Below are 54959 nucleotides of genomic sequence, written 5' to 3'. Positions count from 1 at the left end.
CGGGCGAGCCTGCTCACGTAGTTGCGCTCGCCCGACAGCGCCGCCAGGACACGCAGGCGGTGCGGGTTGGCCAGCGTGGCCAGCACCTTCAGCAACTCGTCCCCACTCGTCATGACACATCCCGGCACATGCAAAGAAAAGTTAGCACATGCCTATTCAAGTTGACCATCACGGTGAGGAGTTATAGTCAATCTGACGAAAACGCCTCCGAGGAGGGTCCATGATCCCCCGACGCCTCACCGCCCCCGATCCGGGCTGGACGATCGACACCGACATCATCGTGATCGGCTCCGGCGTCGCCGGGCTCGTGGCGGCCCTGCGCGCACGTACGGCTGGACGGGTGCTGCTGGTCACCAAGGCGCTGCTCGACGACGGGTCCACGCGATGGGCCCAGGGCGGCGTCGCGGCGGCCCTGCACCCGGATGACTCCCCGGAGGAGCACCTCCGCGACACCCTCACCGCCGGGGTCGGCGTCTGCGACGAGGAGGCCGTGCGCGTGCTCGTGACCGAGGGGCCCGACGCCGTGCGCGAGCTGATGGAACTCGGCGCCGAGTTCGACCGCGGCGACGACGGGCGGGTCGCGCTGACCCGCGAGGGCGGGCACCTCAAGCGCCGCATCGTGCACGCGGGCGGCGACGCGACCGGCGCCGAGGTCAGCCGGGCGCTGCTCGCGAACCTCAAGGACTCCGGCGTCGAGGTCATCGAGCACGCCCTGGTGCTCGACCTGCTGATGGAGCGGGGCCGGGTCGCCGGAGTGACCCTGCACGTCATGGGGGAGGGGCGCCGGGACGGCGTTGGAGCGGTCCGCGCCCGCGCGGTGATCCTCGCGACCGGTGGCCTGGGCCAGGTCTTCCAGGCCACCACGAACCCGGAGGTGTCCACCGGTGACGGCGTCGCGCTCGCGCTGCGCGCCGGGGCGGCCGTGACGGACCTGGAGTTCGTGCAGTTCCACCCGACCGTGATGTGGCTCGGCCCGGACGCGAAAGGCCGGCAGCCGCTGATCTCCGAGGCCGTCCGCGGCGAGGGGGCGTACCTCGTCGACGAGCGGGGCGACCGGTTCATGGTCGGCCGGCACCCGCTGGCCGACCTCGCTCCACGGGACGTCGTCGCCAAGGCGATCATGGCGATGATGCGGGAGACCGGAGCCGCCTGCGCGTACCTCGACGGCCGGAACCTCGGGCCGCGGACCTGGGCGAACCGGTTCCCGACGATCCTCGCGACCTGTGAGGAGCACGGCATCGACCCGGTGCACGAGCCGATCCCGGTGATCCCGGCCGCGCACCACGCCAGCGGCGGCGTCCGTACGGACCTGTGGGGCCGCACGTCCGTCCCGGGTCTGTACGCCTGCGGCGAGGTGGCCTGCACCGGCGTGCACGGCGCGAACCGCCTCGCGTCCAACTCCCTCCTCGAGGGACTGGTCTTCGGCCGGCGGATCGCCGAGGTGCTCCCCGCCGACCTCGCCATGGACGCGCCCGGACGTACCGCCGAGGCCGCTCCGGAGCCGGCGCTGCTGGACCCGAGCGTGCACGCGGACGTCCAGCGGATCATGACCTCCTACGCCGGTGTCCTGCGGAACGGTCCAGGACTGGAGCGTGCCGCGCGGGAGCTCACCGCCCTCACGGACCGTACGACCGACGAGCCGTGCACGGAGGCGTGGGAGGCCACCAACCTGCACACCGTCGCGTCGCTGATCGTGGCGGCCGCCCGGCGCCGCGAGGAGACCCGGGGCAGCCACTGGCGGGAGGACTTCCCCGACGCCGGCGACGCCTGGCGCGGTCACCTGGTCTCCACCCTCGCCGACGACGGAACCGTCACCACGAACTACGAGGAGCTCTCGTGAACCCCGAACTCGAGACGAGACTGCGCGCGGCCGGACTCGATCCCCAGGCTGTGGACGGACTCGTCCGTACGGCGCTGGCCGAGGACGGCGCGACGGACGTCACCAGCGAGCCGATCTTCCCTCCGACCGCCACCGGCCGCGCCGACATGGTGGCCCGGCAGGCCGGCGTCGTCGCCGGCCTGCCCGTCGCCGAACTGGTCTTCGCGATCCTCTCCCCGGAGGCCGGGGACGGCCTGAAGGTCGTGACCCGCGTCGAGGACGGCTCCCGCGTCGCGCCCGGCGACGTCCTGCTCACCGTCGAGGGCCCGCTCGTGCCGCTGCTGCGCGCGGAGCGCACCGCGCTGAACCTCCTCACCCACCTGTCCGGCGTCGCGACCGGTACCCGCCGCTGGGCGGACGCCATCGCGCACACGAAGGCCCGGGTCCGGGACACCCGCAAGACGCTGCCGGGCCTGCGGGCGCTGCAGAAGTACGCCGTCCGCCTCGGCGGCGGCGTGAACCACCGCATGTCCCTCGCCGACGCCGCCCTGATCAAGGACAACCACGTGGCCGCCGCCGGGTCGGTGACCGCCGCGTTCACCGCCGTGACCAGGCCGGGCCTGCACGTCCAGGTCGAGTGCGACACCCTCGACCAGGTACGCGAGGCGCTCGCCGCCGGGGCGCGCTCGATCCTGCTGGACAACATGAGCATCGCCGAGCTGACCGAGGCCGTGCGCCTGACCGGCGGCCGGGCCGAGCTGGAGGCCAGCGGCGGGCTCACTTTGGACGGGGTCCGCGCCGTGGCCGAGACCGGAGTCGACTACCTTGCCGTGGGGGCGCTGACCCACTCGGCGAGCGCCTTGGACATCGGCCTTGACCTCACGGGAGCGGCGAGCTGACGAGTGAGCGGAGTGGACGGCGAGGAACGAGCCGTCCGCGAAGCGAGCGAGGAGGCGAGCGCGACCATCAACACAGCGGGGACCTGATGCTGCTCACGATCGACGTCGGCAACACCCACACGGTGCTGGGCCTCTTCCAGGGGGAGGAGGTCATCGAGCACTGGCGCATCAACACCGACTCCCGGCGTACCGCGGACGAGATCGCGGTCGTCCTGCAGGGCCTCGTGCAGCAGAGCCCGCTGCTGGCCGACACCGACATCAGCGGCATCGCGCTGTGCTCCACCGTTCCCTCGGTCCTGCACGAGATGCGGGAGATGTGCCGCCGCTACTACGGCGACGTCACCGCCGTCATCGTCGAGCCGGGCGTGAAGACCGGCGTGCCGATCCGGATGGACAACCCCAAGGAGGTGGGCACCGACCGGATCATCAACAGCCTGGCGGCGAGCCATCTCCACGGCGGCCCGGCGATCGTCGTCGACTTCGGCACCGCGACGACGTTCGACGCCGTCTCGGCCAAGGGCGAGTACGTCGGCGGCGCCATCGCCCCCGGCATCGAGATCTCCGTCGACGCGCTGTCCGCGCGCGGCGCCCAGCTGCACAAGGTCGAGCTCGTACGGCCCCGCAGCGTCATCGGCAAGAACACCGTCGAGGCGCTGCAGTCCGGCATCATCTACGGCTTCGCCGGCCAGGTGGACGGCGTCGTACGCCGTATGTCGGAGGAGCTGGCCGACGATCCGGAGGAGGTCACCGTCGTCGCGACCGGCGGCCTGGCCCCGCTCGTCCTGGAAGAGGCCCGCAGCATCGACGTGTACGAGCCGTGGCTGACGCTCATCGGCCTGCGTCTCGTCTACGAGCGCAACGTCGGCGTCTCCGGCTGAGCCGGCGGCGTCGCGACGCCCCCGGCTCGGCCGGCCGGTGGGTCAGCCGCCGTGCACCGTGACGACGTATCCGTCGAGGTCGCGGAAGGCGAACATCCGGCCGAACGGGCTGTCGGAGGGCGGCCGGACGATCACCACTCCGGCCGCGACGAGGTCGTCGTGCGTCTTGTCGGCGTCGTCGGCCTTCAGCCACAGCGCCACGCCGAGCCCGGCCGGCCCGGCGTCCAGGTCCACACCGGGCAGTGGCTCGCGCACCGCGAAGCTGATCGGCTCCGTGGCGAAGACCACCGCGCCGGGCGGTGCCGCCGGGGCCCGCCGCAGACCGAGGCGCTCCTCGTAGAAGGCGGCCGCCGCCGCGACGTCGCGCACCTGAAGGGCGACGAAAGAAGGTCCGCTCACTGTCATTCTCGGCTCCCGTTCGATGTCAGGACTTTGACATGGGCCACGGTATGTCAGGATGTTGACATGACGCAAGACGAACTCGACACGAGCGTGGGCTACGTGCTCAAACGAGTGCAGTCCGCGCTCCGCGCCGCCATGGACGCCGCCCTGCGCGAGCACGGGCTGACCACCCCGCAGTACGCCTGCCTCGAACTGCTCGACCAGCGGCCGGGCCTGTCCAACGCCGACCTCGCCCGGGGCGCCTTCGTGAGCCGTCAGTCGATGAACGTCGTCCTGCGCGGCCTGGAGGAGAACGGGCTGGTCGAGCGTCCGGCGCAGGCGGCTCAGGGGCGGGCGCTGCCCGTCCGGCTGACCGCCGAGGGCAGGGAACGCCTTCGCCGCGCCCACGCCGACGTCTTCGCGATCGAGCGCCGCATGGTCGGCGTCCTCGACCCCGAACGCGTGGCGCTGCTGCGCGCGGACCTGACCCGCATCGCCGAAGGACTCGGCGGCTGAGGAGGCTCTCCGGGCCGGTAGCCTTTTTCCTCGTGAGCGAGTCGTACGACGATCTTCCGGAGCAGATGCGGATCCGCCGCGAGAAGGTGGACCGGTTGCGCGAGCAGGGCGTGGACCCCTATCCCCTCGGGTTCCCGCGCACCGCGACGATCGCGGAGGTCCGCGCGAAGTACCCCGACCTCGAGCCGGGCGCGTCGACCGGGGACAAGGTCGGCGTCACCGGGCGCGTCATCCTCGCCCGCAACACCGGCAAGCTCTGCTTCGCCACGATCCGGGACGGCAGCGGCGACATCCAGGTCATGCTCTCGCTCGCCAACGTGGGCCCGGAGGCCCTGGAGTCCTGGAAGCGCGACATCGACCTCGGCGACCACGTCGGCGTCGAGGGCGAGGTGATCACCTCCCGGCGCGGCGAGCTCTCGATCATGGCGGACCGGTTCGCGCTGACCTCCAAGTCGCTGCGCCCGCTCCCGGAGAAGCACGCCGGCCTGACCGACCCCGAGCAGCGGGTCCGCATGCGCTACGTCGACCTGATCGTCAACGACGAGGCGCGGCGCATGGCCCGCCTGCGCAGCGACACCGTCCGGGCGGTCCGCGAGTACCTCACCGGCCGCGAGTTCCTCGAGGTCGAGACGCCGATGCTGCAGCCGATCCACGGCGGCGCGGCCGCGCGCCCGTTCGCCACGCACATCAACGCGTACGACATGGACCTCTACCTGCGGATCGCGATCGAGCTGTACCTCAAGCGGCTCGTCGTCGGCGGCATCGAGAAGGTCTTCGAGATCAACCGCAACTTCCGCAACGAAGGCGCGGACTCCACGCACAACCCCGAGTTCACGATGCTCGAGGCCTACGAGGCGTACGGCGACTACGACACGATCGCCACCCTCACCCGCGAGCTGTACCAGGCCGCGGTGGTCGCCGCGCTCGGCACGACGGTGGTCGTCCACAAGGGACGGGAGATCGACCTCGCCGGTGACGAGTGGCCGCAGGTCACCCTGTACGGCGCGGTCTCCGACGCGGTGGGTGAGGAGATCACCACCGCGACGCCGATCGACGACGTCCGGAAGATCTTCGAGCGGCGCGAGCTGGAGTTCGACCCCACGTGGGGGCAGGGCAAGCTGGTCCAGGAGCTGTTCGAGGCGCTGGTCGAGCACACTCTCGTCCAGCCGACGTTCGTTCGCGACTACCCTCTCGAGACCTCCCCGCTCGCCCGCACGCACCGCGACGACCCGCTGCTCACCGAGAAGTGGGACCTCATCGGCTTCGGGACCGAGCTGGGCACCGGCTACTCCGAGCTCATCGACCCGATCGAGCAGCGGCGGCGGCTGACCGAGCAGTCGCTGCTGGCCGCCGGCGGTGACCCCGAGGCCATGCAGCTCGATGAGGACTTCCTCCGCGCTCTGGAGTACGCCATGCCTCCCACGGGCGGCGTCGGCATCGGCATCGACCGCATGATCATGGCTTTCACCGGCAAGAACATCCGCGAGACGATCCTGTTCCCGCTCGTCAAGCCCGAGTGACCCGGGGAGCCCCGGCGAGGCACGTCCCGCTCGGGGCTCGCTCGTGGGTTCGTGCTCCTTTCACCGCCGGTCCGTCACATCCACCGTGATGCCGCAGGTCAGCGACATTCGAGAGTTAACTGAAAAGTTGCCTCATTGACAGTGGAAGCTGTCAGAATCATCCTTAGCGCAGCCTGATCAGCTGCTGCTGTGCTCCCCGCCCCGCCCGGCGTCCGTTCGGGAGTGCAGCGACCCTCATCACCGCGCGGTCGATGGCCCCTGCTCTACCGGAGAGGCTCTGATGAACCTGAATCGACTCGACGGCCCGGTGCTGTCCCTCTTTCGCATCGTCGTCGGCCTGCTGTTCCTCTTTCACGGAATGGCATCGCTGTTCGGCGTCTTCGGCGGTAACCGCGGCACCGGCCATGCCATCGCCGCCGGCACCTGGCCCGGCTGGTACGCCGCACTGATCCAGCTGATCTGTGGCGCGCTCGTCCTGGTCGGACTGCTCTCCCGTCCCGCCGCGACCCTCGCCTCCGGCTCCATGGCGTACGCCTACTTCACCGTCCACCTGAAGGACGGGATCATCCCGCTGCAGAACGGCGGCGAGCCGGCCGCGATGTTCGCCTGGGCCTTCCTGCTGATCGCCATCCTGGGCCCCGGCACGTGGGCCCTGGACTCGGTGCTGTGGCGCCGCCCGCGCCGTACGGTGGCCGCCCGTTCCGCGGACGCCCGCCCCGACCCCGCCACGACGGCGTAAGAGGTCACTGCCCCGCCGAGGGGACATGAGGAGTCCCCGGGCCCGCGGTCGAGCCGGATCGCCCGATTGCGGGTCCGGGGACCACGTCCCCTGGGCGGGGCCATGAGACGGGCCTTACGGCTTGCGCCCGACGCCGGCGTAGAACCAGGTCTGGACGGCCTCCTCCATGGAGACGTGCCGCTCCGGGCGCCACAGCGGCGCCCACACCAGGCCGGGGTCGACCAGCGCGAACTCGCCGAACAGCGCCGTCACCTGCTCCCGGGTGCGGGGCGTGCCGGGGGCGGAGGTCTTCTTGTAGACCTCGACCACCTTGGCGACCACGTCGGGCACGCCGTCGGCCGACGCGTGGGTCAGGGCCAGGTGGCTGCCCGGTGCCAGCGCCGCGCGGAGTTCCGCCATGATCGCCTGCGGGTCGTCCTCGTCGGGGAGGAAGTGCAGGGTCGCGATGGTGAGCATCCCGACGGGCCTGCCGAGGTCGAGCAACTGCTTCCGCCGGACGCGGTCGAGGATCTCCGCGGGCCGGCGCAGGTCGGCGTGGATCATCTCGGTCTGCTCCGAGTCGGCGAGCAGGGCGCGCCCGTGCGCGACCACCTGCTCGTCGTAGTCGACGTAGACGACCCGGGCGTCGGGGTTCACCGCGTGGGCGATCTGGTGCACGTTCTGCTGCGTGGGCAGGCCGGTGCCGATGTCGAGGAACTGGTCGATGCCCTGTTCGGCCATGTACCGCACCGCGCGTCCGATGAAGGCGCGGTTCTCCTTGATCAGGTCGATTAGCGTGGGATCGGCGGCCACGGCCTCCTCCGCGCGTACGCGGTCGGCCTCGTAATGATCCTTCCCACCGAGGTAATAATCGTACATTCGGGCGATATTCGGGACTTTCGCGTCGAATATGCCTAGTCGAGATTCCTCGTCCGCCATCGCTTCTCCCCCTCTTGGCGCCCACACCCGAAAGCCGGCATCTCGGCCGTACGAAATGCCGGGGAAGACAGGGATTCTAGCGAGATCGAGGTAAACGCCGGGGCGGCATGGTGGGAATGCCGGCCCCGGCGTTCTCAGGGGACCCGGGGGGTCAGTGGGGGGTCTGACGTGGGGGTGGTGGCCGGTCCGGACCCGTCCAGGGTCCGTCGACGGCCCTCTTACCCTCTTCCTGTGATCCGCAGGTTGTGGTCTCAGGCGGCTCGTACGAGGAGCCCGCGGTGGTTCGGGACGCTGCGGCCGTCCGGCAGCAGCTCGCCCGTGTCCTCGAAGACGATGACGCCGTTGCAGAGGAGCCCCCAGCCCTGTTCGGGGTGGTAGGCGACGAGGCGTGCCGCGTCGTGGTCGGGGGCGTCCGCCCGTGGGCACGGCGGACGGTGCTGGCACATCGCGGAGTTCATCCCCTTTCACTGGTCCGGTGAGTTGTTCTCATCCGTCAGCATGCCGTGGTGCCGGCGCCACCGAAGTGGGGAAAATACCCGGTTGACTACCTGGACCGCATAGGTAGGTGTACGCAGGCCCAGAGTGGCGGGCGCGGTCAGGGATGGATCAGGTGGTACGCCGCGTACTCGATGCGCTCGCGGGCCTGGAGCAGGAGCGCCGAGATCTCGCGTTCGCGGACCTCGTTGAGGCGGATCGCGGGGATCGACACGCTGATCGCGTCGCGCGCGGGCCGCTGGAGGCGCAGGGCGACGCCGAAACAGCAGACGCCCGGGGTGTTCTCCTCGCGGTCGATGGCGTGGCCGCGTTCGCGGATCCGGCGCAGTTCGGCGCGGAGGCCGTCGTGATCGGTGATCGTGCGCTCGGTCTGGCGCTCGAGCTTCTTGGGAAGGGCGGGGTCGGGGTGGTCGGCGAGCAGCGCCTTGCCGAGTGACGTGCTGTGCGTCGGCACGCGCCGGCCGACCCGGATGACGGGCCGCAGATTGTGCCGGGACGGCCGGGAGGAGAGGTACACGACGTCGTGGTCGTCGAGGCGGCCGAAGTGCACGGTCTCGCCGGTGACCTCCGCCAGCCAGTCGAGCGTCTCGTGGGCCATGCCGACGACGGGGTCGCCGTCGATGTAGGACGCGCCGACGAGCAGGGCCCGCATGCCGATGCGGTAGAGGGTCCCCGTCGGGTCGGTCTCGACCCAGCCGAGCTGGACGAGGGTCCGCAGCAGGGCGTACAGGCTGCTCTTGGGGTAGCCGAGCTCCTGCTGGATCTCGGTCAGGCTGTACATCCCGCCCTGGCGGGCGAAGAAGTCGAGCAGCTCGACGGTCCGCGTTGCGGACTTAACGCCCGGCGCGGTCCTTTCAGATGCGTCCATGAAGCCTCCTGAGGCACCTGGCCTGCGCTTACGCGCGGCCCGGCGACCACGCCGGAGCCATGGAACAGCTTAGTCCCGTCCAGGTCTTGTTCATATATGCGAACACTGGCTATGGTTGTGGACACTCACTGATCGATTCATCCTCGGAGGATTCCCCTATGGCGAAGATCGTCCTTAGCCATGTGGTCAAGGCCTACTCGAATGAAGCTAAGGCGGTGGACGACCTCAACCTGGAGATCCAGGACGGGGAGTTCATGGTGCTCGTCGGCCCGTCCGGGTGCGGCAAGTCGACCGCGCTCCGGATGATCGCGGGCCTGGAGGACATCACCGGCGGAGAGATCGCGATCGGTGACCGGGTGGTCAACAACCTGGCCCCCAAGGACCGCGACATCGCGATGGTCTTCCAGAACTACGCGCTCTACCCGCACATGACGGTCGAGCAGAACCTCGCGTTCGGCCTCCAGCTGCGCGGCACCCCGAAGCCGGAGATCAAGAAGCGGGTCAACGAGGCCGCCAAGATGCTCGGCCTCGACCAGTTCCTCAAGCGCAAGCCGGCCGCCCTGTCCGGTGGTCAGCGGCAGCGTGTCGCGATGGGCCGCGCGATCGTCCGCGAGCCGCAGGCGTTCCTGATGGACGAGCCGCTGTCCAACCTCGACGCCAAGCTCCGCGTGTCCATGCGCGCCTCCCTCAACCAGCTGCACGACCGGCTCGGCGTCACCACGGTGTACGTCACGCACGACCAGATCGAGGCCATGACCCTCGGCGACCGCGTCTGCGTGCTCCGCGAGGGCAAGCTGCAGCAGGTCGACACCCCGCAGAACCTCTTCGACAACCCGGTCAACCTGTTCGTCGCCGGGTTCATCGGCTCGCCGGCGATGAACTTCGTCACCGCCGAGCTCGTCCGCGACGACGGCCCGGCCGTCGCCTTCGCCGGGTTCAAGCTGCCCGTTCCGGAGTCGGTCCTGGCGTCCCGCCCCGGCCTGGACGGCTACTTCGGCCGGGAGGTCATCCTGGGCGTCCGGCCGTCCGACTTCGAGGACGCCGGTCACAACCCCAACGAGTGGCCGACGATCCGCGTGCACGCGGACGTCACCGAGGAGCTCGGCAGCGAGATCAACGTGATCTTCACGATCGACGCGCCGCCGGTCGAGCACAAGGACACGGCCGACCTCGCGCACGACGCCGACGAGGACGACGCGGCGATCCCGCTCGCCGAGAACAAGGCGCTGTGGACCGCGCGCGTCAACGCCCGCTCGCACGTGCGGCCCGGCCAGGACATCGAGCTGTCGATCGACACGAGCCGCCTGCACTTCTTCGACGCCGGCACCGGCCTGGCCATCGGCCACTCGGAGGTCGCGAAGGCCGCCGCCACGGCCTGACGACCGCGTAGAGGAGTCACCGGGGATCTCCGCGCCGCGGGCGCGGGGATCCCCGCGTCTCTTCCGGGTCAGCCCGGCCGCTTCGGGTCAGCCCGGCCGCCGGTGCGGAGCCGGGCCGGCTCGCCGGAGCGTGCGGACGGCCACGACCGGAAGCGCGCCGGCGAGCAGCAGCAGGGCCGCGACCTGGCCGTAGACGACCGGGCCGGCGTACGGAAGGGGGCCGGCGGCCCCGGCCGAGTGGATCCGCACGGCGAGGATCAGCACCGCGTACAGCGCGACCGCCAGCGAACGGTGCCCGAGGGCGCGGTCGGCCGACGATCGAGAGCGGACGAGGCAGACGGCGCCGGCGCCGAGCGCGACCCAGCAGTACACGCCGTCCGGGTCCGGGACCAGGCTGGGGAACAGCCGGCCCGCGGCGAAGAGGGCCACCGCGCCGGCCGGAACCGCGGCGAGCCCGCCGACGGGACGCACGGGCGGCGCGTCCCGGTGAAACGCCACCGCGATCGCGAGTGCGGGCACCGACACGGGTACGAGGACGGCGGCCACGGTGCTCCACGACCACACGAACGGCACGGTCAACCGGATCAGCAGCGGAAGCGCGGCGGGGATCGCGAGCAGGCGTGCCGCGCGGCGTCGTCCGCGCACGACCGTGACGTACACGGGGATCCAGAGCAGGTCGAGCAGGTTCCAGGCGACGTGCCCGGCCACGTCGATCCGCGAGGATCCGGCGTTCGCCGTCCGCAGCACGTCACGCGCGTCGTCGGATCCGAAGAAGACGACGTCGAGCAGGCCGAGTGCTCCGGCGCCGGCCAGGATCGCCTGCGCGAGGGCGCCGACGAGGGCGAACAGCCGGACCGTCTGCCCGAAGGCGAACAGGCGCGGCGGTGCGCCGAGGCCGCCGAACCAGACCCGCGTCGCGAGTGCGACGACGCTGGCGGTCTCGGCCAGGTCCGGGCGGCCGAGTGCGTCGTCCTCGGTGTCACCGACGCTCTCGGCGAAGACCGCGATCATCTCCTCCTCCCGCGCCGCCCGGTAGGACGGCGGGAGGATCCGCAGCAGGGCGCGGTACCTCTGGACGATCAGGGGCTCGTCCGGGCCGGAGCGGCCCGTCATGCCCCGCCCTCCGAGAGACGGTCCCGGCGGGCGCGGAGCCGGGACGTCGCGGCCCGTACGTGCACCGACAGGCGGTCGGCCTCGGCGGCGAGGGCGGCCGCCCCGGGGTCCGTCAGCCGGTAGTACCGCCGCAGTCTGCCCTGGTGGACCTCTTCGTGGTCGAGCTCGACCAGCCCGTCGGCCGTCAGGCGGTCCAGCACGCCGTAGAGCGTGCCGATCCGCAGCCGCATGCGCCCGTCGGACAGCCGCTCCACCTCGCCGACGATGCCGTATCCGTGCCGCGGCTCATCGACCAGGGCCGTGAGCACCAGGAATGCCTGTTCGGTCAGCGCTCGGTTCGCCATGAGGCACATCATATATCGGGAGACAAGATATCGTGCGAGACCTGACTACGAGGTGTGACTTGTCGGTGACGTCGTGCTCGCCGCCCCCCGGCGGGTGGGTCCGCCCGGATCGTCAGGCGGACTCGCGGACGACGAGCTCGGGGGACAGGACGACCTGCCGGTGATCGTGGTGCTCCGGGTCGCCGGTCTCCGCGAGCGCGAGCTCGGTCGCCGTACGGCCGAGGTCCGCGCGCGGCCGGCGCACCGTCGTCAGCGGCACGACCGCGGCCGCGGCCAGGTCGATGTCGTCGTACCCCACCACGCTGATCTCCGCGGGCACCTTCACCCCGGCCCGTACGAGCTCGTTGACCAGGCCGATCGCGAGCAGATCGCTCGCGCAGAACACCCCGGTCGGCAAGGGATCGAGTGTGAGCAGCCGGGCCGCCGCCGCCCGCCCGGCCGCGGCGGTCGACTCCGCCTGCTCGAACGTCGTCAGCTCGCGTTCGGTCAGCCCGGCGTTCCGCGCCGCGCGCAGGGCGCCGTGGTGGCGCTCCCGGACCGGCCGGGCGGACAGCGGGCCGGTCACGAACACGAGCCGGCGATGCCGCCGGGGCAGCAGGTGACGGGCCGCCAGCGCCCCGCCCGCCCGGTGGTCGGCCGCCACGGAGCAGACGCGGACGCCGCCCCGGTCGAGCAGCACGACGGCGAGGCCGCGGCCGTGGAGTTCGGCGACGCGGTCCTCGCTGAGGTCGAGCGGGCTGATGAGCACGCCGGAGACGTTCTGTTCCTCGAGGAAGTCGAGGCAGCGCTGCTCCTTGGTGCGGGAGCCGTCGCTCGTGCACCACAGTGCGTCGAACCCGTCGGCGTTCATCGCCGCCTCGGCGGCCCGGCCGACCTCCGTGAGATTCGGGTCGGTCATGCTCGGCAGGACCACGCCGAGGACGTGCCCGCGTCCCTGCCGGAGCTGCCGCGCGGTCTCGTTGCGCACGAAACCGAGCTCGCCGATGGAGGCCTGTACGCGTTCGCGGGTGGCTTCGGCCACGAGATTCGGCCGATTAAGGACATTCGAAACCGTGCCCACCGAGACCCCCGCATGGATCGCCACATCCCGGATGCTGATGCGCGCCAACGCTTCCACCTTCCCGGTGAGACCGATTTCCGCAGGTCGACGAGGGTGAACAACTGTGGCCGATGTGTTATGTAGCGGAACGGATACGACGGTGTACGCGGCGTAACATGCCAACCCTTGACGCTGGGAAGACGGCCGCTTAGCGTTCCGGAGCGGAGCGTACCTTGAAACGATTCACGATCTTGCCGGATCGCTGCGCGAAAGGATGGGGGGCGAGGGCGCACACATGACCCCACCCGGACACGCCGAACTCGGTCCCGGCAACGCCGCCGGGACGTTTCCTCGTGCACCCGAGGCGACGTTCCCGCTCAACTCTCCAACGTATGAATCGTTACCCGGAGTTCCCGCGTCGCGCATCCTCATGCGGGCGGGCGGCCAACTCCGGTCAAGTGCGCCTTCGCCTACCCGTGCCCATGCGGCTGTCGCCGCACCCCCGCAGCCATCACCCGGGATGAGGGAGGACGGAGTGGAACAGGCCACACTCGCACGCCGTGGCACCGACGATCCGCGTCTGAGCGAGGACGAGCTTCGCCTGCTCGCGCAGATCGCCACGGGCGTCACCGCAGATGTGGCGGCGCGGAAACTCGAACTCAGCGCGCGCACCCTGCGGAGGAGGCTGCGATCGATCTGTGACCGGCTCGACGTGAACACCCCCATCGAGGCCGTCGTCTGGGCGGCGCGGCGGCAGCTGATCTGACCCAGTGGGTCCCAGCGGCTAGGGTCCCCTGATTGTGGATATAGCGACCCGTCGCGCCCGCGTCACCGACGTCCGGGCGATCCGGCGGCTCATCGACCTGTACTCCGGGCCGGGCCGCCTGCTGGAGAAGACGACCGTCACCCTCTTCGAGGACGTCCAGGAGTTCTGGGTGGCGGAGGACCGGGCGAGCGCTGAGATCGTCGGATGCGGCGCGCTGCACGTCATGTGGGAGGATCTGGCCGAGGTCCGTTCGGTGGCCGTCGATCCGTCCCGGCGTGGGCATGGCGTGGGGCACCGGATCGTCGCGCGGCTGCTCGACACCGCGCGCGAGCTCGGGGTGCACCGCGTGTTCTGCCTGACGTTCGAGGTGGAGTTCTTCGCCCGGCACGGGTTCGAGCCCCTCAAGGGCACGCCGGTCTCCCCTGTGGTGTACGAGGAGCTGCTGCGCAGTTACGACGACGGCGTGGCGGAGTTCCTCGACCTGGAGCGGGTCAAGCCGAACACCCTGGGCAACACGCGGATGCTGCTGCACCTGGAAGGTGATCGATGAGCGAGCCCTACCCCGTGTACGGCGACCAGGGCGCGTACGGCGGTCCGAGCGCCCACGGCGACCACGGCGGATACCGCGACGGCGGCGCGTACGGCGATCAAGGCGGGTACGGCGACGGCGGCGCGTACGGCGACGGCGGCGCGTACGGCGAGCAGGAGCCGCCCGCGGAATTGCTGCTCGCCCCGATCGCGCGGCGGGCCGCCGCGCGGCTGATCGACGCGGGGCTGCTCGGGGTCGCCGGGTTCGCGCTCATCCTCCCCTTCATGATCGCGGCGGTGGGGCTCAACGAGCCGGGCAGCCACTTCAAGAGCGGCGGCGGCATCTGGTCCGGCACGGCCATCGTCGGCTGGATCCTCGTCGTGGGGGTCCTGCCGTTCGGGTACGAGGCGGTGCAACTCGCGTTGTGGGGCCAGACGCTCGGCAAGCGCGTGCTGCGACTGCGCGTGCTCACCGAAACGGGCGAGCCCCTGACCCCCGCCCGCGCGTCGGCCCGCGCGGCCGTCAACAACATCGTCTATCTCTTCGGCTGCGGACTGGGCACCGTGATGGCGTACCTCTGGGCGATCTGGGACCGGCCCTTGCACCAGAGCCTGCACGACCGGCTGGCGGCCACCGTGGTGGTCGACGACCGAGAGTTCGCGGACGAGTGACCGAGGAGGGCGCCGGCGCCGTCGCGGAGCCGTCACAGCGACTGGTCGCCCGGATCATCGACACCCTCATCGTCGGCGTGCCCGTCGCCACGGGCGCGACCGAGCTGTTCCCCCGCCAGACGGCACAGCACGTCGCCGCGCCCATCGCCTTCGCGGTGGCGTTCTTCCTGTACGAGGCGGTGCAGGTCGCGATCTGGGGATGCACGGTCGGCAAGCGCCTCACCGGCCTGCGGGTGATCTCGGCGACGGGGGAGCGGCCGACCGTGGCGCAGGTGCTCGTCCGGGCGGCGATCTACGCGCTGCCGCCCGCCGCGCGCCCGGTGCCGGTCCTGAACATCCTCGCCGCGATCTTCTGGCTGGCCGAGAACGGCCTGATGTTCGAGGGCTCGTACCGCCAGGCCCTGCACGACCGCGCGGCCGGCACGCTCGTCATCGACGTCCGGCCGTCCGCGCCGGGCCCGGTGGAGGAGCCGCCCGCGCCGGGCTCCGCGCGAGAAGAGGAGCCCGGCGAGCCCGGCCGCGTGGCCGGCCCGGTGGTCGAGCCCGTGGTCGAGCCCGTGGACGAGCCGGGGTCACAGCAGCCGTAGCTGCCGATCCCGGGGCCGTCGGCGTGCCGCCTCCGGGCGGGTCACCAGTTCGGCCGGGAGCGCGCGCAGGAACGGCGAGGGCTCCCGGCGGCGCGTGGACGACAGGTACAGGTGTGTCTGCGCCCGCGTCATGCCGACGAAGAACAGCCGGCGCTCCTCCGCCTCGTCGCTGTCCGGCAGCCGCAGCGGCAGCAGCCCGTCCTCGCAGCCGATGACGAACACGACCGGGAACTCCAGCCCCTTCGCCGCGTGCAGCGTCAGCAGCGCGATCCGGTCCGCGCGCGGGTCGTACGCGTCGACCTCGGCCCCCAGGGCCAGCTCGCCCAGGAACCCTTCCAGGTCGTCGCCGTGGCGGCTGGCGAGCGGCGTCATCAGCTCGGCCGCCGACCGCAGCACCGACTCGTCGTGCACCTCGGCGAGCACGCCCGCCGCGGCGCGGAGCCGGTCGCGCAGGGGCCCGCCGTGGTGTCGCAGCTCGTGGGCGAGCTCCCGGACGCCGGGCCGCCCCAGCAGCCGGTCGTGCGAGCGTTTCTGGTACGGCATGCCGGCCCGCGTGAGGGCCTCCATGACGGGTTCGGACTGCGCGTCGGTCCGGTACAGCACGGCGATGTCGGAGAAGTCCAGGTGGTCGGCGTGGTGGCCGTCGGAGCGCCCGGAGTCCATCGAGTGGAACGACGCCCCGCCGAGCAGCCGGTCGATCGTGCCGACGACGTGATCGGCCTCCGCCTGCGCGTCGGCCGTCTCGTGCACCTGGATGAGCCGGTCGCCGGAGCGCTGCGGGACGAGCGTCCGGTCGGGCACGAGGCTGGTGGCGGCGATCGCGCGTACGGCTCCGTCGACGATCGCGGGCGCCGACCGGTAGTTGCGGGTCAGCTGGACCGTCGTCGCGTCCGCGAAGTCCTCCTGGAAGCGCAGGAAGAATCCGACGTCCGCGCCACGGAAGGAGTAGATGGCCTGGTCCGGGTCGCCGATCGCGGTCAGCCCGCCGTCCCCGAAGCCCGGCCCGGCCGGCCCGCCGTCCGCAGGGCCGCGCCCGGCCGGCCCGCCGTCCACGGGACCCGATCCGGTCAGCAGCCGCAGGAGGGCGTACTGCGTCTCGTCGACGTCCTGGTACTCGTCGACGCTGATCCACGGCCAGCGGTCGCGGTAGGCCCCGGCAAGCCCGGGGTCCTCGCCCAGGAGGCGTACGGGAAGGCGGAGCAGGTCGGTGAAGTCGGCCAGGCCGCGCTCGCGCAGGCGCTTCTCGAACGAGCTGCGGGCCTCGGACCCGTCCCGCCCGCCGTCGCCCTCCGGCCGGTCGAACTCGGCCAGCAGCCGCCGCGCCTCCTTGTCCGAGCCGGTCATCTCCCGGGCGACGTCGAGCCGGTCGGTCTCGTCCGCGATCCGGAAGCCGTCGGGCAGTCCGGCGCGGGCGTGCTGCTCGCGCAGGATCAGCGCGCCCAGGCCGTGGAAGGTCGTCACGGTGAGCCGGTGGGCGCGGCCGGGCAGGAGCGCGTCGAGGCGCTCGCGCATCTCCTCGGCCGCGCGGCGGGTGAACGTGATCGCCAGGCACCGCTCGGGCGGGACGCCGCGCTCGCCGACGAGGTGGGCGATGCGGTGCGTCAGCGTCCGGGTCTTGCCGGTGCCGGGGCCGGCGATGATCAGGAGCGGCCCGCCGGGATGAGCGGCCGCGGCCCGCTGGTCCGGGTCCAGCCCGTCCAGGATCGACGGGTCGCCCTCATCCGCGATGAAGGTGCCGCCCGCCTCCCGGATCGGCGTATCGCCCTCCTCTGGGAGGGATGCGCCGTCCTCCTCCGCCGGGATCGAGTTCTCGGCGGCCTCGACGGCTTCCAGGATGTCCTGCTGGCCCTCGATCGGTGTTTCATCGGGGACGGCCTCTTGGACGGGTTCGTGGGCCTCTGAGGCCGCGGCGGCGGCGCTCTCCAGGGGCGAGGGGCGGTCCTCGGCGCCCGGAACGTCGAACAGGCCGGGTTCGCGGACCGCGGGCGCCGTGTCCCGTACGACCGTGGCGGGCCCGGTCGACGTGGCGGAGGCGGCGGACGGCTCGGGCAGGTCGAACAGCCCCGCGTCGTCGGGCGCGCCCAGGAGGCCGACGGCGCGTTTGCCGTCCCGGCGGAGCTCGCCCTCGTGGAAGAGACGGATGACGCCGTACTCGCCGTCGAATCCGGCGTCGCGGATCACCTCGCCCCGCCGCAGCCGGGCGATCGCCTCGGCCAGGAGCTCGCCGCCCGCCCGGTGTACGTCGTCGAGCGGCACCTCGTCGAGGATCGCCAGCTCCGGCCCGAGGGCCGCCACGAGTTCGGCGATGTGGCCCAGGACGGACTTGGAGCGCGGCCCGACACCGCGGATCTCGCTGACGATCTCCGGGAGGGGGATGAGGTTGCGGAAGTCCGCCGCGCCGTCGGGGCGGCGTCCCTCGGGGTGGTCGGCGAGCTCGTCGACGCGGTACAGCACGCCGACGGTGAGCGGGCGGCCGCAGGACGGGCAGCGGCCGTCCTGCGCCTTGGTCTCCTCGGGTTCCAGGCGTACGCCGCACTTGCGGTGCCCGTCGAGGTGGTACTTGCCCTCTTCGGGGAAGAACTCGACGCTGCCGGCGTAGCCCTCGCCGGTCTCCAGCGCGGCGCGCAGCGCGTAGTAGTCCATCTCCGTCGTGAAGGCCGACGCCTCACGGGCGAGCGCGGGCGGGGAGTGCGCGTCGGAGTTGCTGACGAGGCGGTACCGGTCGAGCGAGCCGACCCGCCAGTTCATCAGGGGGTCGGAGGACAGGCCGGTCTCGACGGCGAAGATGTGGTCGGCGAGGTCGTCGTAGCAGTCCGCGACGGCGTCGAAGCCGGATTTCGATCCCAGGACGGAGAACCACGGGGTCCACACGTGCGCCGGGATGAGGTACGACCCGGGGTCGCTCTGCAGCGTGATCTCCAGGAGGTGCCGGGAGTCGAGGCCGAGGATGGGCCGCCCGTCCGAGGTCAGGTTCCCGATGCGGGACAGGGCGGCGGTGATGCGCTCGGCGGCCTCGAACGAGGGGGCATAAAGAAGGTGATGCACCTTCCGTGTGCGTTCACCCTTTTTGTAGATGGTTGAGATCTCCACCGAGAGCAGAAAGCGCACCGGCGCCCGGCACGCGGGCGGTAGTGTACGGGCCACCCTGCGCTCCAGGTCGGGCCGCAGCCGGAACAGGCCGGGTTCGGCGGGAACCAGGTTCTGCCGCAGCTCCTCCATCCACGCCGGATGCGTGAAATCCCCCGTCCCCACGACCGATACGCCTTTGCGCCCGGCCCACCAGGCCAAGTGTTCAAGGTCACAGTCCTTGCTGCAGGCGCGGGAGTACTTCGAATGGATATGAAGGTCCGCGTAGAACATCCGTCGTCGCCGCCGTCTCTCGATCGTCCGACCCACCCCAATGGATCCTGCCATGTCCCGGGACTTATGATCGCCCGATCGCCGGGGCGGCCGGATTCCCCGGAACCCCTTGCCCCACAGGGGATCCGGGACCCTAGGGCATGGTCGCCGGGCGCATTCCCAAGCGGGGCTGGGGTTAAGGGCGGCTTCGAGACTCTTATTCGCGATGCCGGAGGTGTCGCCAAATCGGAGAGACGCCCGTTTAGTGGGCATGGCCGCGACCGCCGTCACCGGCCCGCCTCCGACCCCGCTCGCTGCGGGAACGCCCATGGCGGCCTCGTACGTTGATCAGTGGGCCCGCGGCCGGCCTCGCCCAATCCCGGCCCTCCCGTGCGGCCCCGCATGGCCGTGGGCGCCGGACCCGAAAGGGGGCGGTGCGCCTCCCGCCTCGGCTCTGGGAGACAATTTCACGGTGAGGATGCAGGCCCAAGAGCACGGCGTTCGGGGCAGGCGTCCGTTAAACCCGACCGAACGGAAGGCGTGGGTTGGATGTGGAAGGACCTGGCTGCCCTCGCGCCGCCTCTCACGGTGGCCGCCGCGTTCTTGGCAGGCGTGTTCTGGGTGGTGCGGCGAGAGATGGGCGGTAAGCGACGGCGCGAACGCACCCCCGAGAAGCGCCGGAGCGGCGAGTAACCCGGGGGGATCCAGAGCGATTGCCGGGGATAACGCTGCGTAACGGGCGTGCTAAACTCTGATCTGTGGTTCGAATTGTCACCGGCCACCGTCGCGGTATATCTTTGGCAACCGAATGCAGTTTGCTCCGGTGAAAGGTCAGTCTCCATGGCAGAGCAGATCATTAAGCGCCTCATCGACGACCTCGATGGTGGCGAGGCGGAGGAGACGGTTCCGTTCTCTATCGACGGTGTCTCCTATGAGATCGATCTCAGCAGCGACAACGCGAAGAAGCTGCGGGATTCTCTGTCGCCGTTCGTGGAGCACGCGCGGAGGGCCGGCGTGGGACGCCGCCGCCGCAGTCGTGCCGCCTCGAGCCGCGAGCGTAGCGCGGACATCCGTGCGTGGGCGAAGGCGCGTGGGATCAAGGTCAACGAGCGCGGGCGCATCCCGGCGACCGTCGTCGAGGAGTACGAGCGCGCGCACTGACCCGCGGCAGAGAGAAGTCAGACCGGCCCGTTGCCCGAGTTTTGTCGGCGGCGGGCCGTTCGCTTGCGGCGTACGGGGAACATCCCGGGCCCGCGCGGTAGTTGGATGAGGATGAACAGCCCTAGCCCGGGGAATCTTCTCTGGTACGGCGCCGAGGTAGGGACCGCGGGGCGGGCTAGCATGCGGGAGGACAGGGTCGGACATCCCGGCTACTGCCCGACCGCTCTGTGAGGAGCGACGAGATGTTCGAGAGGTTTACGGACCGCGCGCGGCGGGTTGTCGTCCTGGCTCAGGAAGAGGCCAGGATGCTCAACCACAACTACATCGGCACCGAGCACATCCTCTTGGGCCTCATCCACGAGGGCGAGGGTGTTGCCGCCAAGGCTCTGGAGAGCCTGGGCATCAGCCTCGAGGCCGTCCGCCAGCAGGTCGAAGAGATAATCGGCCAGGGGCAGCAGGCACCTTCGGGACACATCCCGTTCACTCCGCGGGCGAAGAAGGTCCTTGAGCTGTCGCTGCGAGAGGCGCTGCAGCTCGGCCACAACTACATCGGGACCGAGCACATCCTGCTGGGCCTGATCCGCGAGGGTGAGGGTGTGGCGGCCCAGGTCCTGGTGAAGCTCGGGGCCGACCTGAACCGCGTCCGCCAGCAGGTGATCCAGCTGCTGCACGGCTACCAGGGCAAGGAGCCGGCGTCGTCCGGCGGCCCGTCGGAGGCTGCGCCTTCGACCTCGCTCGTGCTGGACCAGTTCGGCCGCAACCTGACCCAGGCCGCGCGCGAGGGCAAGCTCGACCCCGTCATCGGGCGAGAGAAAGAGATCGAGCGGGTCATGCAGGTGCTGTCCCGCCGTACCAAGAACAACCCGGTGCTGATCGGGGAGCCCGGCGTCGGCAAGACCGCCGTCGTGGAGGGCCTGTCCCAGAAGATCGTCAAGGGCGAGGTCCCCGAGACGCTCAAGGACAAGCAGCTCTACACGCTGGACCTCGGCGCGCTGGTCGCCGGTTCCCGCTACCGCGGTGACTTCGAAGAGCGCCTGAAGAAGGTCCTCAAGGAGATCCGCACGCGCGGCGACATCATCCTGTTCATCGACGAGCTGCACACGCTCGTCGGCGCGGGCGCCGCCGAGGGCGCGATCGACGCCGCCAGCATCCTCAAGCCGATGCTGGCCCGCGGCGAGCTGCAGACCATCGGCGCGACGACGCTGGACGAGTACCGCAAGTACCTCGAGAAGGACGCCGCGCTGGAGCGGCGCTTCCAGCCGATCCAGGTGGCCGAGCCGTCGCTCAGCCACACGATCGAGATCCTCAAGGGCCTGCGGGACCGCTACGAGGCACACCACCGCGTGTCGATCACCGACGCCGCACTGGTGGCCGCCGCCCAGCTCGCCGACCGCTACATCAGCGACCGGTTCCTGCCGGACAAGGCGATCGACCTCATCGACGAGGCCGGCTCGCGGATGCGCATCCGCCGCATGACCGCGCCGCCGGACCTGCGCGAGTACGACGAGAAGATCGCCGACGTGCGCCGGGACAAGGAGTCCGCGATCGACGCGCAGGACTTCGAGAAGGCCGCCGCGCTGCGCGACAAGGAGAAGCAGCTTCTCCAGGCCAAGGCGCAGCGGGAGAAGGAATGGAAGGCCGGCGACATGGACGTCGTCGCCGAGGTCACCGAGGAGCTCATCGCCGAGGTCCTCGCGACGGCCACCGGCATCCCGGTCTTCAAGCTCACCGAGGAGGAGTCCGCGCGGCTGCTCCGCATGGAGGACGAGCTCCACAAGCGGGTCATCGGCCAGAACGACGCCATCAAGGCGCTGTCCCAGTCGATCCGCCGCACCCGCGCGGGCCTGAAGGACCCGAAGCGTCCCGGTGGTTCGTTCATCTTCGCCGGCCCGTCCGGTGTCGGTAAGACCGAGCTGTCCAAGACGCTCGCCGAGTTCCTGTTCGGCGACGAGGACGCGCTGATCCAGCTGGACATGTCCGAGTTCATGGAGAAGCACACGGTCTCGCGGCTGTTCGGCTCCCCGCCCGGCTACGTCGGGTACGAAGAGGGCGGCCAGCTGACCGAGAAGGTCCGCCGCAAGCCGTTCTCCGTGGTCCTGTTCGACGAGATCGAGAAGGCCCACCCGGACATCTTCAACTCGCTGCTGCAGATCCTGGAGGACGGTCGCCTGACCGACGCCCAGGGCCGGGTCGTGGACTTCAAGAACACCGTCGTGATCATGACGACGAACCTCGGCACCCGGGACATCTCCAAGGGCGTCTCCGTCGGCTTCGCCCGGGAGAACGACCAGCAGGGGTCGTACGACCGGATGAAGGCGAAGGTCCAGGAGGAGCTCAAGCAGCACTTCCGGCCGGAGTTCCTCAACCGTGTCGACGACATCGTCGTCTTCCACCAGCTCACCCCGGTGGAGATCATCGAGATCGTCGACCTCATGATCGCCAAGGTGGACGAGCGGCTGAAGGACCGCGACATGGGCATCGAGCTTCGCCAGGAGGCCAAGGACCTGCTGGCCGAGCGCGGCTACGACCCGGTGCTCGGCGCGCGTCCGCTGCGCCGCACGATCCAGCGGGAGATCGAGGACAACCTGTCCGAGAAGATCCTGTACAACGAGCTCCGTGCCGGCGAGATCGTGATCGTCGGCGTCGAGGGCACCGGCGAGACCGCCAAGTTCACCTTCACCGGTGAGCCCAAGCCGGGTTCGGTGCCCGACTCCCCGCCGCCCGCGGCCGAGTCGGTCAACCGCCCGTAGTCCCGCCCGATCGTCCCGAGGCCCCGCGTTCCGAGAGCGCGGGGCCTTCGGCATTCTGTTGGGCGTTCGGCATCGCAGCTATCAGAGGAGATGGGACCGAATGGAGTACGTGAAGCTCGGCACGACCGGTTTGGACGTGTCCCGGATCTGCGTGGGGTGCATGAGCTTCGGCGTGCCCGACCGGGGGAACCACGAGTGGACCCTGGACGAGGAGCAGAGCCGCCCGGTGATCCGCCGTGCCGTCGAGGCGGGGATCAACTTCTTCGACACCGCCAACGTCTACTCCGACGGCACGAGTGAGGAGATCGTCGGCCGGGCCCTGGCGGAGTACGCCCGGCGGGACGAGATCGTGCTGGCGACCAAGGTGCACGGGCGGATGCGGCCGGGCCCGAACGGCGGCGGCCTGTCCCGTAAGGCCATCATGACGGAGATCGACAACAGCCTGCGCCGCCTCGGCACCGACTACGTCGACCTCTACCAGATCCACCGCTGGGACCCCTCGACGCCGATCGAGGAGACCATGGAGGCGCTGCACGACGTGGTGAAGGCCGGCAAGGCCCGCTACATCGGTGCCTCGTCCATGTGGGCGTGGCAGTTCGCCAAGGCGCAGTTCACCGCCGAGCGGAATGGGTGGACACGCTTCGTGACGATGCAGAACCACTACAACCTCCTCTACCGCGAGGAGGAGCGCGAGATGATGCCGTTCTGCGCGGACCAGGGCGTCGGCGTCATCCCGTGGAGCCCGCTGGCCCGCGGCCGCCTCGCCCGCGCCTGGGACGAGACGACGCACCGCGCCGCCACGGACGAGTTCGGTAAGACCCTCTACCAGGAGGGCGACCGGGAGATCGTCGAGGCGGTCACCGCGATCGCCGAGGCCCGCGGCGTGACCCGCGCCCAGGTGGCCCTCGCCTGGGTGCTGAGCAAGCCGTTCGTGAGCGCGCCGATCGTCGGCATGGGCAAGGACCGCCACCTCGACGACGCCCTGGCGGCGCTGGAGCTGCGGCTCACCGGCGACGAGATCGCCCGCCTCGAGAAGCCCTACACCCCCCACCCGGTCGCCGGCTTCTAGATCCCTTCGGGCATCCGCGTGAACGTCGCGCGGATGCCCGAAGCCGATCTTGTTGTGAAAGATTCACGGGTTTCGTTGACGGGCTGCGAAGAGCTGTGTGCGATGGGAGCGCTCCCACGACGAAAGGACGCTCCGTGCGCACTGCCCCCGCACTGCTCTCGGTCGCGCTCGCCGCCGCCCTCGGCGGCGGCGTGATCGCGGCACGGCCCGCCCAGGCCGCCACCGGCCCCGCTCTCGCCGTCGACACGACGGCCGCCCGGCACGCGATCAGCCCCTACATCTACGGCATGAACTTCGCCGACGAGGCCCTCGCCCGTGACCTGCGCCTGCCGGTACGGCGCTGGGGCGGCAACGCCACCTCCCGCTACAACTTCCGCAACGACACCACCAACCGCGCCGCCGACTGGTTCTTCGAGAACATCCCCAACGACAACCCCGACCCGTCCACGCTGCCCGACGGCTCGGAGACCGACCGCTTCGTCGACCAGGACCAGGCCACCGGCACGAAGACCATCCTCACCCTCCCGATGATCGGCTGGGTGGCGAAGGACCGGGCGAAGGCGTGCGGGTTCAGCGTGGCGAAGTACGGCCCGCAGCAGCAGACCGACCAGTGGGCACCGGACTGCGGGAACGGCGTCACCCCGGACGGCACCCAGATCACCGGCAACGACCCGACGGACACCAGCGTCGAGGTCGGCCCGCAGTACGCCAAGGACTGGATCGCCCACCTGAAGAGCCGCTACGGCGGCGCCGCCGACGGCGGAGTGCGCTTCTACGACCTGGACAACGAGCCGGACATCTGGCACAGCACCCAGCGGGACGTCCGCCCCACCGGCCTCGGTTACGACGAGCTCCGTGACCGTACGTACCAGTGGGGCGCGGCGGTGAAGGAGGCCGACCCGGACGCCAAGACCCTCGGACCGGTCGGCTGGGGCCTGAACTCGATCTTCTATTCCGGCCTCGATCAAGACCAGTGCAACCGCACCGGCTGCTGGTCGAACCCGCCGGACAAGGCCGCGCACGGCGGCGAGGACCTCGGGCCGTGGTACCTCGACCAGCTGCGCGCGTACGAGCAGGCGCACGGCACCCGCATCCTGGACTACTTCGACATCCACCTGTACCCGCAGCAGTCCGGCGTCTCGAGCAGCGATCCGGGCGACGCGACCACCAAGGCGCTGCGCCTGCGCTCCACCCGCCAGCTCTGGGACCCGACGTACGTCGACGAGAGCTGGATCAACCAGCCGGTGCAGATGATCCCGAGGATGCGCGCCCTGGTCGACCAGCACTATCCCGGGACGAAGACCGCCATGACCGAGTACAGCTGGGGCGCCTTCGGCGACCTCAACGGGGCGCTCGCCGAGGCGGACGTCCTCGGCATCTTCGGCCGCGAGGGACTCGACATGGCCGACCTGTGGACCGCGCCCACGAGCGACCAGCCGGTGGCCGACGCGTTCCGGATCTACCGGAACTACGACGGCAAGGGCGGGGCGTTCGGCGAGACGTCGGTCAAGGCGACCAGCGAGGACCAGGGCAAGCTCGCGATCTACGCCGCCGAGCGATCCAGCGACAAGGCGCTCACGATGGTCGTCGTGAACAAGACCGGTGACGACCTGGCCGCCCCGGTCGCGCTCACCGGCGCCTCCGCCGGCACCGCGCAGGTCTACCGCTACAGCTCCGCCGACCTGACCGGCGTCGTACGGCAGGCCGACCAGCCCGTCACCGCGAGCGGCTTCAACGCCACCTTCCCGGCCAACTCGATCACCATGGTGGTGCTGCCGAGCGGCGGTGACACGCAGCAGCCGACCGCACCGGGCAAGCCCGTCGCCGGGACGGTCACGAGCAACAGCGTCGCCCTGAGCTGGACGCCGTCGGCCGGCGGCGTTGTGACCGGCTACGACGTGCTCCGCGTCGACGGCGACACGACGACCCAGGTAGGCGCCACCACCGGCACGTCGTACACGGTGACCGGCCTCACCCCGGACACCTCCTACACGTTCGCCGTCCGGGCCCGCGACAAGGCCGGCAACGTCTCACCGCTCTCGCCCTCGCTGACCGTACGGACGGCGGCCACGTCGGCGGGAACCTGCAAGGTCGCGTACGCGATCGGCAGCAGCTGGCCGGGCGGCTTCACCGCGAGCGTCTCCATCACCAACACCGGTACGAAGGCGGTCGACGCGTGGAAGCTGGCGTTCGACTTCCCCGACGCCGGTCAGCGGGTCACCCAGGGCTGGTCCGCGACGTGGACCCAGACCGGCAAGAGCGTCACCGCGGCCGGCCTGAGCTGGAACGGCCACCTGAACCCCGGCGCGTCGACCACGGTCGGCTTCAACGGCACCTGGTCAGGCCAGAACCCCGTCCCGACGGCCTTCACCCTGAACGGCCAGAAGTGCGGTAGCTGATCACAATGCCGGGGCCCGCCACCGCACGGGCCCCGGCTCAGGTCTCGTCGTCGACCGGTGCGGCTTCGTCGTTCGTGGCCGGTACGGCCGGAGGGACGGTCTGCGCCCACGCGGCCCAATCGGCCAGCGACTCGTAGAGCCGGGCCGCCGCCTCGATCGCCACGCGCATGGAGCGGGTCTGCGGGGATCGGCGCCGGTCGGCCGCCGTACCGCAGGCGGCGGCTGAGCGCGGACGGCCACGAGCTGCGGCTCGCCGTGAACTACCTGGCTCCGGCGCTGCCGGCACGGCGGCTGACGCCGGCCCTGCGCGACGGGGCGCCCGCCCGGATCGTCAACGTCGGCTCGGTCGGCCAGGCCCCGGTCGACTTCGCCGACCCGCGGATGGACGCCGGCTACAGCGGTGCCCAGGCCTACTACCGCAGCAAGTTCGCGCTGGCCGCCTTCACCTTCGATCTCGCGGGTGAACTCGCGAGCGACGGGATCACCGTCAACTGCCTGCACCCCGCGACGTTCATGAACACCCACATGGCCCGGGAGGCGATGATGCCGCCCATGTCCACGGTGGGCACGGGCGCGAAGGCGGTGCTGAACCTCGCGGCCGGCCCGGCCGGCGGCGCCGTCACGGGCCGGTACTTCGACGGTGAGAGCGAGGCGAGGGCACACGAGGGCACGTACGACCCGGCGATCCGCGCCCGGCTGCGCACCCTCACGGCCGAGCTGCTGGCGCCCTTCCTCGGCGACGATGCCCGGAGCGGCGTGCGATAGCCGGCTCAGCGTCCGGTCGCGCCGTCGACGCGCTCGCGAAGCAGGTCGGCGTGGCCGTTGTGACACTCGATCTCGCGGGCGTCGGTCCCGGCGCCGGGGATGACGGCGGAAAGCCGCCGGATCCTGAACGCGCACCTGCCTACCGTTACGGCTCATGCAGCAGAGTCGCGCCATCGTCCAGGGCGCCTGGGACGCGTTCGCCAGCCACGACGCCGAGCGGATCGGAGCGGTCTTCACCGAAGACGCCGAGTGGCTCGCCCCGCCGGGGAACGCGACCGCCCTCGCGCTGAAGGCCCCCAGCCACATGGTCGGCAAGAAGGCGATCGTGCGCTTCCTCGCCGAGGACTTCCCTCGTTTCTTCGTACGTGACGTCACCGTCACGTTCCACGGGATCTACGCGGCCGACGACCGGGTGATCGTGGAGGAGACCATGACGGCGACCCTCGCCAACGGCAACCACTACGCCAACGACTACTGCTTCGTCTTCGAACTCCAGGACGGCCTGATCCACCGGGTCCGCGAGTACATGGACACGGCCCGCGGGCACCGCATGGTCTTCGGCGGCGGAGGCGGACCAGGGTCTGCGGACGCTGGGACACCCACCCGGCGCGCCGCCGGCGATGAGCACTGATCCGCGCGGCCCCTCAGGAGGATGGGGTTCTTCACCGGCGCTGTCCCCTGAGCGGGGACAAATCCCTCCTCAGGTGACGGCTTGGATCGGGTGGGGTGCCTCCGGAGCGGATCAGGTCGGCGTGGCCGTTGTGCCGGGCGTACTCCTGAATCATCGTCGTGTACACCCAGCGGAGGGTCATCTCGACGCCGACGCGAGGGTCGAGGAAGGTCTCGTCGAGCGAGCGCCCCGACGTCACCTCCTGGACGAGCTCGATCTCCCGGACGTACGCCGCCAGGTCCGCCTCCGCATCGGCGTCCGCCACGTCGAACTTGGCGTTCAAGTCCTCATCGGTGCAGTAGAGATAGCCGGGCCGCTGCCCGGCGAAGCGGTACCGGAACCAGTCACGCTCCACCTCGGCCATGTGACGGACCAGGCCGAGCAGCGACAGGCCGGACGGCTCGACGCACGGCCGCTTGAGCTGCTCGGCGGTCAGCCCCCCGCACTTCCACAACAGCGTCCGCCGATGATGATCCAACCAGGTATCCAGCGTCGTACGCTCATCCGCGGTGACCGCCTGAAGATGGGCCGAATCGCGCCGCGCCTCCGGTGCCGTCCAGGCCATACGCTGGCCGCCTATCAGGACTGGTCGGCTCCGTCGGACCACTCGGTGACCTCGACGCAGTTGGAGTCTCCGGTGCCGCTATAGGTGGCCTTGCGCCATTCACGCATGTTGTTACGCCTCCTCCGCGTATGCCTCGATCATCTCTGCGGAAAGGTCCGGTGGCAACGCCAGGGCGGCGAGTTGCTGAAAGGCCCGGTGTGCCCGAAGCACCTCACCCGGAGTGTCGATCAGCTGACCGCGTGGCCAGCCGTCGGAGTACGCGACGTCAGGCTCTTCGGGAAGACACATGATGGTGATCGGCCCATCGATTGCTTCGTGCAGGCACGCAGAGAACGGAAGGACCTGGATGGTGACGTTCCGGCGAGGAGCACCCAGCGCCTGTAGCTGCTCGCGCATGGCCGCCGGATCACCGATTCGGCGGCATAGGACCGCTTCGTCGATGATCGCGTGAAGGAGAGGCGGATGTTCCCGGTCGAAGATTCGCTGACGCCGCATTCGGAGCTGAACCAGGTCTTCGACCTCTTCTGGAGATAGATGTCGGCGGGCTCGATGTACTAAGCGGGCGTACTGCTCCGTCTGGAGTAGCCCTGGCACCAGTCTCATGTCGTATTCGCAGATCGCGTCTGCGCGTTGTTCGAGTTCGATGCGGTCGCCGAAGGGGGTGCTGTCGTCCTGGGCCTTCTTGGAGAGTTCGGTCATGACGCCGGGGAGGTTGAAGAGGGCGTCGGCGTGTTCGCCGAGGCCGGGTGGGGGTTTGCGGCGGCCCTGCTCGACGGAGGCGACCGTCCAGACGGACCACGGGACGCGCTCGGCGAGTTGTTCGCGAGGCCAGCCCAGGCGTTCGCGGTGACGGCGTAGTTCGGTGCCGAAGTAGGCGACGAAGCCGGAGGAGTTCGTCATGGATACGGGCTCCTTGTACGCGTCGGGGGAGAACTGAGGGGTACGAGCTGGAACAATTCCGCAGCGTAATCACCCGGTGACACCATCGTCAGGCAGATGGCGAAGTCCGATCACAGGAGGTCACCGTGCTGATGAAGGTCGAGGGCGTGTACGTCTCCACCTGCGCCCACATCCCCGAGAACACGACGCTGCGGGTCGTGTGGCACGAGGACGAGGAGATCACGTCCATCCGGTTCGGCGAGGACGAACTCCTCGTCGTCGAACTCGACGACGGCCTGATCCCCACGCTCTTCGAGGCCGTACAGGCCGCTCATCGGCCTCAGCCCGACGCGGTCTGATCCGGCGCCCGGCTCTGTCGTGCCGTCAGCGGGGGAGGGCGAAGCGGCCGTCGTCCAGGGGGTCGATGAGGCCGTCCTCGATGAGCGACGAGAGGGCGCGCTCGCGCTGGCGTACGTCGTCCCAGGCGTCGTCCAGCGCCGCGCGCTCCACGGGGCCGCTGGCGTGCCGCAGAACGGCGAGGAGACGGCCCCGGCACTGGCGGTCGGTCCCGGCGTACGTCTGGCCCTTACGGGCGGGGCCGTCGTACGCGGGCTTGCCCGCCAGCCGCCAGGCGCAGGAGGCGGTGACCGGGCAGTCGGCGCAGCGGGGGGTCCGTGCCGTGCAGACGAGTGCGCCCAGTTCCATCACGGCCACGCCCCAGGTCGCGGCCGTCTCGGCGTCCGGCGGCAGCAGCGACTCGGCGAGGCGGACCTCGGCGGCCGTCTGCGTCTTCGGCGGGTACTCCACGCCGGTGACCATCCGGGCCAGCACGCGGCGCACGTTGGTGTCCAGGACGGCGTGCCGCTGCCGGTAGGCGAAGCTCGCCACCGCGGCGGCGGTGTACGCGCCGACGCCCGGCAGCGCCCGCAGGTCGTCGTACGCCGAGGGCACCTGCCCGTCGTGGCGCTCGACGATCGCGCGGGCGCTCGCGTGCAGGTTCAGCGCGCGCCGGGGATAGCCCAGCCGGCCCCAGGCGCGGACGGCCTCTCCGGGCGGCTCGGCGGCCAGCGCGGCGGGAGTGGGCCATCGGGTCAGCCACGCCTCGTACGCGGGCAGCACCCGGGAGACCGGCGTCTGCTGCAGCATGATCTCGCTGACCAGGACCGCCCAGGGGGAGGCGTCCGGCCGGCGCCACGGCAGATCCCGGGCGTTCTGGGCGTACCAGCTGAGAATGGGTTCGGCGTAGGTAGGTCGGTGCATGGTGAGTTCGATCCTGGCACGGCGGGTCGCGATGGCACGCACTGATCAAAAAAGGATACTCAGCGTATGGACTCCGACACGCACGGGGACCTGGGGGAGGCGGACGCCTACTGGCGCCGCCGGGTCTACGTCCTCGCCGGGGGGATCACCGCCATCGGCCTGATGGCGTGGGCCTGCTCGGGTCCCGATCACAAGAAGCCGGCGGCCCAGGTGCGCGATACCGCCGCCTCGATGACGCCGCCGCAGGTCACCGCCACTCCGGTGGTGACGCCGGTTGCTCCGACGTTGACGCCGACGCCGACGCCGACGGTGACGGTCACGGTGACCGCCGGGGTGCCGCTCGCGAAGCCGCGCAGCGGTGATCCCTGTGACGAGGCGGACGTCGTCGTCGGGCTCACGTCCACCAAGGACGTCTACCAGGACAAGGAACACCCGCGGTTCCGGATCAGCGTGGTGAACACCGGCCACCGGCCCTGCACGTTCGACGTGGGAGCGAAGGCGCTGCGGCTGCGGATCACCTCCGGCTCGGACCGCGTCTGGTCGTCCGACCGGTGCGCCGACCGTCCCGCCTCCGACCTCCGGGTCCTCCGGCGGGGTGTGCCGTACATCGCGGACGTCGACTGGGACCGTACGCGCTGCGGCGGCGACTCGCGCGCCCGGCCGGGGACGTACGTCGTCGCGGCCAAGAGCGGCGGCGTCCGGACCCAGAGCCAGGTCTTCCGCCTGCGTTAGGTGCGCTGTTCGGTGGATCGCCGAAGCGGCGGATTCGTCGGCACAACGGACGAACACCGCAAACACGCCCTGGCCGCGGCAACGTCAGTACATGGGCGGCATAAAACGGTGCCGCCGGTGTTGACGGGATGGAAGGTACGAATGGCTCACCTCGGGCGGCGGCCGGGAAGGCAGGGCGATGAGCGACATCGACGAGCGGATAATCGAGGAATTTCGGGCGAACGCGGGGCAGGTCGGCGGCCAACTGGCCGCCCTGAAAGGCGAGGAGCGCGACCGGACCTGGGCCACCGTGGTACAGCACTACCCCGTCTTCGGCGACTACGAGAAGACCGCCGGCATCCGCACGATCCCGGTGGTGGAGCTGACCCGCGTGCACTCCGGACGGGAATGAGCGCCCCCGGCCGGGACGTACGTCGTCGCAACTCCGTTCAACGCCGCCGCTCTCTCGTCCGCGCCGGTGCGCCCGGTCGCGTTGGGCGTTGTCTCCTTTGGGCCTGCGGTGTTCCGTGAGCCCGTTCGCACACAAAGTGCCTGAACGATCTCCGCTAAGCGCTCGGCGCTCGAATCCCCATTTCGGGCTCTGGCGCGCTCAGGGACATAACGCACCATCTCGGGCAGTTCGTGCGAGTAGACGGCCTCGGAAACGATGCCCCCGCCCGGCCGGGGAACGTACGTCGGCGCGGCTCTGATCACGCGGCACTGGGCGACCGCAGGTCACGCCGGACAGGCGCTGGTCGCGAAGTGACGGTCGGCAACTCACTACGCGGACGGCAGAGAGCATCGCCGCTGTTGACGGGATGAAAAGTGTGAATGCGGCGACTCCTGGTTCTGCGGCGGCAAAGTGGCCACTGCGGCGGTGAAGCAGGTATCTCAGTGGGCCCGCACCATCGACGTGGTGACCGGGCGCGGCGGATTCATGGGTCACGGCACTGTGGCCCCGCCGGGACGATCCGGCACCAGGCAGGTCCGCTGTGTCGGCGAGGACGGGAATCCGCATCTCTGTCGCCAGGACGGGTAGAGGCGGGCCGAGAAGGATCCACGGTGCAAGGGAGTCGACATGAGCGCTCAGGACAAGGCGGCCAACACCGGCGACAAGATCAAGGGTAAGGCGAAGGAAGCGGCGGGCAGGCTCACCGGGAATGAGCGGCTGGAGGCCGAGGGCCAGGCCGACCAGGTCAAGGGTGACGCGAAGCAGGCGGGCGAAAAGATCAAGGACGTCTTCAAGGACTGAGCCCGGTCCCTTCCGAACGCGCGGTCGCAGCCCGGAGGGTTGCGGCCGCGCGTTGATTCCGTCGCCGGCGATTCCAGCACGGCCCTCGGCGCCTCCCGGCGCTTCCGGCGCTGCTCCCGGTGGCCCGCGCCGGTCATCGGCGGTGCGCCCGTCATCGGTAGCCGCGCCGGTCGTCGGTAGTCGCGCCGGTCGTCGGCGGCCGGGCCGGTGGGGGCGGCCGGGGCGCGTCAGACGTAGCGTTCGAGGATGGAGGACTCGGCCAGGCGGGAGAGGCCCTCGCGGACGCTGCGGGCGCGGGACTCGCCGACCCCGCCGACCGACTGCAGGTCGTCGATGCTGGCGGCGAGGAGCTTCTGCAGGCCGCCGAAGTGCTCGACGAGGCGCTCCATCAGCAGGCCGGGCAGGCGGGGGACCTTCGCGAGCAGCCGGTAGCCCTTCGGGCTGACCGGCGTGTCCAGCGGGTCGTTGCCGCCGAAGTCCAGGACGTCGGCCACCGTGGCCAGGTCGAGGAGCTCGGAGGCCGACAGCTGGTTGAGCGCGGCGAGGACCTCCTCGACCGAACGGGTGTGGTTCTCCGGCTGGTAGTCGCGGACGATCAGCTCGCGGTCGACGTCGACGCCGGAGACCAGCTCGTCGAGCTGCAGGGACAGCAGCCGCCCGTCCGTGCCGAGCTCGACGACGTAGCCGTTGATCTCGTCGGCGATGCGGCGCACCATCTCCAGGCGCTGCACGACGGCGCTGACGTCGCGGGCGGTGACGAGGTCCTCGATCTCCAGCGCCGACAGGGTGCCGGAGACCTCGTCCAGGCGCAGCTTGTAGCGCTCCAGCGTGGCGAGGGCCTGGTTGGCGCGGGACAGGATGGCCGCCGAGTCCTCCAGGACGTAGCGCTGGCCGTCGAGGTAGAGGGCGATGATCCGCATCGACTGGCTGACCGACAGCACCGGGTAGCCGGTCTGGCGGGCGACCCGCTCGGCCGTACGGTGCCGGGTGCCGGACTCCTCGGTCGGGATCGTCGGATCCGGCATGAGGTGCACGCCGGCGCGCACGATGCGGGTGCAGCCGGCGTCGATGACGATCGCGCCGTCCATCTTGGCCAGCTCGCGGAGCCGGGTGGAGGAGAACTCGACGTCGAGCTCGAATCCACCCGTGCACAGGCCGGCGACGACACGGTCGTAGCCCATCACGATCAACGCGCCGGTGTGACCCCGAAGGATGCGTTCCAGCCCGTCGCGGAGCTGCGTCCCCGGAGCGACGGCGGCAAGGGTTGCGCGGCGTCGCTCGTCTCTGCCCTTGTCTTGTGCTGGCACGTGACCCCCGGAGGTCTCTGAACGGCGGTCAGTTTATCGGTGAACGCCCGAACGCCGACCCGCTCCCCTCGCCCGAACGACGGCCGGCGCGGTCACGCGTCCGCGCCTGCCGTCGCGAACGCGAAGGCGAGCGCCGTCCAAACGTCGTCCACTTCTGTCACTTGCATACCCTCATCCGTCACGATCGTGCCACTGGTGCGGCCGGAAGTGGGATCGAGCGACCCGCCGGGCACGATGGCGCGCCGGTAGCCGAGCCGGGCGGCCTCCGAGAGCCGCCGCTTGGCCGCCTGCACGCCGCGCACCTCGCCGGCCAGGCCGACCTCGCCGAAGGCGACCAGGTCGGAGGGGAGCGTCGCGTCGTTGGCCGCCCCGGTGACGGCGAGTGCCACGGCCAGGTCGACGGACGGCTCGCTGAGCCGTACGCCGCCGACCGTCGCGGCGTACACGTCGCGGTCGTGCAGCTTGATGCGGCAGCGGCGCTGCAGCACCGCGAGCATCATCGCGATCCGGGCGGAGTCGAGCCCGGACGTCATGCGGCGCGGGTTGGCCAGCGGCGAGGGGGCGACGAGCGACTGCACCTCCGCCACCAGCGGCCGCCGGCCCTCCAGGGTCACCGTCACGCAGGTGCCCGGCGCGGGCTTCTCCTGGCGGGTCAGGAACAGGCCGCTGGGATCGGCCAGCCCGATGATCCCCATCTCCGACAGGTCGAAGCAGCCGAGCTCGTCGGTGGGACCGTAGCGGTTCTTCACCGCGCGGATCATGCGAAGCCGGCTGTGCCGGTCGCCCTCGAAGTAGAGCACGACGTCGACGAGGTGCTCCAGGACGCGCGGACCGGCGATCGAACCGTCCTTGGTCACGTGGCCGACGACGACGGTCGTGATGCCGCGCTCCTTGGCGACCCGGATCAGGTTGGCCGCGACCTCCCGGACCTGGCTGACCCCACCGGCCGCGCCGTCGACCTCGGCCGAGCCGATCGTCTGAATCGAGTCGACCACGACGAGCTCCGGGGCGACGGCGTCGATCTGCCCGAGGACGGCCGCCAGGTCGGTCTCGGAGGCGAGGTAGAGCCGGTCGGCGATCGCGCCGATCCGGTCGGCCCGCAGCCGCACCTGCTCCGCGGACTCCTCGCCCGTGACGTACAGCGCGGTGCCGCGGTCGGCGTGCAGCGCCGCGACCTCGAGCAGCAGGGTGGACTTGCCGATGCCGGGCTCGCCGGCCAGCAGCAGCACCGCGCCGGGCACCAGCCCGCCGCCGAGCACGCGGTCGAGCTCGTCCAGCCCGGTGGCGGCGGTCTGCGCGGCCTGCACGTCGACCTCGCCGATCGGCCGGGCCGGCGCGCTCACGGGGCCGGGCGTCACGACCCGCGCCGGCTTGGCCGCGCCCGCCACGTCCACCGTGCCCCACGCCTGGCACTCACCGCAGCGCCCGACCCACTTGGAGGTCTGCCAACCGCACTCGGTGCAGCGGTACGCCTGCTTCACGCTCTTCGCCATGCCCGCGACTGTACGGCCCGCCGCCGACAAATGAGAGTGACCTAGGTGACTGCCGGTGACATAGTAGTCACTGACCGACTTCGGACAAGGATATTGACGGAGCCTGTCCGTCGGTCCTTACTGGCGGGCAGACGGGCAGGGGGAGGCGCGATGCGCAGGTGGCCGGCTCTGGTGGCGTTGGTTCCGGCGCTCGTCGTCGGCGGCCCCGTGCGGGCGGTCACCGCCTCCGGCGGCTCTGTGCAGGCGGTCACCGCCCCGGGCGGTTCCGCGCGGGCGGTCACCGCCACGGGCGACCCGGCCAGGGTGCTCACCCTCACGAGCGGCCCGGCGCGGGCGGTCACCCTCACCGGCGGTCGCTACGTCGCACTCGGTGACTCGTTCACGGCGGGGCCGTTCATCCCGCACCGGCACGGCACCCCGATCGCGTGCCTGCGCTCCGACCACAACTATCCGTCGCTCGTGGCGCGGATGCTGCAGCCCGCCTCGTTCACCGACGTGAGCTGCAGCGCGGCCACGACGGCGGACCTGAGCCGGTCGCAGTCCGTCCTGTTCGGCCACAACAAGCCGCAACTCGACGCCGTCACCCGCGACACCACGCTGGTCACGATCGGCATCGGCGGCAACGACATCGGCTACAGCCGCATCGTGCTGACCTGCGCGGCCTTCAGCCTCACCGATCATCGCGGCGCGCCCTGCAGGCGCTACTACGGCACGACCCTGGACCGGCGGATCGACGACACCGCGCCGAAGATCGCCGCGATCCTGCGGGCCGTGCACGACCGCGCGCCGCGCGCCCGCGTCCTGCTCGTCGGCTATCCCCGCATGCTGCCGTCCCGTACGGGATGCTGGCCGAACGTCCCCACGGCGGTCGGCGACATTCCGTTCCTCGACCGGTTCGAGCGGCATCTCAACACGATGCTCGCCGCGGAGGCGCGGCGCGGCGACGCGCGGTTCGTCGACGCGTACACCACCGCCCGGCATCACGACATGTGCTCCGCCGACCGGTGGGTCGAGGGCATCCTCATCAAGAACCCGGCCGCGCCCGTGCACCCGAACGCCAAGGGCATGCAGGCCGTCGCCGACCGGGTGCTGGCCGTCCTCGGCGCGTCCCGCGTGTCCGCCGACTGAACCGGGTACCTGTCAATAGCGCCTCAGTAGCGCCGCCACCACAGGTTGACGGCGTAGTCGACCTCGCAGCCCTCGACCTCGCTCAGGAACTCCTCGGCGAGCTCGGCCGGGAACTCGATCTTGAGTACGGCCTCGAGGTCCGTACGGTCGTCGAAGCGCCAGCAGATCTCCAGTGGCGTACGGGAGAACCCATGCCGAGACCAGAACCGCTCGACGGCGCCGGAGTCGTAGGACGGCAGCCAGCGCCGGAACCAGCCCCCGAACGTCGACCGCGTGGCGTCGTTGTCGATGACGAACGCCGCGCCGCCGCGCCGCAGCACCCGCTTCAGCTCCGCGAGGCCCGGTTCGCAGCCGGGGCCGAAGAAGTACGCCCAGCGGGCGTGGACGACGTCCACCGACGCGTCGGGCACTGGGAGCGCCTGCGCCGCGCCCACGCGTACGGCCGCGTTGGGGACGTCCGCGACGCGGCGGCGGGCGAGTCCGGCGAGGCCCGCGTGCGGTTCGACGCCGACGACCTTCGCGGCGGTCCGCGCGAACGCGGGCAGGTGGAAGCCGGTGCCGCAGCCCACGTCGAGCAGGACGGCGCCGTCCCAGGGCCGGATCTCGCGCATGGCCCGCTCGATCCGGCCGTCCGGGTCGACCGCGCGGTTCTCCAGCTCGTAGACCTGCGGGCTGTTCCAGATGTTGGGGCTGGCGATGGCTCCAGGGGCGATCACGTCTCCACGGTAGACCGCCCGGGAGGCGATCATGCCTCCGCGAACAGCGTGGGCACGGCTGGCCGGATCAGGCGATGGAACGCATAGGCTTGCCGATTGTGGAAGAAGTCCTCCAGGTCCCCGACGCGCCCATCGTTCTGTCCTCGGCGTCGGTCTACCCGGAGAAGACGCCGGCCGCGTTCGACCTCGCCGCGCGCCTCGGGTACGACGGCATCGAGATCATGGTCACCGCCGATCCGGCGAGCCAGGACATCGACGTGCTGCGCAGACTGTCCGACTATCACCAGATCCCGATCACGTCGATCCACGCGCCGTGCCTCCTGCTGACCCAGCGGGTGTGGGGGCGCGAGCCCTGGGGCAAGCTGGTCCGCTCCAAGGACACCGCCGAGAAGCTCGGCGCCGAGGTCGTCGTGGTCCATCCCCCCTTCCGCTGGCAGCGGGAGTACGCCCGGGAGTTCGAGCAGGGGCTCGCCCGCATGCAGGAGGAGACCGACGTCGTCTTCGCCGTGGAGAACATGTTCCCCGTACGGGCGCGCACGGCCGAGGTCGGGATGTACTCCCCGCATTGGAACCCCGTCGACCTGCCCTATCCCAGCGTGACGATCGACCTGTCGCACGCGGCCGTGTCCGGCTCGGACCCGCTGGCCATGGCGGACTCCCTCGGTGACCGGCTCGCGCACATCCACCTCGCCGACGGCATCGGCATCGTCAACCGCGACGAGCATCTGGTCCCCGGCCGGGGCAACCAGCCGTGCGCGGAGATGCTGGAGCGGCTGGCCGCGCAGCGCTACGCCGGTCAGGTCGTCGTCGAGATCAACACCCGCCGCGCCACCGACCGCGAGCAGCGGGAGAGCGATCTGGCCGAGTCCCTGGCGTTCGCGCGCCTGCATCTCGCCGCCGCGGCCGCTCCCGCCGGGCCCTGGCAGGTGAACACCGAGGGCGAGGTCACGCCCTCGTGACCGCGTCGGCGGCTCCCTTGCCCGTACGGGCGGCGGAGCCGCTCCCCGGGATGCGCCGCGGATGACGGCGCCGGCGCGCCGCCCAGGGCGCCGCCCCGGGCCGTCCTCGTCGCGGGACGACATCCTGGCGGCCGCGCGCGTGCTGTTCGGCGAGCGCGGCTACGACAAGGCGTCGATCCGGGCGATCGCCCGTGAGGCGGGGGTGGACCCCGCGCTGGTCCATCACTTCTTCGGCTCGAAGGAAGAGCTCTTCGCGTCGGCGATGGAGTTCCCGGTGGACCCGGCGGTGTTCCTCGGGCAGGTGATGGCCGGCCCGCGATCGCAGATCGGTGAGCGGCTGGCGCGGACGTTCCTGCGGATCTGGTCGGATCCGCGGCTGCGCCCGCAGTTCGTCGGCATCTTCCGGTCGGCGGCGACGACGGAGCAGGGCGCGGCGCTCCTGCGGGAGTTCGTCACCCGGGCGATCCTCGCCCGCGTCGCCGAGGCCCTCGGCCTGCCGCCGCTGAACCTCGCGGCGGCCGCGTCCCAGATGCTGGGCGTCGTGATGCTGAAGTACATCGTGCAGGTCGAGCCGATGGCGTCGGCGACCGAGGACGAGCTCGTCGCTCTGCTCGCGCCCACCCTGCAGCGTTACCTCGAGGGCTGACCGCTCCGCCCCATGCCTTGACACCCTCTTTCGCGCGCGCCTAAATTCAACGCATGATGAATTCCGTGATCGTGGTCCGGGACCTCCGGGTCGCGCGCGGCGGGCGTACGGTCCTGCGCGGCCTGACCTTCGAGGTGCCGCGCGGCTCCGTGGTCGGCCTGCTCGGGCCGAGCGGCTGCGGCAAGACGACGCTCATGCGGGCCGTCGTCGGCGTGCAGATCGTCCAGAGCGGCACGGTCACCGTGCTCGGCCGTCCGGCCGGCCACCGCGCGCTGCGCCACCGCATCGGCTACGCCACGCAGCGGCCGGCCGTCTACGCCGACCTCACCGTCCGGGAGAACCTCCGCTACTTCGCCGCCGTCCTCGGTGCGCCCCGGGGCGACGCCGACCGGGTCCTCGACGAGGTCGGCCTCGGCGGCGCCCGCGACCAGCTCGCCGCCTCCCTGTCCGGCGGCCAGCTGAGCCGGGCGAGCCTCGCCGTCGCCCTGCTCGGCCGGCCGGAGCTGCTCGTCCTCGACGAGCCGACGGTCGGCCTGGACCCGGTGCTGCGCGGCGAGCTGTGGGAGCTGTTCCACGAGCTGGCGGGCCGGGGGACGACCCTCCTCGTCTCCAGCCACGTCATGGACGAGGCCGCCCGGTGCGAGCGGCTGCTGCTCATGCGGGAGGGCCGGATCATCGCCGACGACACCCCCGCCGCGCTGCGCGACCGGACCGGCGCCGGCGACCTCGAACAGGCCTTCCTCACCATCATCGAGCGGGGAGAGAAGGTGGGGCGGCCGTGAGCGTCACCATCACACTCGCGACGGCGCGGCGGATCCTGAGCCAGCTCCGGCACGACCACCGCACGCTCGTGCTGATCGTGGGCGTCCCCAGCCTGCTGATGATCCTGCTGCGGTACGTCATGGACCGGCCCGAGGCGTTCGACCGGTTCGGGCCGATGCTGCTCGGCGTCTTCCCGCTCGTCGTGATGTTCATCGTGACCAGCATCGCCACGCTCCGGGAGCGGACGAGCGGCACGCTGGAGCGGCTCATGACGATGCCGCTCGGCCGGCTCGACCTGCTCCTGGGCTACGCGCTGGCCTTCGGCGTCACCGCGCTGATCCAGGTTGGGATCGTCGCCACGATCTCCCTCACCTGGCTCGGCCTGGACCTGCGGGGACCGGTGTGGGCGCTCCTGCTGCTCACCCTGCTCGCCGCGCTCCTCGGCGTCGCCCTGGGGCTGTTCAGCAGCGCCTTCGCGCGTTCGGAGTTCCAGGCGGTGCAGTTCATGCCCGCGCTCATCCTGCCTCAGACGCTGCTCGCCGGGCTGTTCGTGCCGCGCGACCAGATGGCCACGGCGCTGCGGTGGATCGCCGACGTGCTGCCGCTGTCGTACCTCGTCGAGGCGATGCGGGAGCTGACCGGCCACCCCGGCGTGACCGGCACGCTCTGGCGCGACATCGCCGTCATCGCCGGCTGCACCGTCCTCGCCCTGCTGCTGGGCGCCGCCACCCTCCGCCGCCGCACGACCTGACGGCCGGCCGGCCCCGTCCCGGTCAACCGGAGGGAGATCCACCGTGACCAGGCGCATCACGGCTGTCATAGCCTGATGGGCGATCGGGACAGTGTGGTCCCTTGGGGAGAGGGGGAAGCTTGCTCCGCCAGGCTCTCTTGGCCGCCTCACGCAGCAGCGGCGTACGCCGGGTCGTCGAGACCGCGCCGTACAGCAGAAGTGTCGTTCGCAGGTTCGTCGCGGGGGAGACCGCCGCCGACGTCCTCACCACCACCGACCGGCTCGTCTCCGACGGCCTGCTGGTCACCATCGACCATCTCGGCGAGGACACCGTCGAGGCCGTCCAGGCCAAGGCGATCACCGCCGAGTACGAACGGCTCCTGGAACGCCTCGCCGAGGCCGGGTACGGCCCCCGTGCCGAGGTGTCGGTCAAGCTGACCGCCCTTGGCCAGCTGCTCGACGACGGTGAGCGTACGGCGCTGGAGAACGCCCGGCGCGTCTGCGCGGCCGCCCGCCAGGCGAACACGACCGTGACCCTCGACATGGAGGACCACACCACGGTCGACTCGACGCTGCGCATCCTGAAGGAGCTGCGGCAGGACTTCCCCGACACGGGCGCGGTCATCCAGGCCTACCTCCGCCGCGCCGAGGAGTACTGCGCCGACCTCGCCCACGAAGGGTCGCGGGTGCGCCTGTGCAAGGGCGCCTACAACGCACCGGACTCGGTCGCGTTCACCGGCAAGGACGCCGTGGACCGGTCGTACGTGCGGTGCATGCGGGTGCTGATGGCCGGGCGCGGCTACCCGATGCTGGCCACCCACGACCCGCGGCTGATCGAGATCGCCGGCGCGCTCGCGGTGCTCAACGAGCGGGCCTCCGACAGTTTCGAGTACCAGATGCTGTACGGCATCCGGCCGAACGAGCAGCGGCGCCTGACCGAGCTCGGCGGACAGGTGCGCGTGTACCTCCCCTACGGCCAGGAGTGGTACGGCTACCTCATGCGGCGGCTGGCCGAGCGCCCGGCCAACGTCGGTTTCTTCCTAAGGTCGCTGGCCTCCAGGTCCTGAGGCGGAGAGGTCCTGCGGCGGAGGGGTCTGCGGCGGAGAGGTCCTGCGGCGGAGGGGTCTGCGGCGGAGAGGACGAACCGCCCCGGCCAGGGTGGGATAACGCACTTCACGGGAGGTGCAGGCCGGGGCGGTCCGCGTACCCCGGGCGGCGAGGCCCGGGGTGCATGAGGTCCCCTTTAGTACTTGTCCGAAGGGCAGTTTCGGTTTCCGGGTGACCGCCGTTTGTGACGGAGGTCACCCGGAATCCGGATCAGTCGTATCAGCCGTATCAGTCGGATCAGCCGGATCAGCCGGTGTAGGCGCGGATGACAGTCTGGTCGATCTTGCCGCCGCCGTCGTCGGTGGCCTGGACGCGCAGGGAGACGCCCTGGTCCTTGGCGGCCTTGGGCAGCGTGGCGGTGTAGGTGCCGCCGGTTCCGGTGGTGACGGGGGCGGGCTGCCAGGTCGTGCCGTCGTCGAGGGAGGTCCACAACTTCAGGCCGGTGGCCTTGGCGGTGGCGGCCCCTCCGACGCGGGCGACGGTGAAGGTCGCGCTGTCGCCGTTCGGGTGGTTGAGCAGGTCCAGCGGCAGGGCGTAGTCCACGGTCAGCAGCGGTACCCGCTCCTCGCCCGGCTTGGAGCGGAACGTCCACGTCGTCGAGGTCTTCGCCGACACGGGAGTGAGCTCGGAGGCGTCCACGTCGAAGACGAGCCGGTAGGTGCCCGCCTTCGCCGGCACGCTGAAGTCGCCGTAGGCGTGCGCGGTGGTCCCGACGAGCTCGTCACCCGCGTACACCTTCATCGTCTCCGGGATCGGATCGTCGCTGAACCAGGTCATGCAGTCGAAGCCGTCGATGCGGTCCTGCAGCGCGACGAGCTGGACGTGGATGTTCCCGGACGTGCGGGTGACCGGACTGGGAGCGCACGCGCTGGCCGTCTGCCCGGTCGCGGAGTACGGGCCGGGCCGGAACGGCTGGCGCATCCAGTCCCCGGCGTACACCCCGCCGGGAGAGTAGGCCCGGATGTCCTCCTGAGGGAGCCAGCCGGCCGTGTCCTCCGTCGGCCCGGCCTCGTCCTGCCAGCGGACCCCGCCGGTGGCGGTCACGTAGTCGGTGCGGGCCGTGCCGGCGGGGACGTTCTCAGAGGTCTGGTCGACCGAGTAGCCCGCCGGGGTGACGCTGCGCCGTACGTGCCTGACGGTGCCCGCGTCGCCGCCGAGCGCGTGGAAGCGCTCGTCGATACGCGCGACCTCCTTCTGACCCGCGGTGTAGTCGATCTTGGCGGGGACCCGGGAGCCGAGGTCGTGCAGCAGGTCGTAGACCTTCGTGCCGTCACCACTCGCCACCCGGCCGCCGACGTAGACATCGAAGGACCCGGTCTTGGGGGCGTCGATCGGGATGCTGTAGAGCTCCGTGTGGTTGATGTCGAAAGCCCAGATGCCGTCCGCGGTGCCGCGTTCGACGTGGAGCACCTTGTCGCTCATCGTGGCCGCGTCCGGGGCGGCGAACTTCACCGGTTCGGCCTTCGAACCGTCCAGGGACAGCGTGGTGTCCTGGTCGACGTTCACTTCGGGTGAGCCCGCGAGCGCGACCCGGAACTCGTCCGAGTCCGGCTCGGTCGCCTCGACCACGCCGAGCGCGACGTAGCGGCCGGCCGCGAGCGACACCGTGGGATCGTCCGACTCGCCGAACTCCACCGCCGTCGCGAAGGTGTTCGGGTCGTCCAGGTTGAGCACCCACATCTTGGTGATGGTGTTCCCCTCGGGTGTGCCCGGAAGGGGAGTCGTCTTGAAAGTGAGCGTGTGGGTCTCCGGTTCGGCGAACGCGCCGAGCCGCGTGCGCAGCGTGGCGCCGCCCGCCTGCGCGGTGACCGCGCCGCTGTAGTAGCCGGCGGTGGACAGGCGGCCGGGATCCAAGGTGAGCGTCGCGGACGCCGAGCCGCCCGCCGGGACCGTCACCGACGCGGGCACCTGGACGGCGCCGGAGTCATGACCGGCGTGGTCGGCGAACGTCGCCGACAGCCGCAGTTCCACCGGTGTGGAACCGGCGTTGGTCCAGCTCAGCTTCTTGGTCACGGTCGGCGCGGCCCCGTGGGGGACCCGGCCGAACGCGACGCCGGAGTCGTCCGCGGTGACGGTCGCCGCGACGGCGGCCGCCACGTCGAGGCGCCCGGTGCCGACCTGGTTCACGTTGCCGGTCACGGCGTCCGCGGTCGACGTCAGGGCCGCCTTCAGCCGGGCCGGACTCCAGCCGGGATGCTTCTGCAGCAGGTCGGCCGCGGCCCCCGCGACGTGCGGTGTCGCCATGGAGGTGCCGCTGAGGGCGGTGTAGTACGCGTCGACCGGGTGGCCTATCCCCGTGCCGGCGGCCCGGGCGGCGATGGTCTCGACGCCGGGTGCGGCGATGTCCGGCTTCAGGAGAGCGCCGCCCTGGCTGGAGAAGTCGGCCGGCTTGTCGTCGGCGTCGACCGCCCCGACGGTCAGCACGGCGGGCGCGATACCGGGAGAGCCGATGCTGTCGGCGTACGGCCCGTCGTTGCCGGCCGCCACGACGAACAGCGTGCCGTACCGGGCGGTGAGGTCGTCGGCGGCCTTCGCCACCGGGTCGCTGTCGGGGTCGGCGGTGTTATCGGCATAGCTGCCGAGGCTCATGCTGACGATCTTGGCTTTGGAGGCCGCCCACTCCATGCCCTTGATGACGTCCGACTCGTAACCGTTGCCGGCGTCGTCCAGCACCTTGCCGATGAGCAGGTGGGCGTCGGGGGCGACGCCCTTGCGCGCGCCGTGGGCGGCGGCTCCGGTGCCGGCGATGGTGGCGGCCACGTGGGTGCCGTGTCCCTGCCGGTCGACGGTGTCCTTGGCGTCGGTCGCGAAGTTCTGCTGCTCGGCGATCTTGCCTTTCAGGTCCGGGTGGGTGGCGTCGATCCCGGTGTCCAGGACCGCGACGTCGACGCCTTTGCCGGTGGCGCCGGCGGTCCAGGCGGCGGGGGCCCCGATCTGCTCCAGGTCGCGGTCGAGCTTCGTGGCCTTGAACCTGCGGTCCAGCCAGATGTGCTTCACGCCCGCGGCGAGTCTCCCGGAGGAGGTCAGCTGGGCGGCCCGCTTGCCCTTGTGGTGGCGTACGGCGGTCGCGTGGACGGCCTTCAGGCTGCGGCCCGGAGAGTCACCGCCCTGCACGATCAGCGGAAGGGTCGATCGTGAGGCGTCGTCGTCCCCCTGCTCGATCAGCGTGGTGACGTTGAAGAGAGCGGGGTCGATCTTCCGGCCGATGAGGCCCGTGACGTCGGCCGGGAGGACCCGTACGGTGCCGTCGGGCCGGATGTCCTTGATCATCGGAACGTCCCGCCGGCCCGGTCCGGGGTCCACCGACACGAGCGGAGGCCGTCCTCTGTCCGTCCGTACGTGGACGACGTCCCCGGTGAGCAGCGTGACCTTCCACGCGCGTCCGGTGGGCAGCCCGCCCGTCTTGGAGGTGGCGGGGTGCGGGGAGGCGGCGGGCGCGGCGGATACGGAGTCGGTGATCGCCGGAATCCCGCCGATCACCAGCCCGCCGAGCGTGATCGCCACGCCCGCTCTGAGTCTTCTCATGCGGCACTCGATTCCCATCGGCAACATCGGTCGCGTGGGTATCAACCGCAGAGGCCACCGGCTTTCCCGAACAGTCGGGACGTGTCAGGTCCCTGTCGAACGCGCACGGAATGTTCGGTCGTAAGGACGGTGATCTCGGTCGCAGGCCACGGCGCGGGCGGGGCGGGCGGCTCGGTACGCTTCTGGGAGACGGGAGGCTGGGGAAGATGATCGCGATTCTCGGTGCCGGCAAGATGGGCGAGGCGCTGCTGTCCGGAGTGCTGCGGGCCGGGCGTAAGCCGTCCGAGCTGCTGGTCACGACGCGGCGTGAGGAGCGCGGCGCGCTGCTGCGCGAGCGGTACGGCGTCCAGGTGGTCACCAACGCCGAGGCCGCCGCGACCGCGGACACCCTCGTCCTCGCCGTCAAGCCGCAGGACATGGACACGCTGCTGCGTGAGGTGCGGGATCACGTTCCGGCGGGCCGCCTGGTCATCTCGATGGCCGCCGGCATCCCGACGGCGTTCGTCGAGGAGCGCCTGCCCGAGGACGTCGCGGTCGTCCGCGTCATGTCGAACACGCCCGTCCACGTCGACGAGGCGATGAGCGTGATCTCCGCCGGCACGCACGCCGGGGAGGAGCACCTGAAGCTGACCGAGGAGCTGCTGAGCCCGGTCGGCAAGGTGCTGCGCATCCCCGAGTCGCTGCAGGACGCCGCCACCGCCCTGTCCGGCAGTGGCCCGGCGTACTTCTACTACCTCGTCGAGGCGATGGTCGACGCGGGCATCCTGCTCGGCATGCCGCGCGCGGCCGCGCTCGAGATGGTCATCCAGTCGGCGGTGGGCGCGGCGGTCATGTTGCGCGACTCCGGCGACCACCCGGTCATGCTGCGCGAGGCGGTCACCTCGCCCGCCGGGACGACGATCTCGGCCATCCGCGAGCTGGAGCGGCACGGCGTGCGCGCCGCCGTGATCGAGGCCATCGAGGCCGCCCGCGACCGCGGCCGCGAACTCGGCGCGGGCTGACCCGGGAGATCGATACTTTTCCGGGCGGTCATTGAACCGTTTCGCCCCGCCTGACGCTGATTCAGGTATGGGCCTGATACTTCGCCTGCTCGTCGTCGCGGGGCTCGCGGCCGACGCGTACGTTCACTTCCACCTGGCCGGGGACATGGGGTCGTCGGGCGGCGGCCTCTCGGAGGGCACGCTGTTCTGGATCCAGGGGGTGCTGGCCGTGCTCGTCGCCGTGCTCGTGCTCGTCCGCGCGACCCGGCTCACGTACGGCATCGCGTTCCTCGTCGCGGCGAGCGCGCTCGGCGCCGTCCTCCTCTACCGCTACGTCGACGCCGGGGGACTCGGACCGCTCCCGAACATGTACGAGCCGGTCTGGTACGCCGAGAAGGTCGTCACGACCGTCGCCGAGGCGGTCGCCACCGTCGCCGCCGCGTTGGGCCTCTGGCACACCCGGGCCGCACCGGCGTAGCCGGGAGGCCGGACGACTGCGCCGAGGATCCTCGTCGCCGGCACGACACCGATCCTCGGCGCCAGAGGCCGGGCGCTGTGCGCCCGCGCACAGCGCCGGCGGGTCAGCGGGTGATGCGGCGGCCGCGGGCGATCTCGGCGGTTTCGATCTCCCGGCGGGCGCGCAGCAGCAGCGCCACCCACGACCGGTAGGGCCGCCAGGCCTCGGCGATCGCCGCGAGGCGCGCCGGGCTCGGGTCATGCAGGCCGTACTCGTGGGCCATCTCGTCGTGCAGCCGGCGCTCCGAGGCGGGGAACACGTCGGGGTGCCCGGCCCCCCGGATGAGGATCAGCTCGGCGGAGAACAGCCCGATCCCGGGGATCCGCTGCAGCTCGACCAGCGCCTGGGCGATCTCCATCGCCCGCAGCCGGCCGGCGTCCAGGTCGCCGTCCAGGGCGGCGCGGGCGATGCCGTGCAGGCGCTCGATCTTGACGGGCGGCAGCCCCGGCACGTCGGTGACGGTGAGCAGCCGCTCCGGGCCGGGGAAGCTCGCCATCCCGCCGACGACGTCACCGAGCCGCTCGGCCATGCGCTGCTTGATGCCGGCGGCCTGGGCCATCCGGATGCGGTGCCCGATCACGGACCAGCAGGCCGCCTCGTACGGCGAGTGGAACAGCACCGGCCGCAGGCCCGGGAACCGCTCCCGCAGGCGGACGACGTGCGGGTCGTCGATCGCGGCGAAGCCGGTGCCGTCGACGTCCAGCGACAGGATCCGCCGGGCGTGCTCGGCGGCCGGCGCCACGTCGTCCGGGTGCGCCTCGATCTCCGCGTGGACGGCGCCGCCCTCCTGCCGGAGCCGGACGCCCACGGGACGCCAGGACGGCGCAGCGGGGAAGGCGAGCGGGAGGACGCCCCGGTGCCGCCCGGCGTCCGGCCGGCCCGCCGGCGTGAACCCCTCCAGGAACCGGATGCTCGCCGCCAGGTCGAACGGCCCCCGCACGGCGAACGCGACAGTCTCTGTCATACCGCGATGGTCACACTCGGGTACGACGTTTCCGACCGGGATACAATCACTCCCGTGCGAGGATCACTGCACAGCAGTAGCTGGTGGGCCGCCTGACGGCGGCCGACCCTCCTCGCGTACCCATCCACGGCCGCCGCTTCGGCGGCCGTTTCGCGTTCCGCCGGGTGCGGTGGCCACGTCGACAAGGAGTCACCGTGGCCCGTGTCCTCAGCCTCTTCACCCCGTCAGGCCGTCCGACGCTCGGCAACCTGCTCGGCGCGCTGCGGCCGTCCGCGCAGCGCCTGACAGCCGGCGCCGCCCGTACCGACCACGTGTACGGGATCGCCGACCTGCACGCCCTCACCACCCCGCACGACCCCGCGCTGCTGAACGAGCGGGCGCTGGAGCTCGCCGGGCTGGCCGTCGCGGCGGGCATCGACCCGGAGCGGTGCGTGTTCTTCCGGCAGAGCGCGGTCGCCGCGCACACCGAGCTGTCGTACCTGCTGGAGAGCACCGCCCACTACGGCGAGATGCAGCGGATGATCCAGTTCAAGGAGAAGTCGGCGCGCCAGGAGGTCGTGCGCCTGTCGCTGCTCACCTACCCGGCGCTGATGGCCGCCGACATCCTGCTGTACCAGGCGACCGACGTGCCGGTCGGCGCGGACCAGTCACAGCACCTGGAGCTCGCCCGTGACCTGGCCGAGCGCTTCAACCGGGCGTACGGACCGGTGTTCACGCCGCCCCGCGCGGTGGTCCCGAAGACCGCGGCACGCGTCATGGACCTGGCCGACCCGTCGCGGAAGATGAGCAAGTCGGTCGACTCCCCGGGCACGATCCACCTGCTCGACCCCGTCGACGTCGTACGGCGCAAGGTCATGCGGGCGGTCACCGACTCCGGTTCGGAGGTGACGTACGACCCGGTGGGCAAGCCGGGCGTGTCCAACCTGCTGGTCATCCTGTCCGCGTGCACGGACACGCCGGTCGAGGCGCTGTCGTACTCCTCGTACGGCGCGCTGAAGCGGGACACCGCCGACGCGGTGATCGCGCTGCTCGAGCCGCTGCAGGACCGGTACGCCGGCATCGCCGCCGACCGGGCCGGGCTGGAGAAGGTCCTGCGTGAGGGCGCGGAGCAGGCCCGTACGCTGGCGGCGCCGACGCTCGCGGCGGCGAAGAGCGCGATCGGCCTGACGGCCGCCTGAAAGAGTGTCCCTCGGCGAAGCCGTCGGGCACAGCCGGCCTCCGTGTCTCAGGCGGCTTCGGGGACCGAGCCGTGCCCGACGTCGCGGCGGATGAAGCGGGCGGCCTCCCGCATCGCCTCGCCGGCCTCGGGGATCAGGCCGTTGAACATCTGGAACACGTGCATCTGACCGGGCCAGACCTGGAGTTCGTAGTCGGCTCCCGCCTCGGCCAGCACGTCGGCGAATCTCTCGGCCTCGTCCCGTAGCACCTCGATCCCGCCGACCTGGATGAGGAAGGGCGGCAGGTCAGCGCTCCCACAGCTCAGGATGGACAGCCGTGGATCGTTCCAATCTCCGGTCCCCACGTAAAGCCGGCCGAACCGCGTCGCGACGGCCGGGACGATGAAGGGATCCCGCCGCAGCATCGCCGAGGACATCGCCAGCTCGCCGGTCAGGTCGATCCAGGGGGAGAACAGCACGACCTTGCCGGGGGTCGGCAGGTCCGTCCGGCACGCCTCGCCGGTGAGGGAGGCGGCGAGGTGCCCGCCGGACGAGTCGCCCACGAGGGTGATCCGCTCGGGCGGGATGCCGCGGGCCAGCAGCAGGCGGTACGCGTCGAGGGCGTCCTCGAACGCCGCCGGGAACGGGTGTTCGGGCGCCTGCCGGTAGCGCGGGGCGAACACCGGCAGGCCCGTGTCCATCGCCAGCCGGGTCGTGATCGCCCGGTGGGTGCGCGGCGAGCAGATCGCGTACGCGCCGCCGTGCAGGTACAGGACCACGCCGCGGCTCGCGTCGCCGCCCGGCGGCCGCAGCCACTCGCCGCGGACCGGCCGGCCGATCTGCGGCAGGTCGACGCACGGGTCGCTGAAGGGCTCGACGTGGATGCGAGGATCGGCGCGCAGGCAGTGCGAGCCCGCGCCCAGGAGGGTGCGCCACACCCGGATCCCGGCGGGGCCGCCCTTGACGCGGCCGGAGAAGGGCCGGACCCCCAGCCGGATGGCCGTGGCCAGCGCACGGCTCTGGGAGCTGGGGGTCCGCTCGTAGGGCGGAAGTTCGGCGTCTGTGACGTGCGTCATTGGCAACCGCCTCCTGGGCCAGGAGTCACCTGACTAGTTAGATGCCCCACATGTCCTGTTCTTCACGTCACAAACCTGTAGAGTTACCCGCTAGATGTCTGACATCTGGCAGCTGAGAGAGGAACGGGCGTGGCGCTGCAGCCGATTCCACGGGGCTCGGCCGTCGAGGCCGTGCTCGACCAGATGCACGACCAGGTCGCCTCCGGGGCCTGGACGGTCGGTGCCCGCATCCCCGGCGAGCACGAGCTGAGCGCCGTGCTGCGGGTCAGCCGGCCCGCCGTGCGGGAGGCGATCCGCGCCCTGAGTCACGTCGGCGTGCTCGAGGTCCGGCGCGGCGACGGCACCTACGTACGCAGCGCCGCCGACCCCCGGCCACTGCTGCGGCGCGTCGAGCGGGCGTCGCTGCGGGACGTGTTCGAGGTGCAGCTCGCCTACGACGTCCAGGCCGCCAAGCTCGCCGCCGTGCGCCGTACGCCCGAGGACCTGCGGCGGCTCGAAGGGCTCCTGCGCGACCGCGACGCCGCCGAGGACCCCGCGGACTTCGGCGAGGCGGACTCGCGGTTCCACCTGGGCGTCGCCGAGACCGCGCGGAACCCGCTGCTGGCCGAGGCGTTCCGGTTCTTCCGGCACCGGCTGCGCGAGTCGCTGAGCGCGCTGCGCGAGGACCGCGACCTGCCCGAGGGCGGTCCCGAGCCGCACCACGCCGTGCTGGCGGCGATCGCCGGCGGCGACGCCGAGGCGGCCGGTCGCGCGGCGGCCCTCGTCGTCGAGCCGACCCTTCGCGCGCTGGAGGACGTGCTGTGAGACGCTACGCCGGAATCCTCCTGATCGTCCTGGTCGCGCTCAACCTGCGGCCCGCCGTCGTCGCTGTCGGCCCGCTGCTCAGCCAGATCTCCGGTGACCTGCACCTGTCGGGCGCGGCGGCCGGCGCGCTGACCACGCTCCCGCTGGTCTTCTTCGGCTCGTTCGGGCTGGTCCTGCCCCTCCTGCGGCGCTCGCCGCGCGGCGAGCGCCTGCTGGTGGCGAGCATGCTCGTGCTCGTCGTCGCGCTGGTGGTGCGCGTGCTGCCCTCGCCGGTCGCCCTGTTCGGCGGGGCGCTCCTGGCCGGGATCGCGATCAGCGTCGGCAACATCGCCGTCCCGTCGATCATCAAGCGGGACCACCCGCAGGCGATCATGGCGGTCACCGCCGTGTACACGATCGCGGTGACCGTCGGCGCGGCGGTCTCCGCGAGCGTCGCGGTGCCGGTCGAGCACGCCGCCGGGTCCTCCTGGCGGCTTCCCCTCGTGCTGCTGGCCGTCCCCGCAGGCGTCGCCGCGCTCGCCTGGCTGCCGCGCGCCCGCCGGGCCGCGGCCGGGGTGCCGGCCGCCGAGGGCTCCCGCCAGGTCTGGCGGTCCCGCCTGGCCTGGCAGGTCACCGCGTTCATGGGGATCCAGTCGCTGCTGGCGTACGTCGTCTCCGGCTGGCTGCCGACGCTCTGCCAGGACCGGGGGCTGAGCGAGACGGCGGCGGGCTACGCCCTCGGCGTCACCAGCCTCCTGCAGGCCGTCGGCGCGCTCGCCGTCCCGGTGATCGAACGCCGGCTGCGCGACCAGCGGCCCCTCGTCGTCCTCGTCGGCGTCCTCTGCCTGGTCGGCTTCGCCGGCACCGCCTGGGCGCCGATCGGCTCCGTCTGGTTGTGGATCATCGTGCTCGGGCTCGGGCAGGGCGTCGGGTTCGCCACCGCCCTCTCGTTCATCGGCCTGCGCGCCGCCGACGCGCACGTGGCGGCGCAGCTGTCCGGGATGGCGCAGGGCGTCGGCTACGTGATCGCCGCGCTCGGCCCGCTCGCCATCGGCGCCCTGCACGACGCCACCCACGGATGGACCGTTCCGTCGGTCGTCCTGCTGGCCGTGTCGGTGATCCTCGTGCTGCCCGGGCTCGGCGCCGGCCGCAGCCGCACGATCGGCGCCGAACCCGAGCCCGCCCTCGTCAGCCGCCGGTGACCTTCGGCGCGCCGTCCGCGACGCTCACCTTCAGCTGAGCGGTCGACTCCACGACCGTGCCGACGGGCGCCTGGCCCTTCTTCGCGTCCACGACCACCGTTCGCCGGCCGAGGAGCAGGTACGTCCTGGGATCGAAGATGTACTCCGCCCGCTCTCCCGCGCCCTCGTCGACCCGGGCGACCGCGATGCCCTTGCGGCCCGCGGCGTCCTCGGCCCGCCCGACGGCCTGCGCCCCGGGAATGGTCGCGGCGGCGCGGAACAGCGCGGCGCGCTGGGCGGCCGGCATGTACCCCTCCGTGAGCATCGCACCGGCCCGCGACCAAGCCTCCCGGTCGCCGTCGGCGGTCCCCGGCGTCAGGTGGTCGTAGAGGTGCGCGCGCATGCCCTGGGGGTCGGCCGGCAGCCGGCTCAGGTACGCGTAGTCGGTCCGCAGGTATTCGGCCCGGTTGTCGAAGTCGATCGTCCGCTCCGACGTTCCGGCCTCCTGCCCGGCCTCAGGCGGGATCGGCCAGTCGCCGTACCGCCTGGGCGGCAGGCCGGTCTCGATCAGGACGCCGCCCGTGGCCCGGCCCGCGACGGGCAGCCAGATCTTCCGCCGGTCGCGGCTCAGGTACCGGGAGTGGCCGTGCTCCTTGGAGTTCGAGTCCACGCTCTCCTCGTTCTCGGACTCGAAGACCAGGAACTGGCCGGGCCTCGGGTGCAGCTCACGCTGCCTGGTCGCGGCGTCGGCGGCGCGGTCGAGCGTCTGGACCACCGCGACCGGCACGGCCTGCGGCGAGTACGACGCCCGCGGGGCGCGGGGATCGCCGCCGGACAGCGCGATGCCGGCGACCGCCGCGGCGGCCAGCCCGGTCGCGACGGCGCTCAGGCCGATCCGCAGTGGCCACGCCCTTCCCCGGTGGGCCGGTCGCGGCAGCCGGGCCGACCCGGGGGCGGCGATCTCGGCCAGCAACCGGTCCTCTTCGGTGCGGAGGTCCCCCGGGGCGGGCCGGGGTACCTCCGCGCGGAGGAGGTTCAGCTGAGCCATCTCATCCATGTTCGAGTTCCTCGCTGACTGAAGTGGGGTCGACGCCGCCGAGTTCCGCGCGGAGTTTCTTCCGGGCCCGGTTGACGCGTGAACGCACCGTTCCGATCGGCACCCCGAGCGCCTGGGCGGCCTCCTGATAGCCGAGGTCGCCCCAGGTCACCAGCAGCAGCGCGTCACGGTGACCGGCGGGCAGCCTCCGCAGGGCGGCGGCCAGGCGCCGCCGTACGGCCCCGGCGCTGACCCGCTCGTCGGAGCGGCTGAACGGATCGGTGACCGGGTCGACGCCGGTTCGCTCGAGGGCGCGCAGCTGCCGCACCTCGGTGCGCTGGTGGCGACCGATCCGGTTGGTCGCGATGCCGTACAGCCAGGGGCGGGCGCTGGACCGGGTCAGGTCGTACCGGTCCCGCTGCCGGAACGCCGCCAGGAACGTCTCGGCGACGACGTCCTCGGCGGCGTCCGCGCCCAGACGGCGGGTGACGTACCGCTTGATCTCGGGTGCGTGCCGACGGAACACCTCGGCGAACACCTCGGGCTCTCGCCGGGACCGCTCGATCACGGAGGCGTCGTCGGCCTCCGTGGCGGTCCGGCTCATTTCGCTCATTTCCGGCCTCTCGGCTTTCGGGCAGGACGACCCTTGTTGCCCGCCCGGAGGACGCCGGTTCCCGCCCCGAGGCCGAATTCAGCGGAAGAGACTCAGACGCGAGTGGGGCGGCGGGCGAGTTCGCCGCCGCAGTCGGGGCAGACGTGGGACAGCCACCGCGTGCACGCCCCGCAGAACGATGACTCGTAACTGCAGATGTAGGCGAGGCCGTTCTGGTCCAGGGGGGCGTCGCAGCGTTCGCACACGCCGCGCATCTCGAGCGCCATGGCCGCAGAGCGTACATGTAGCGTGATCCGTGGGAGTTTCGGGCGCGGTCGGTGGTCGGGAGGTCGAGCGGTGAGTGCCTCGTTTCGGGTGTTCTGGGACGACCGGCTGGTGACGTACGACTTCGGGGCCGAGCATCCGATGAATCCCGTCCGCGTCGAGCTTACGATGGCCCTCGCTCGTGAGCTGGGCGTGTTCGACGCGCCGAACGTCTCCGTCGAGGGGTTCGAGCCCGCCGGCGACGAGCTGCTGACCCTCGTGCACGACCCGGCCTACATCGACGCGGTCCGCGCGGAGCGGCTCGACGTCGCGCGCGGGCTGGGCCTGGCCGACAACCCGGTCTTTCCCGGCATGCACGACGCGTCCGCGCTGGTGGCCGGGGCCTCGGTGGCGGCGGCGCGGGCCGTGTGGACGGGCGAGGCCGAGCACGCGGCCAACATCGCCGGGGGGCTCCACCACGCCATGCACGGCGCGGCGTCCGGGTTCTGCGTCTACAACGACCCGGCCATCGCGATCGCCTGGCTCCTCGCCCAGGGCGCGGAGCGGGTCGCGTACGTCGACGTCGACGTCCACCACGGCGACGGCGTCCAGGCGGCGTTCTACGACGACCCGCGCGTCCTCACGATCAGCCTGCACGAGACCCCGCGGACGCTGTTCCCCGGCACCGGGCTGCCGAAGGAGACCGGGGCGCGGGGCACGTCGGTGAACGTCGCCCTGCCGCCCGGCTGCGGAGACCGGCACTGGCTGCGCGCCTTCGACGCGGTGGTCCCACCGCTCCTGCGCCAGTTCCGGCCGCAGGTCCTGGTCACCCAGCAGGGCTGTGACAGCCACGAGCTCGACCCCCTCGCCCACCTGACGCTGACCGTGGACGGGCAGCGGGCGGCGTACGAGGCGCTGCACCGGCTGGCCCACGAGACGGCCGGCGGCCGCTGGGTCCTGACCGGCGGGGGCGGCTACGAGCTCGTCCACGTGGTCCCGCGCGCCTGGACCCATCTGCTCGCCGAGGCGGCGGGGCGGCCGATCCCGCCCGGCACGCCGACCCCGGAGACCTGGCGGGAGCTCGTCCGCGGCCGTACGGGGCGGCGGGCGCCCGAGCGCATGACCGACGGAGCGGACACGGAGGTGCGGACGTGGAGCAGCGGGTACGACCCGGCGGATCCGGTGGACCGGGCGGTGCAGGCGACGCGGCAGGCGGTGTTCCCGGAGCACGGTCTGGACCCGATGCCGTGAACCTCGCCGATCATCCGGTCCCGTCCCGCGACGAGCTGCGCGACCACCTGGTCCGCACGCTGATCGCCGGGGTCGTCGCCACGCCGCGACAGGGCAACCTGCTGCACTACCGCCGGATGGCGGCGCGCAAGCCGTACTACCTGTTCGGCCTCGAGCTCGAACAGGAGTGGGGGTTCGAGCAGATCTTCGCGCTGATGGTCAAGAAATGCGGGATCAACCCTGACCCGGCGCATCTGTACGGCGACGACACGATCGACCCGGACCGCACGATCGACGCCCTGGACGCCATGGCGGTCCGGCTCGCGCGGGCGGCGGAGCGGCGGGAGACGGTGCTGCTGGCGACGGGCCATCCGGGCGGGCTGCTGCCGGTGTACCTCGCGGTGGGCCGGGCCCTGCGGGCGCGGGGCTGCCGGGTGCTGACGCCCGCGTCGGGCTGGGCGTACGAGGTCGAGACGCCGCGCGGCGCGGAGCGCCGGTCGATCCGCTACATCGAGGGCGTCGCGG

Annotated in this window: 55 protein-coding genes and 1 pseudogene (2 of these 56 only partly in view); 33 read left to right on the top strand and 23 right to left on the bottom strand. The window is 71.5% G+C overall.

The window, feature by feature from the left end; all coding sequences use genetic code 11:
- On the bottom strand, window positions 1–113 hold the beginning of the coding sequence (locus tag NE235_RS14380) for an ArsR/SmtB family transcription factor (RefSeq protein WP_252802848.1). 211 nt of this gene lie to the left of the window's left edge; only the first 113 of its 324 coding nucleotides appear in the window; the start codon lies at window positions 111–113; its stop codon lies beyond the left edge, outside the window.
- A gap of 107 nt (window positions 114–220) precedes the next feature.
- Between NE235_RS14380 and NE235_RS14375 the strand changes: the two are divergent.
- Window positions 221–2718: pseudogene (locus NE235_RS14375) on the top strand (L-aspartate oxidase).
- Window positions 2719–2804: 86 nt separating this feature from the next.
- Complete coding sequence (locus NE235_RS14370) at window positions 2805–3596, top strand: type III pantothenate kinase (RefSeq protein WP_252802847.1); 792 nt, start codon at window positions 2805–2807, stop codon at window positions 3594–3596.
- Between the two features lie 42 nt (window positions 3597–3638).
- Here NE235_RS14370 and NE235_RS14365 read toward each other — a convergent pair whose 3' ends face one another.
- A complete protein-coding gene (locus tag NE235_RS14365; protein WP_406567575.1) occupies window positions 3639–3995 on the bottom strand; it encodes a VOC family protein in 357 nt (118 codons plus the stop codon).
- A gap of 66 nt (window positions 3996–4061) precedes the next feature.
- Here NE235_RS14365 and NE235_RS14360 point away from each other — a divergent pair, with 66 nt between their 5' ends.
- The 3 genes from NE235_RS14360 (at window position 4062) to NE235_RS14350 (ending at window position 6752) form a co-directional block, all read left to right on the top strand.
- Window positions 4062–4493, top strand: coding sequence for a MarR family winged helix-turn-helix transcriptional regulator (locus NE235_RS14360; protein ID WP_252802843.1), 432 nt, complete (start codon window positions 4062–4064; stop codon window positions 4491–4493).
- A gap of 32 nt (window positions 4494–4525) precedes the next feature.
- Window positions 4526–6013, top strand: coding sequence for a bifunctional lysylphosphatidylglycerol synthetase/lysine--tRNA ligase LysX (gene lysX / locus NE235_RS14355; RefSeq protein WP_308206075.1), 1488 nt, complete (start codon window positions 4526–4528; stop codon window positions 6011–6013).
- A 280-nt stretch (window positions 6014–6293) separates the two neighbouring features.
- On the top strand, window positions 6294–6752 hold the full coding sequence (locus tag NE235_RS14350; protein ID WP_252802842.1) for a DoxX family protein: 459 nt from the start codon (window positions 6294–6296) through the stop codon (window positions 6750–6752).
- A gap of 114 nt (window positions 6753–6866) precedes the next feature.
- Here the strand turns inward: NE235_RS14350 and NE235_RS14345 are convergent, their stop codons facing one another.
- From NE235_RS14345 to NE235_RS14335, 3 genes are all read right to left on the bottom strand, one after another.
- Window positions 6867–7670, bottom strand: a complete 804-nt coding sequence (locus NE235_RS14345) for an SAM-dependent methyltransferase (protein WP_289848613.1) — start codon at window positions 7668–7670, stop codon at window positions 6867–6869.
- A 251-nt stretch (window positions 7671–7921) separates the two neighbouring features.
- Window positions 7922–8116, bottom strand: a complete 195-nt coding sequence (locus tag NE235_RS14340; RefSeq protein ID WP_252803137.1) for a DUF5999 family protein — start codon at window positions 8114–8116, stop codon at window positions 7922–7924.
- 149 nt (window positions 8117–8265) lie between these two features.
- Window positions 8266–9033, bottom strand: coding sequence for an IclR family transcriptional regulator (locus NE235_RS14335; RefSeq protein WP_252802838.1), 768 nt, complete (start codon window positions 9031–9033; stop codon window positions 8266–8268).
- Window positions 9034–9191: 158 nt separating this feature from the next.
- Between NE235_RS14335 and NE235_RS14330 the strand changes: the two genes are divergently transcribed.
- Window positions 9192–10412, top strand: coding sequence for an ABC transporter ATP-binding protein (locus NE235_RS14330; protein WP_252802836.1), 1221 nt, complete (start codon window positions 9192–9194; stop codon window positions 10410–10412).
- 87 nt (window positions 10413–10499) lie between these two features.
- On the opposite strand, the gene NE235_RS14325 is transcribed toward NE235_RS14330, so the two are convergent.
- The 3 genes from NE235_RS14325 to NE235_RS14315 form a co-directional block, all read right to left on the bottom strand.
- Window positions 10500–11525, bottom strand: coding sequence for a hypothetical protein (locus NE235_RS14325; RefSeq protein ID WP_252802834.1), 1026 nt, complete (start codon window positions 11523–11525; stop codon window positions 10500–10502).
- The gene (locus NE235_RS14320) at window positions 11522–11869 is read right to left on the bottom strand and encodes a PadR family transcriptional regulator (protein ID WP_252802832.1); all 348 of its coding nucleotides are present in this window, start codon (window positions 11867–11869) and stop codon (window positions 11522–11524) included. The genes NE235_RS14325 and NE235_RS14320 overlap by 4 nt, the downstream gene beginning before the upstream one ends.
- 112 nt (window positions 11870–11981) lie before the next feature.
- Window positions 11982–12953, bottom strand: a complete 972-nt coding sequence (locus tag NE235_RS14315) for a LacI family DNA-binding transcriptional regulator (RefSeq protein ID WP_308206083.1) — start codon at window positions 12951–12953, stop codon at window positions 11982–11984.
- 490 nt (window positions 12954–13443) lie between these two features.
- On the opposite strand from NE235_RS14315, the gene NE235_RS14310 reads away from it, so the two are divergent.
- Genes NE235_RS14310 through NE235_RS14295 form a run of 4 tightly spaced genes read left to right on the top strand, consistent with a single transcriptional unit; the run spans window position 13444 to window position 15461 of the window.
- Entirely contained in the window at window positions 13444–13674 is a 231-nt protein-coding gene (locus NE235_RS14310; RefSeq protein WP_252840607.1) for a transcriptional regulator, read from the top strand.
- Between the two features lie 34 nt (window positions 13675–13708).
- On the top strand, window positions 13709–14224 hold the full coding sequence (locus NE235_RS14305; RefSeq protein WP_252802830.1) for an amino-acid N-acetyltransferase: 516 nt from the start codon (window positions 13709–13711) through the stop codon (window positions 14222–14224).
- A complete protein-coding gene (locus tag NE235_RS14300; protein ID WP_252802828.1) occupies window positions 14221–14874 on the top strand; it encodes an RDD family protein in 654 nt (217 codons plus the stop codon). The genes NE235_RS14305 and NE235_RS14300 overlap by 4 nt, the downstream gene beginning before the upstream one ends.
- Window positions 14871–15461, top strand: a complete 591-nt coding sequence (locus NE235_RS14295; RefSeq protein WP_252802826.1) for an RDD family protein — start codon at window positions 14871–14873, stop codon at window positions 15459–15461. The genes NE235_RS14300 and NE235_RS14295 overlap by 4 nt, the downstream gene beginning before the upstream one ends.
- Here the strand turns inward: NE235_RS14295 and NE235_RS14290 are convergent.
- The gene (locus NE235_RS14290; protein WP_406567574.1) at window positions 15447–18875 is read right to left on the bottom strand and encodes a UvrD-helicase domain-containing protein; all 3429 of its coding nucleotides are present in this window, start codon (window positions 18873–18875) and stop codon (window positions 15447–15449) included. The two genes, NE235_RS14295 and NE235_RS14290, sit on opposite strands and share 15 nt — an antisense overlap.
- Window positions 18876–19640: 765 nt before the next feature.
- On the opposite strand from NE235_RS14290, the gene NE235_RS14285 reads away from it, so the two are divergent.
- From NE235_RS14285 to NE235_RS14270, 4 genes are all read left to right on the top strand, one after another.
- On the top strand, window positions 19641–19961 hold the full coding sequence (locus tag NE235_RS14285; protein ID WP_252779361.1) for a histone-like nucleoid-structuring protein Lsr2: 321 nt from the start codon (window positions 19641–19643) through the stop codon (window positions 19959–19961).
- A 242-nt stretch (window positions 19962–20203) separates the two neighbouring features.
- A complete protein-coding gene (locus NE235_RS14280) occupies window positions 20204–22711 on the top strand; it encodes an ATP-dependent Clp protease ATP-binding subunit (RefSeq protein ID WP_252802824.1) in 2508 nt (835 codons plus the stop codon).
- 100 nt (window positions 22712–22811) lie between these two features.
- Window positions 22812–23780, top strand: coding sequence for an aldo/keto reductase (locus NE235_RS14275; RefSeq protein WP_252802822.1), 969 nt, complete (start codon window positions 22812–22814; stop codon window positions 23778–23780).
- Window positions 23781–23914: 134 nt separating this feature from the next.
- Window positions 23915–26179: a glycoside hydrolase family 44 protein gene (locus tag NE235_RS14270; protein WP_252802820.1), complete on the top strand. Its 2265-nt coding sequence runs from the start codon at window positions 23915–23917 to the stop codon at window positions 26177–26179.
- Window positions 26180–26216: 37 nt separating this feature from the next.
- Here the strand turns inward: NE235_RS14270 and NE235_RS37350 are convergent, their stop codons facing one another.
- Entirely contained in the window at window positions 26217–26348 is a 132-nt protein-coding gene (locus tag NE235_RS37350; RefSeq protein ID WP_289848693.1) for a hypothetical protein, read from the bottom strand.
- A gap of 17 nt (window positions 26349–26365) precedes the next feature.
- Here NE235_RS37350 and NE235_RS14265 point away from each other — a divergent pair, with 17 nt between their 5' ends.
- Complete coding sequence (locus tag NE235_RS14265; RefSeq protein ID WP_308206082.1) at window positions 26366–26944, top strand: SDR family NAD(P)-dependent oxidoreductase; 579 nt, start codon at window positions 26366–26368, stop codon at window positions 26942–26944.
- A gap of 154 nt (window positions 26945–27098) precedes the next feature.
- Window positions 27099–27575, top strand: coding sequence for a nuclear transport factor 2 family protein (locus NE235_RS14260; RefSeq protein WP_252802816.1), 477 nt, complete (start codon window positions 27099–27101; stop codon window positions 27573–27575).
- Window positions 27576–27606: 31 nt separating this feature from the next.
- Here the strand turns inward: NE235_RS14260 and NE235_RS14255 are convergent, their stop codons facing one another.
- From NE235_RS14255 to NE235_RS14245, 3 genes are read right to left on the bottom strand one after another with little or no spacing between them, the layout of a single operon-like run.
- Window positions 27607–28179, bottom strand: coding sequence for a DinB family protein (locus NE235_RS14255; protein ID WP_289848611.1), 573 nt, complete (start codon window positions 28177–28179; stop codon window positions 27607–27609).
- Window positions 28180–28193: 14 nt separating this feature from the next.
- On the bottom strand, window positions 28194–28286 hold the full coding sequence (locus tag NE235_RS14250; RefSeq protein ID WP_252802812.1) for a DUF397 domain-containing protein: 93 nt from the start codon (window positions 28284–28286) through the stop codon (window positions 28194–28196).
- 4 nt (window positions 28287–28290) lie between these two features.
- Window positions 28291–29079, bottom strand: a complete 789-nt coding sequence (locus NE235_RS14245) for a helix-turn-helix domain-containing protein (protein WP_252802809.1) — start codon at window positions 29077–29079, stop codon at window positions 28291–28293.
- Between the two features lie 125 nt (window positions 29080–29204).
- On the opposite strand from NE235_RS14245, the gene NE235_RS14240 reads away from it, so the two are divergent.
- Window positions 29205–29417: a hypothetical protein gene (locus NE235_RS14240; protein WP_252802807.1), complete on the top strand. Its 213-nt coding sequence runs from the start codon at window positions 29205–29207 to the stop codon at window positions 29415–29417.
- A 25-nt stretch (window positions 29418–29442) separates the two neighbouring features.
- Here the strand turns inward: NE235_RS14240 and NE235_RS14235 are convergent, their stop codons facing one another.
- Window positions 29443–30318, bottom strand: coding sequence for an HhH-GPD family protein (locus NE235_RS14235; RefSeq protein WP_252802805.1), 876 nt, complete (start codon window positions 30316–30318; stop codon window positions 29443–29445).
- Between the two features lie 66 nt (window positions 30319–30384).
- Here NE235_RS14235 and NE235_RS14230 point away from each other — a divergent pair, with 66 nt between their 5' ends.
- The 3 genes from NE235_RS14230 (at window position 30385) to NE235_RS14220 (ending at window position 32281) form a co-directional block, all read left to right on the top strand.
- Entirely contained in the window at window positions 30385–31050 is a 666-nt protein-coding gene (locus NE235_RS14230) for a hypothetical protein (protein ID WP_252802803.1), read from the top strand.
- A 178-nt stretch (window positions 31051–31228) separates the two neighbouring features.
- Window positions 31229–31441, top strand: a complete 213-nt coding sequence (locus NE235_RS14225) for a PNPOx family protein (protein ID WP_252802801.1) — start codon at window positions 31229–31231, stop codon at window positions 31439–31441.
- A gap of 666 nt (window positions 31442–32107) precedes the next feature.
- Window positions 32108–32281 (top strand): CsbD family protein, encoded by a 174-nt coding sequence (locus NE235_RS14220; protein ID WP_252802799.1) that lies wholly within the window; start codon window positions 32108–32110, stop codon window positions 32279–32281.
- A 227-nt stretch (window positions 32282–32508) separates the two neighbouring features.
- On the opposite strand, the gene disA is transcribed toward NE235_RS14220, so the two are convergent.
- Both disA and radA read right to left on the bottom strand, forming a co-directional pair.
- The gene (disA, locus tag NE235_RS14215) at window positions 32509–33588 is read right to left on the bottom strand and encodes a DNA integrity scanning diadenylate cyclase DisA (protein WP_252802789.1); all 1080 of its coding nucleotides are present in this window, start codon (window positions 33586–33588) and stop codon (window positions 32509–32511) included.
- 92 nt (window positions 33589–33680) lie between these two features.
- Window positions 33681–35081: a DNA repair protein RadA gene (radA, locus tag NE235_RS14210; RefSeq protein WP_252802787.1), complete on the bottom strand. Its 1401-nt coding sequence runs from the start codon at window positions 35079–35081 to the stop codon at window positions 33681–33683.
- 150 nt (window positions 35082–35231) lie between these two features.
- On the opposite strand from radA, the gene NE235_RS14205 reads away from it, so the two are divergent.
- Window positions 35232–36209, top strand: coding sequence for an SGNH/GDSL hydrolase family protein (locus NE235_RS14205; protein ID WP_252802785.1), 978 nt, complete (start codon window positions 35232–35234; stop codon window positions 36207–36209).
- A gap of 23 nt (window positions 36210–36232) precedes the next feature.
- On the opposite strand, the gene NE235_RS14200 is transcribed toward NE235_RS14205, so the two are convergent.
- Window positions 36233–36958 (bottom strand): class I SAM-dependent methyltransferase, encoded by a 726-nt coding sequence (locus NE235_RS14200; protein ID WP_252802783.1) that lies wholly within the window; start codon window positions 36956–36958, stop codon window positions 36233–36235.
- A 65-nt stretch (window positions 36959–37023) separates the two neighbouring features.
- Here NE235_RS14200 and NE235_RS14195 point away from each other — a divergent pair, with 65 nt between their 5' ends.
- The 5 genes from NE235_RS14195 (at window position 37024) to NE235_RS14175 (ending at window position 41089) form a co-directional block, all read left to right on the top strand.
- Window positions 37024–37884, top strand: coding sequence for a sugar phosphate isomerase/epimerase family protein (locus NE235_RS14195; RefSeq protein ID WP_252802781.1), 861 nt, complete (start codon window positions 37024–37026; stop codon window positions 37882–37884).
- Window positions 37885–37945: 61 nt separating this feature from the next.
- The gene (locus NE235_RS14190) at window positions 37946–38530 is read left to right on the top strand and encodes a TetR/AcrR family transcriptional regulator (RefSeq protein WP_252802779.1); all 585 of its coding nucleotides are present in this window, start codon (window positions 37946–37948) and stop codon (window positions 38528–38530) included.
- A 53-nt stretch (window positions 38531–38583) separates the two neighbouring features.
- Window positions 38584–39312, top strand: coding sequence for an ABC transporter ATP-binding protein (locus NE235_RS14185; RefSeq protein ID WP_252802777.1), 729 nt, complete (start codon window positions 38584–38586; stop codon window positions 39310–39312).
- The gene (locus NE235_RS14180; protein ID WP_252802775.1) at window positions 39309–40043 is read left to right on the top strand and encodes an ABC transporter permease; all 735 of its coding nucleotides are present in this window, start codon (window positions 39309–39311) and stop codon (window positions 40041–40043) included. Before NE235_RS14185 ends, NE235_RS14180 begins: the two co-directional genes overlap by 4 nt.
- A gap of 119 nt (window positions 40044–40162) precedes the next feature.
- Window positions 40163–41089: a proline dehydrogenase family protein gene (locus NE235_RS14175; protein ID WP_252802773.1), complete on the top strand. Its 927-nt coding sequence runs from the start codon at window positions 40163–40165 to the stop codon at window positions 41087–41089.
- 286 nt (window positions 41090–41375) lie between these two features.
- On the opposite strand, the gene NE235_RS14170 is transcribed toward NE235_RS14175, so the two are convergent.
- Window positions 41376–44654 carry a S8 family peptidase gene (locus NE235_RS14170; protein WP_252802771.1) on the bottom strand — a complete coding sequence of 1093 codons (3279 nt, stop codon included), beginning with the start codon at window positions 44652–44654 and terminating at the stop codon, window positions 41376–41378.
- A 206-nt stretch (window positions 44655–44860) separates the two neighbouring features.
- On the opposite strand from NE235_RS14170, the gene proC reads away from it, so the two are divergent.
- Together proC and NE235_RS14160 are read left to right on the top strand one after the other, a co-directional pair.
- Entirely contained in the window at window positions 44861–45655 is a 795-nt protein-coding gene (gene proC, locus NE235_RS14165; protein WP_252802769.1) for a pyrroline-5-carboxylate reductase, read from the top strand.
- A 67-nt stretch (window positions 45656–45722) separates the two neighbouring features.
- A complete protein-coding gene (locus NE235_RS14160; RefSeq protein ID WP_252802767.1) occupies window positions 45723–46112 on the top strand; it encodes a hypothetical protein in 390 nt (129 codons plus the stop codon).
- 103 nt (window positions 46113–46215) lie between these two features.
- Here the strand turns inward: NE235_RS14160 and NE235_RS14155 are convergent, their stop codons facing one another.
- Window positions 46216–47115, bottom strand: a complete 900-nt coding sequence (locus tag NE235_RS14155) for a DNA-3-methyladenine glycosylase family protein (RefSeq protein ID WP_252802765.1) — start codon at window positions 47113–47115, stop codon at window positions 46216–46218.
- Between the two features lie 194 nt (window positions 47116–47309).
- Here NE235_RS14155 and trpS point away from each other — a divergent pair, with 194 nt between their 5' ends.
- The gene (gene trpS, locus NE235_RS14150) at window positions 47310–48293 is read left to right on the top strand and encodes a tryptophan--tRNA ligase (RefSeq protein ID WP_252802763.1); all 984 of its coding nucleotides are present in this window, start codon (window positions 47310–47312) and stop codon (window positions 48291–48293) included.
- 47 nt (window positions 48294–48340) lie between these two features.
- On the opposite strand, the gene NE235_RS14145 is transcribed toward trpS, so the two are convergent.
- Entirely contained in the window at window positions 48341–49348 is a 1008-nt protein-coding gene (locus tag NE235_RS14145; RefSeq protein ID WP_252802761.1) for an alpha/beta hydrolase, read from the bottom strand.
- Window positions 49349–49477: 129 nt separating this feature from the next.
- Here NE235_RS14145 and NE235_RS14140 point away from each other — a divergent pair, with 129 nt between their 5' ends.
- A complete protein-coding gene (locus tag NE235_RS14140; RefSeq protein ID WP_252802758.1) occupies window positions 49478–50152 on the top strand; it encodes a FadR/GntR family transcriptional regulator in 675 nt (224 codons plus the stop codon).
- Window positions 50149–51333, top strand: a complete 1185-nt coding sequence (locus NE235_RS14135; protein WP_252802756.1) for a CynX/NimT family MFS transporter — start codon at window positions 50149–50151, stop codon at window positions 51331–51333. The genes NE235_RS14140 and NE235_RS14135 overlap by 4 nt, the downstream gene beginning before the upstream one ends.
- On the opposite strand, the gene NE235_RS14130 is transcribed toward NE235_RS14135, so the two are convergent.
- The 3 genes from NE235_RS14130 to NE235_RS14120 form a co-directional block, all read right to left on the bottom strand.
- Entirely contained in the window at window positions 51320–52369 is a 1050-nt protein-coding gene (locus tag NE235_RS14130) for a CU044_5270 family protein (protein WP_252802754.1), read from the bottom strand. The genes NE235_RS14135 and NE235_RS14130 overlap by 14 nt on opposite strands.
- A complete protein-coding gene (locus NE235_RS14125) occupies window positions 52362–52961 on the bottom strand; it encodes an RNA polymerase sigma factor (RefSeq protein WP_252802751.1) in 600 nt (199 codons plus the stop codon). Before NE235_RS14125 ends, NE235_RS14130 begins: the two co-directional genes overlap by 8 nt.
- A gap of 92 nt (window positions 52962–53053) precedes the next feature.
- Entirely contained in the window at window positions 53054–53227 is a 174-nt protein-coding gene (locus NE235_RS14120) for a DUF1272 domain-containing protein (RefSeq protein ID WP_252802749.1), read from the bottom strand.
- Between the two features lie 139 nt (window positions 53228–53366).
- Between NE235_RS14120 and NE235_RS14115 the strand changes: the two genes are divergently transcribed.
- On the top strand, window positions 53367–54455 hold the full coding sequence (locus NE235_RS14115; protein ID WP_289848651.1) for an acetoin utilization protein AcuC: 1089 nt from the start codon (window positions 53367–53369) through the stop codon (window positions 54453–54455).
- Window positions 54452–54959 carry the 5' portion of a phosphatase gene (locus tag NE235_RS14110; RefSeq protein WP_252802747.1) on the top strand. 308 nt of this gene lie beyond the right edge of the window, so the window shows 508 of its 816 coding nt (coding positions 1–508); its start codon is at window positions 54452–54454; the stop codon falls past the right edge of the window. The genes NE235_RS14115 and NE235_RS14110 overlap by 4 nt, the downstream gene beginning before the upstream one ends.

Source organism: Actinoallomurus spadix, assembly GCF_024055725.1.
Lineage (GTDB): Bacteria > Actinomycetota > Actinomycetes > Streptosporangiales > Streptosporangiaceae > Actinoallomurus > Actinoallomurus spadix.
The sequence above is the reverse complement of the archived record's forward strand: the minus strand, read 5'-3'. Positions and strand labels throughout refer to the sequence as shown.

Excerpts from the sequence above, each read along its gene's own strand:
- radA (WP_252802787.1), bottom strand. The coding sequence starts at position 35,081 with ATGGCGAAGAGCGTGAAGCAGGCGTACCGCTGCACCGAGTGCGGTTGG.
- NE235_RS14370 (WP_252802847.1), top strand. The coding sequence starts at position 2,805 with ATGCTGCTCACGATCGACGTCGGCAACACCCACACGGTGCTGGGCCTC.
- NE235_RS14145 (WP_252802761.1), bottom strand. The coding sequence starts at position 49,348 with ATGACGCACGTCACAGACGCCGAACTTCCGCCCTACGAGCGGACCCCC.
- NE235_RS14275 (WP_252802822.1), top strand. The coding sequence starts at position 22,812 with ATGGAGTACGTGAAGCTCGGCACGACCGGTTTGGACGTGTCCCGGATC.
- NE235_RS14330 (WP_252802836.1), top strand. The coding sequence starts at position 9,192 with ATGGCGAAGATCGTCCTTAGCCATGTGGTCAAGGCCTACTCGAATGAA.
- NE235_RS14205 (WP_252802785.1), top strand. The coding sequence starts at position 35,232 with ATGCGCAGGTGGCCGGCTCTGGTGGCGTTGGTTCCGGCGCTCGTCGTC.
- NE235_RS14255 (WP_289848611.1), bottom strand. The coding sequence starts at position 28,179 with ATGGCCTGGACGGCACCGGAGGCGCGGCGCGATTCGGCCCATCTTCAG.
- NE235_RS14360 (WP_252802843.1), top strand. The coding sequence starts at position 4,062 with ATGACGCAAGACGAACTCGACACGAGCGTGGGCTACGTGCTCAAACGA.
- NE235_RS14155 (WP_252802765.1), bottom strand. The coding sequence starts at position 47,115 with ATGACAGAGACTGTCGCGTTCGCCGTGCGGGGGCCGTTCGACCTGGCG.
- NE235_RS14220 (WP_252802799.1), top strand. The coding sequence starts at position 32,108 with ATGAGCGCTCAGGACAAGGCGGCCAACACCGGCGACAAGATCAAGGGT.
- NE235_RS14130 (WP_252802754.1), bottom strand. The coding sequence starts at position 52,369 with ATGGATGAGATGGCTCAGCTGAACCTCCTCCGCGCGGAGGTACCCCGG.
- NE235_RS14235 (WP_252802805.1), bottom strand. The coding sequence starts at position 30,318 with ATGCACCGACCTACCTACGCCGAACCCATTCTCAGCTGGTACGCCCAG.
- proC (WP_252802769.1), top strand. The coding sequence starts at position 44,861 with ATGATCGCGATTCTCGGTGCCGGCAAGATGGGCGAGGCGCTGCTGTCC.
- NE235_RS14160 (WP_252802767.1), top strand. The coding sequence starts at position 45,723 with ATGGGCCTGATACTTCGCCTGCTCGTCGTCGCGGGGCTCGCGGCCGAC.
- NE235_RS14260 (WP_252802816.1), top strand. The coding sequence starts at position 27,099 with ATGCAGCAGAGTCGCGCCATCGTCCAGGGCGCCTGGGACGCGTTCGCC.
- NE235_RS14250 (WP_252802812.1), bottom strand. The coding sequence starts at position 28,286 with ATGCGTGAATGGCGCAAGGCCACCTATAGCGGCACCGGAGACTCCAAC.
- NE235_RS14340 (WP_252803137.1), bottom strand. The coding sequence starts at position 8,116 with ATGTGCCAGCACCGTCCGCCGTGCCCACGGGCGGACGCCCCCGACCAC.
- NE235_RS14230 (WP_252802803.1), top strand. The coding sequence starts at position 30,385 with ATGGACTCCGACACGCACGGGGACCTGGGGGAGGCGGACGCCTACTGG.
- NE235_RS14115 (WP_289848651.1), top strand. The coding sequence starts at position 53,367 with ATGAATCCCGTCCGCGTCGAGCTTACGATGGCCCTCGCTCGTGAGCTG.
- NE235_RS14345 (WP_289848613.1), bottom strand. The coding sequence starts at position 7,670 with ATGGCGGACGAGGAATCTCGACTAGGCATATTCGACGCGAAAGTCCCG.
- NE235_RS14120 (WP_252802749.1), bottom strand. The coding sequence starts at position 53,227 with ATGGCGCTCGAGATGCGCGGCGTGTGCGAACGCTGCGACGCCCCCCTG.
- NE235_RS14185 (WP_252802777.1), top strand. The coding sequence starts at position 38,584 with ATGATGAATTCCGTGATCGTGGTCCGGGACCTCCGGGTCGCGCGCGGC.
- NE235_RS14170 (WP_252802771.1), bottom strand. The coding sequence starts at position 44,654 with ATGAGAAGACTCAGAGCGGGCGTGGCGATCACGCTCGGCGGGCTGGTG.
- NE235_RS14280 (WP_252802824.1), top strand. The coding sequence starts at position 20,204 with ATGTTCGAGAGGTTTACGGACCGCGCGCGGCGGGTTGTCGTCCTGGCT.
- NE235_RS14300 (WP_252802828.1), top strand. The coding sequence starts at position 14,221 with ATGAGCGAGCCCTACCCCGTGTACGGCGACCAGGGCGCGTACGGCGGT.
- NE235_RS14200 (WP_252802783.1), bottom strand. The coding sequence starts at position 36,958 with ATGATCGCCTCCCGGGCGGTCTACCGTGGAGACGTGATCGCCCCTGGA.
- NE235_RS14335 (WP_252802838.1), bottom strand. The coding sequence starts at position 9,033 with ATGGACGCATCTGAAAGGACCGCGCCGGGCGTTAAGTCCGCAACGCGG.
- NE235_RS14350 (WP_252802842.1), top strand. The coding sequence starts at position 6,294 with ATGAACCTGAATCGACTCGACGGCCCGGTGCTGTCCCTCTTTCGCATC.
- NE235_RS14190 (WP_252802779.1), top strand. The coding sequence starts at position 37,946 with ATGACGGCGCCGGCGCGCCGCCCAGGGCGCCGCCCCGGGCCGTCCTCG.
- NE235_RS14285 (WP_252779361.1), top strand. The coding sequence starts at position 19,641 with ATGGCAGAGCAGATCATTAAGCGCCTCATCGACGACCTCGATGGTGGC.
- NE235_RS14245 (WP_252802809.1), bottom strand. The coding sequence starts at position 29,079 with ATGACGAACTCCTCCGGCTTCGTCGCCTACTTCGGCACCGAACTACGC.
- NE235_RS14320 (WP_252802832.1), bottom strand. The coding sequence starts at position 11,869 with ATGGCGAACCGAGCGCTGACCGAACAGGCATTCCTGGTGCTCACGGCC.
- NE235_RS37350 (WP_289848693.1), bottom strand. The coding sequence starts at position 26,348 with ATGCGCGTGGCGATCGAGGCGGCGGCCCGGCTCTACGAGTCGCTGGCC.
- NE235_RS14325 (WP_252802834.1), bottom strand. The coding sequence starts at position 11,525 with ATGACGGGCCGCTCCGGCCCGGACGAGCCCCTGATCGTCCAGAGGTAC.
- NE235_RS14125 (WP_252802751.1), bottom strand. The coding sequence starts at position 52,961 with ATGAGCGAAATGAGCCGGACCGCCACGGAGGCCGACGACGCCTCCGTG.
- NE235_RS14290 (WP_406567574.1), bottom strand. The coding sequence starts at position 18,875 with ATGGCAGGATCCATTGGGGTGGGTCGGACGATCGAGAGACGGCGGCGA.
- NE235_RS14225 (WP_252802801.1), top strand. The coding sequence starts at position 31,229 with ATGAGCGACATCGACGAGCGGATAATCGAGGAATTTCGGGCGAACGCG.